This window comes from Parageobacillus caldoxylosilyticus (genome assembly GCF_019272935.1).
Taxonomy (GTDB): Bacteria; Bacillota; Bacilli; order Bacillales; family Anoxybacillaceae; genus Saccharococcus; species Saccharococcus caldoxylosilyticus.
Window position 1 is genome coordinate 691,669 of sequence record NZ_CP040553.1, and the last position, 57,671, is coordinate 749,339.

Sequence of the window (57,671 nt, forward strand, 5' to 3'; positions counted from 1 at the left end):
TGGCAATGTTCGCCATCGGCACGCCGGTAATTTTGCTTAAAAACGGCACCGTGCGGCTTGAACGCGGATTGACTTCAAGAACATATACCTCTCCTTGGTACATGACAAACTGAATGTTTAACAGTCCGACAATGCGCAGTCCCCGTGCCAATTTGATCGTGCAATCGACGATTTTTTGCTTGATGTCCTTCGTTAACGTTTGCGGCGGATAAACGGCGATCGAATCTCCCGAGTGAACGCCGGCCCGCTCGATATGTTCCATAATTCCCGGGACCAACACCGTTTCTCCGTCGGAAATCGCGTCCACTTCGATTTCTTTTCCGATTAAATAGCGGTCGATGAGCACCGGGTGTTGCGGGTTGACCCTGACAGCGTTCTCCATGTAATGCAATAGTTCCTCTTCTTGATAGACGATTTCCATTGCGCGGCCGCCAAGCACGTACGATGGACGAACGAGCACCGGATAGCCGATTTCTTCGGCAATCCGCACCGCCTCTTCAACGGAAAAGGCTGTTTTCCCTTCCGGCTTTGGAATCCCTAGCTCTGATAACGTTTGTTCAAATTTGTCACGGTCTTCGGCACGGTCTAAATCCTCCAGCGACGTTCCTAAAATGCAGACGCCGCGCGCCGCTAATTCCGCCGCTAGGTTGATCGCCGTCTGGCCGCCGAATTGGACGATGACTCCAACTGGCTTCTCTAAGTCAATGACATGCATGACATCTTCAATCGTAAGCGGCTCAAAATACAACTTGTCGGAGATGCTGAAATCTGTCGACACCGTTTCCGGGTTGTTGTTAATAATAATCGCTTCATAGCCCGCTTCTTTAATCGCCCAGACGGAATGAACGGTTGCATAATCGAATTCAATGCCTTGTCCGATGCGAATCGGTCCCGATCCCAGCACCACGACGCTTTCGCGGGTGGTGACGGTCGATTCGTTTTCATCTTCGTACGTGCTATAGTAATACGGTGTTTCTGATTCAAATTCCGCCGCGCACGTATCCACCATCTTATATACAGGAAGGATTCCTGCTTGTTTGCGCATCTCATACACGCCGCGCTCGCTGATGTTCCAGAGCTTGGCGATGGCTACATCGGAAAAGCCCATTTCTTTTGCTTTCCGCAGCACTTCGATATCCCCTGCATGGTCACGGATGACCGTTTCGTAACGGATGATGTTTTCGATTTTTGTTAAGAAAAAGCGGTCAATTTGGCTCCATTCGTGAATTTGCCCGACAGTAAAGCCGCGGCGCAGCGCTTCGGCGATATAGAAGAGACGTTCGTCTCCAGCTTTGCGAATCCGCTTTTCCATTACTTCATCCGGGATGTTTTCCGCATCCTTGAGTTCAAGATGGTAAACGCCCGTTTCTAAAGAACGCACCGCTTTTAACAGCGATTCCTCGAACGTCCGTCCGATCGCCATTACTTCGCCTGTCGCTTTCATTTGCGTGCCAAGATGACGATTCGCCGATTCAAATTTATCGAACGGAAAGCGTGGAATTTTCGTCACGACATAATCGAGCGCCGGTTCAAAGCAAGCGTACGTTTTACCCGTAACCGGGTTGATAATTTCATCTAACGTTAAGCCGACGGCAATTTTCGCAGCGAGCTTGGCAATCGGGTAGCCGGTCGCTTTCGATGCGAGCGCCGATGAACGGCTGACGCGCGGATTCACTTCAATGACGTAATAATGGAAGCTATGCGGGTCCAGTGCCAGCTGCACGTTGCAGCCTCCTTCGATGCCAAGGGCGCGAATAATGCGGAGCGATGCGTTGCGCAGCAATTGATATTCGCGGTCGCTTAACGTCTGGCTTGGGGCAACGACAATCGAATCACCCGTATGGATGCCGACCGGATCGATATTTTCCATGTTGCAGACGACGATCGCGTTATCGTTGGCGTCGCGCATCACTTCATACTCGATTTCTTTATAGCCGGCGATGCTTTTTTCTAACAAACATTGATGCACCGGGCTTAGTTTTAATCCAGTCGAAACGATATCGATCAATTCTTCCTCGTTCGCGCAGATGCCGCCGCCGGTGCCGCCGAGCGTAAACGCCGGGCGGACAATGACGGGATAGCCGACTTTTTCAACAAAAGCGTACGCTTCTTCTAAACTATGAATAATTTCGCTTTCTGGAACCGGTTCGCCGAGTTCGTTCATGAGTGCGCGGAATTGCTCGCGGTCTTCCGCTTTTTCAATCGCATCGAGTTTTGTTCCCAATATTTCGACACCGCATTCTGCAAGCACTCCCGCTTTGGCAAGCTCGACTGCTAAGTTCAATCCCGTCTGTCCGCCAAGCGTCGGCAAAATCGCGTCTGGGCGTTCTTTGCGGATAATGCGGGATACAAACTCAAACGTAAGCGGCTCCATATACACTTTGTCGGCGATTTCCGTATCGGTCATGATGGTGGCCGGATTGGAGTTGACTAAAATGACTTTATACCCTTCTTCCTTTAGCGCAAGGCACGCCTGCGTTCCCGCATAATCAAACTCCGCCGCCTGGCCGATGACAATCGGTCCGGAACCGATCACTAAAATCGTTTTAATGTCTTGGCGTTTAGGCATGGACGATTTCCCCTTTCTTTTTAAACTCGCGAATCATCACGATAAACTCATCAAATAACGAGTTGGAGTCCTCAGGACCAGGTGATGCTTCCGGATGATACTGCACCGTAAACGCCGGATAATCAAGATGGCGCAATCCTTCGATCGTGCCGTCGTTTAAAGCGATGTGCGTTACTTCTAATCTTGTGTGCTTTAATGATTCTTTTTTTACGGTATAGCCGTGGTTTTGCGAAGTGATCGCCACTTTTCCCGTCGCCAAATGCTTTACTGGATGGTTCGAACCGCGATGGCCGAATTTCATTTTTTCCGTGTCGGCTCCGCAGGCGAGGGCAAACAGCTGATGGCCAAGGCAGATGCCGAAAATCGGCACTTTTCCAAGAATTCCTCGAATCATTTCAATCGCTTCCGGCACATCTTTTGGATCGCCAGGACCGTTTGAGAGCATCACCCCATCTGGATGCAAACGAAGGACTTGTTCTGCGGTTGCGTTGTATGGCAAGACGATGACGTCGCAATTCCGTTTGTTCAGCTCGCGCAAAATGCCGTGTTTCATGCCGAAGTCAACGAGGACGACGCGGTAGCCCCGTCCCGGGCTCGGATATGCGCTTTTCGTTGAGACGCGTTTGACCTGGTCGCGCGGCAGTGCCGTTGTTTTCAAGTATTCGACAACCTCTTGCACGCTGACATCCAAGTCGCAAATCATCCCTTTCAGCGTCCCGTACTGGCGGATAATGCGCGTCAATTTACGCGTATCAATCCCTGCTAAACCAGGAATCTTTTTTTCTTTTAAATATTCATCAAGCGTCATCTCGTTGCGCCAGTTCGACGGCACATTACATACTTCCTTGACAATCAGCCCGTGAATATGCGGTTCAATCGATTCAAAATCGTCGCGGTTAATGCCGTAGTTGCCGATGAGCGGGTAAGTCATCGTCACGATTTGCCCGCAATACGAAGGATCGGTTAAAATTTCTTGATACCCGGTCATTCCCGTATTAAACACTACTTCGCCGATCGTTTTTTCCGTACTGCCGAACGCCTCCCCGATAAAGAACGAACCGTCTTCCAATACAAGCTGTCGTTTCATTTACTCTCTCCCTTTCCGCCAAACTAGTTTTCCGCCGACAAACGTCATCACTGGCCAGCCTTTGCACGTCCAGCCGGCAAACGGCGTATTTTTTCCTTTCGATGCAAACGTTTGTGGATCAATCGTTTCTTCGGCCTCTAAATCGATTACTGTAATATCCGCCCGCTCGCCGACCGCAAGTTTTCCAAGCGGCAGGCCGAAACATTCAGCCGGCTTCACCGTCAGCAAATCGATGAGCTGTTTTAGCGTCAACATATTCGTTTCGACCAAATGGGTGTAAAGAAGCGGAAACGCTGTTTCCAAGCCGACAATGCCAAATGGGGCAGCGTTGATTCCTTTTTGTTTTTCCGCTTCCGTATGCGGTGCGTGGTCGGTGGCGATAAAATCGATCGTTCCATCAAGCAATCCCTCGATTAACGCCGCGCGGTCTTCTTTGCTGCGCAGCGGCGGATTCATCTTATAATTTGCGTCAGGACCTGGAATATCTTCATCGCATAAAAGAAGATGGTGCGGCGTTACTTCCGCGGTGACGCGAATGCCCGCCCGCTTCGCATCGCGGACGATGCGCACCGATTCTTTTGTGCTGATGTGGCACACATGGTAGTGACAGCCTGTTGCTTCCGCCAACAGCACATCGCGCGCGATATGTACCGACTCGCACACGGAAGGAATGCCGTTAAGTTTGTAGCGGCGCGCGAATTCGCCATCATGAACAATCCCGTGATTGATTAACGTATTATCTTCGCAATGGGCGACAATCGCCATATCGAGCATAGCGGCGCGCTTCATCGCTTCATACATCATGCCGGCCGACTGCACGCCGACGCCGTCGTCGGTAAAGGCGAACGCGCCTGCTTCTTTTAATGCGGCAAAATCAGTCAGTTCTTCACCTTGCTGACGCACAGTAATCGCAGCATATGGAAGCACATTGACATAAGCCGTTTCACGGATCCGTTCGCAAAGCCATTCCATTTGTTCTTTCGTATCGGGCACCGGATTGGTGTTTGGCATTGCCGCCACCGTCGTAAAACCGCCTTTCGCCGCCGCCAGCGTTCCGGTTGCAATCGTTTCTTTCGCTTCGCCGCCTGGTTCGCGCAAATGAACATGCAAATCGATCAATCCTGCAGAAATGAGCTTGCCTTGCACATCGATGACTTCATCCGTTGCTTCGCTCTGTATCTCACGGCCCATCGCGGCAATGACGCCGTTTTCGATTTTCAGCTCGATCCGTTCGAGTACACCATCGTTATTGAACAACATGCCATTTTTTAATATAATCGCCATTTTTCATTCTCCCTTCTATTGCTCGTTTTAGCACCGCCATCCGTACATAAACGCCGTTTTCCATTTGCTTAAAAATGCGGGAACGTTCCGATTCCACAAGACTGCTTTCGATTTCAACATCGCGATTGACCGGCGCGGGGTGGAGAATCACGCTCGTACGTTTCATGCGTTTAGCCCGCTCTACCGTCAGTCCGTACCGTTTGTGATACTGTTCTTTCGTCAGCCCCATTTTTTCCGCGTGACGTTCATGCTGAATGCGCAGCAGCATGACAACGTCCGCCGCTTCCACCGCCTTATCGATATCGACGTACATTCCGTATGGATTTGCCTCGTCTTTCCATGCTTCTGGGCTTGAAAACAGCACTTTTGCCCCCAATCTTGTCAGCACTTCTGCGTTCGAGCGGGCGACGCGGCTGTGGCGGATATCACCAATAATGGCCACCGTTAACCCGGAAAACGTGCCAAACTCTTGCCGTATAGTAAGCAAATCTAAGAGCGATTGCGTCGGATGATGCCCGCAGCCGTCCCCGGCGTTAATGATTGGGATGCGAATTGAATGGCGGAGAGATTCGAAATACGCGTCTTCCCAATGGCGAATGACAACGGCGTTCACTCCGATGGACTCAAGCGTGCGAATCGTGTCGTACAGCGTTTCCCCTTTTTGCACGCTCGACATATCCGCATCAAACGGGATGACGTGAAGCCCTAGTTTCCGCTCCGCCATTTCAAAGCTGCATTTTGTCCGTGTGCTTGGTTCGAAAAACAAGTTGGCGACAAACATTGGTTCAGATGGACGCCAAAAATAGCCGTTTCTAAATTGCTCCGCATCCTCTAATAATCGCGTAATTTCCGTGACGGACAGTTCGGATAATGTAAACAAATGCGTCATGGTTTTCGCTCCTTTGCTTGATTTTTCATAAAAAAACACCCTGCCTAGAGACAGGGTGTTACACCGTTCGCAAAAAGGGCTCAGAAAACAGCCGTCGGCTTTCCAAACAACGGCCTACCCTTTTTCCTTTTCGTCGTAACACCCTTTTAAGTCTCTCTGGACTTAATTAAAAGGTGTCATTATGCAACATGATCATTGTTTTTCTCCGTTTCCACTTCAAACATGTTTTCTTGTGCTTCCGGGCGTCCTGGCAAAATAAGGTTTAAGATGACACCGCAAATCGCCGCCAGCGCCATTCCTTGAATTTGAAACCCATCAGTTATTTTTAAGACGGCTCCGCCGATTCCAATGACCAAGATAACAGAAGAGATGACTAAGTTGCGTTTATCCCCGAAATCGATGCGGCTATCGACAAGCATGCGCAAACCGGAGGAGGCGATAATTCCGAACAACAAGATCGACACGCCGCCCATGACCGGAGTCGGGATTGAACTGATCAGCGCAGTGACTTTGCCGACAAAGCCGAAGATAATTGCAATCACCGCCGCTCCGGCGAGCACGTAGACGCTGTATACGCGCGTGATCGCCAGCACTCCGATGTTTTCGCCGTACGTTGTTTTCGGCGGACCGCCGAGCAGCGCGGAAATCATCGTCGCCGTTCCGTCTCCTAAAATCGAGCGATGCAATCCCGGTTTTTGAATAAGATCGCGCCCGACGACTTTACTTAAGACAAGCTGGTGTCCGATATGTTCCGATAGCGTCACGACCGCCACCGGCACCATCAGCATGACAATATCCCATGTGATGTGAACTGGATAATCGATAAATGGCAGGAGGAAATCCGGCATTTCAAACCATTTTGCTTGCGCGACTTTCGCCAAGTCGACCACCCCGACGATAAGGGCATATATATAGCCAACGATAATTCCGACTAATACCGGAACTAGGCTGAGCATGCCGCGCAAAAACACGGAGCAGACGATCGTTGCCGCCAGCGTGACAAGCGCGACCGAAAAGTAAGTGAAGCTGTATTTGCCGTCAGGATTGTTCATTGCCATGCCCACTGCCGTGTTGGCCAGCCCGAGGCCGATCACGATGATCACCGGCCCGACGACAATCGGCGGCAACAGCTTCATAATCCAACGGTAGCCTGCTTTTTTAATGATGAGCGCAACGATGCCGTACACGAGTCCGGCTAGAAAGCTGCCGATCATTGCTTCTCCCGCTCCGCCTGCCGTTTTCGCCGCGATAATCGGCGCGATAAAGGCGAAGGAAGAGCCGAGATACGCAGGGACTTGCCATTTCGTAATGATCAGGAAGGCAAGTGTCCCAAGCCCGCTCGTAATAAGGGCGATCGACGGGCTTAAGCCGACTAAATAAGGCACTAAAATCGTCGCCCCAAACATCGCGAATAAATGCTGCAAACTAAGCGTAAGCCATTGCATGGCCGATGGCCGATCTTGAATATCCAATACCGGTTTGTTCATCATTTGCAAACTCCTTTCTCGTTTTGCATAAAAAAACCCTCTTTGCCCTTGAGGGTGCAAAGAGGGTACAGAGATAGTCTTCGCCTATTCTGTCCCTTTTGCAGCCTCGCGGGACTGCGCTTAAAAGGGATGACATTTACTTTTCATGAATGCTCACTTGATCCAACTCATCGACTTCGGTTAGCTCGACAACAATCAACTCCGAACTCGAAGTCGGCACGTTTTTGCCGACGAAATCAGCGCGAATCGGCAGTTCGCGATGGCCGCGGTCCACCAACACCGCAAGCTGAATTCGTGCAGGACGTCCGAGGTCCATCACCGCATCCATCGCCGCGCGCACCGTTCGTCCTGTAAACAGCACATCATCGACTAAGATAACTTTTTTATCGGTCACCTCAAACGGTACATTCGTTCCTTTCACCAGCGGCTCGTGATCCGCTGTTTTGACCGTTAAATCATCGCGATACAAGGTGATATCCAATTCGCCGACTGGAATGGAGCTGCCCTCAATTTGCTCAATCCGTTCTGCCAGCCGTCTCGCTAAATAGATGCCGCGCGTTTTAATGCCGATCAGCACACAATCGTCAATCCCTTTGTTGCGTTCAATAATTTCATGAGCAATGCGCGTCAGTGCGCGGCGGATCGCCTGTTCATCCATCACGACAGCCTTTTGCACGTCGATTCACCTCCACAAAAAAATCCTCCCGCCTGAGAAGCGAGAGGAACCGTTCGTACACGCACAACAAGGACATGCCACGATTTTTATTTCCTTCATCCGACCCCTTCTCAGCCTCACAGGACTGAATTTAAAGGTTCTTATTCACCTGAGTTCATTGTATGTGTTCGCGCTGAAGTTGTCAATCATTTTTTCGCAGCCATTGTAAAATTGCTTCAAATTCGGGTGGAAGCGGCGCCTCAAATTCCAAATATTCGCCAGTGCGCGGATGAGTAAATCCGAGCACGCCGGCATGCAGCGCCTGCCCGTCGATCGGCAGCGTCTTTTTCGGTCCGTATTGCGGGTCGCCAGCAAGCGGATAGCCGATATATTTCATATGGACGCGAATTTGGTGCGTTCTGCCTGTTTCCAGCTGGCATTCGATAAACGTATAGTGTCGAAAGCGTTCGAGCACACGAAAATGAGTGACTGCTTCTTTTCCGTTTTCTTCGGTGACCGCCATTTTTTTACGGTCCCGTTTATCGCGGCCGATCGGCGCGTCGATCGTACCATAGTCGTGCGGAATGACGCCATGGACAATCGCCTTATATTTGCGCGTCACTGTTTTTTTCACGAGCTGGTCAACAAGCGACTGATGCGCAACGTCATTTTTCGCCACCATCAACAAACCGGATGTATCTTTATCAATACGATGGACAATGCCTGGACGAAGCACGCCGTTAATGCCGGACAAATCGGTGCAATGGGCAAGCAAAGCATTGACGAGCGTGCCGCGCATATGCCCGGGAGCCGGATGGACGACCATGCCGCGCGGTTTATTCACCACCAGCACATCCGCGTCCTCATAATAAATATCAAGCGGAATCGGTTCCGGCTCGACATGAAGCGGCTCCGGCTCCGGCAGACGGATGACGACCACATCCCCTGCTTCGCATTTATAATTGGCTTTCACAGACCGATCATTGACGGTGACAAGCCCGTTTTTGATCCACTGCTGTACTTTCGAACGCGACCATTCTTCATTTAACGCGGCAATGACCTTGTCAATGCGTTCGTTGTCGTATTCTTCGTCAATGTGAAACTGTACGACTTCCATTTACTGATTCTCCTTTTCTGATGTCGCAAAGAAAAACATTTTGATAAAAAGAAGAGCAACGCCAATCGTCAGCGCTGAATCGGCAATATTAAATACGGGAAAGCTATATGTACCAATATACGCATGGATAAAATCGACCACTTCCTTGCGGAAAAGACGATCAATAAAATTGCCGATCGCCCCGCCGAGCATCAAGCCAAGGGCAACGCCAAACAATCTTTCTCCGCGCGGCAAGCGTTGGATATACACAATGAGTCCGATGACAACAATAACGGTGATCAAATAAAACAGCCAAAACTGTCCTTGCAAAATTCCCCACGCTGCGCCTCGGTTGCGATGGGACGTAATGTAAAGCACGTTCGGAATAATGGGGATGCTTTCCCCAAGCCTCATATACTTTACTACAAGCCATTTTGTCCATTGATCGATGGCGACGACTGCCAGTGCAATGATATAGTATATCACCATATTACCTGGTTACTAAAATCTATAAAAACCGACACATCGCGATGGAACCAGGAAACACCGCTTACCGCTCGGATTCTCACCGAGTTCCATCGGGAAGGGAATCTCCCTTGTCATTCACCTGCCGTGAAAGACACCCCGTGGCTCGCTGTTAGCGACGGCGCCTGTCGTGCACCATTCCTTCCCTCGGTCCGTACACGACAACGATTTTAGTAACCAGGTCTACACCTCCCTCAGTTGAATTTGGTACTGGTTCAGCCAACAACATTGTGCAGGATATTCCATAATGACCATTCATGTTCCTCTTTGAAGTTCTCTATCTTTTTTAACATCATACCTAGATATTGCCGTTGTTTTGTTCCGCTTTTCGATTGCTTGTAGGATTCTTCCATCGACCCTAACACGGCAATCAAATGGCGCTTCACTTTCGTTTTTATGATGTGAATGAGTTCTTTTGGCAATCGTTCCTGATACCCTAATCCCCGTCTGCCAATCACCAAAGCGGCACTTTCATGAACGGATAAACCGTACTTCTTCATATACTTGAAACGCCCGATAACACTGGTATACGCCGGATTCACTTTTTTGACGCGAAACCCAAGCCGTAAGCCCCGACGGACGATCATTTCCGTCAGCTTTTTCTTTTTAAAATTATGGGTGAGGCGATTGAATCGTTTGTCTGTATCATGCTGCTGTCTTAGTTGAATGTTTTCGATGACCACTGCCCCAACGTTTTCTTGAAGCAGCCAGTCATACACATCTCGTACGGTTTCTCCAACGATGTTGTTTCGTTTATCCGCTCGCACATATTCGAGTTCATGACAGTAAAACACTTTTGATTGGATGAATTTTCGCCTGCACATCCTCCAAACGCGTTGGAAGCAACTCACGTTGAGAAGAAATCAGTGATTGAACAAGCAAGACCGCATCTTCGGCATACCGTTTGTTAAGCCGAAATTGGTGCGGGAGGTGCTTGATGATGTCTTTTGCGCCCCTTCCCTCCAGCAAACGGTTGAACGCGTATCGCTTCGCGGAACCAAAGACGCGCATCAACTCGTCTAATGAGTGAAGTTGTGTTTCATCATCGGAAACGATTTTCATCCCCCGAGCCGTTTTCATCTCCTTGCCTTCCCCTTGTTTGGATCTTTGAGAACATATATTCGCTAAATCTTCTTCATTTCCTTTTTACATGAGGAAGGGGGAGATAATTTTTTATCATAAGATGGAAGAAGATGGAGAACATCGACCTCTCCACGTCCAATAACAGGAGATATCTACATGATAGATGTTTAAAAAACTGCTTATACCTCCTCATACCTAATGCATTGTAGCATAATCAGGCAATGATAGACAATTGGATGATGCGATAAAAACAGCGGAGCCGCCGCAATTTCGGCAGCTCCGCCAGCTTTAGGCGGAATAATGTTCTTTTACAATATGGGCGCAGCGCGGACATAATGTCGGATGATCAGCATCTTTTCCTACTTCCGGCGTCACTACCCAGCAGCGCTCGCATGTTTCTCCTTCTGCTGGTTTGACGATGACCGCGACATTGGCCAATTTTTGCGCCTCTTCTGGCGCTTGATCATAATCGCCGGCAATCGTGAATTCAGATACGATAAATAATTGTTTTAAGTCTTCGGAAATAGATTGCAGCAGCTGCCGCGCGTTGTCTGTTGGATAAACGGCAACGCTTGCCGTTAATGATTTGCCAATCACTTTTTCATTGCGCGCCACCTCTAGCGCTTTAAGCACATCATCGCGTAAGTTCATAAACGCATCCCATTTGGCGATCAACTCGTCTTCGCCATCGAGCGCCACCGGTTCCGGCATATCGACAAGCTGAACGCTTTCCGCTTTTTCTTTCCGGTTTGGAATGTGCTCCCATACTTCATCAGCCGTATGCGGCAAAATCGGCGCGACCAGCTTCGTCAACGCGACAACCGTTTCGTATAAGACCGTTTGAATCGAGCGGCGGGCGCGGTCATTGGCCGCTTCAATATATAAAATATCCTTGGCAAAATCTAAATAAAACGCGCTTAAATCGACGGTGCAGAAATGGTTCACATCATGGTAAATCGCCGCAAAATCATACGTTTCGTATGAATGTTTTACTTTTTCAATCAACCGGTTTAATTTAGCGAGCATATAGCGGTCGACTTCGCGCAATTCGTTCACCGAAACGGCATCGGTTTCCGGGTTAAAGTCAAACAAGTTGCCGAGCATAAAGCGGAATGTGTTGCGAATTTTGCGATACACTTCGGAAACTTGTTTTAAAATGCTGTCGGAAATGCGAACGTCAGCTTGATAATCGACGGAAGCGACCCAAAGCCGCAAAATGTCGGCGCCAAGCTGTTCCATTACTTTCGCCGGCACGACCACGTTGCCAAGCGACTTGCTCATTTTCCGCCCTTCGCCGTCAAGAACAAAACCATGGCTTAACACCGCTTTATACGGTGCTTTTCCGGTAACAGCAACCGCCGTGGACAGCGACGAGTTAAACCAGCCTCGGTATTGGTCCGAACCTTCTAAGTATAAATCGGCCGGGCGCTGCAAATCCTCACGTTCTACAAGAACCGCTTGATGCGAAGAACCGGAATCAAACCATACGTCCATAATGTCTGTTTCTTTCGTAAAGATGCCGTTCGGGCTGGACGGATGGGTAAATCCTTCCGGCAGCAAGTCTTTTGCTTCGCGTTCAAACCAAACATTCGAACCATATTGGCGGAATAAATTCGATACGTGTTCGATCGTTTCATCGGTAATGATCGGCTCGCCGTTTTCTCCGTAAAAGACCGGAATCGGCACGCCCCATGCACGCTGACGGGAAATGCACCAGTCGCCGCGATCGCGGATCATATTATGGATGCGGATTTCACCCCATTCCGGAATCCATTTTGTTTCTTTAATGGCTTGGAGCAATTCACCGCGGATTTTATCAATGGATGCAAACCACTGTGTTGTCGCCCGGAAAATCGTCGGTTGTTTCGTACGCCAGTCGTGCGGATACGAGTGCGTAATAAACCCAAGCTTTAACAGCGCACCGACTTCCTCTAATTTTTGTGTAATCGCTTTGTTTGCCTCATCGTAAAACATTCCTTCAAAGCCTGGCGCTTCGCTCGTCATATAGCCGCGCTCATCAACCGGGCAGAGCACGCCGAGACCGTATTTTTGCCCAACGATAAAGTCGTCTTCCCCATGTCCAGGTGCGGTGTGGACGCAGCCCGTACCGGCGTCTGTCGTTACATGTTCCCCGCAGACGACTAAAGAATCGCGGTCATAAAACGGATGTTTGGCCACGACGTACTCTAAATCTTTGCCTTTGACCGTTTTTACCACATTCCACTCATCCCAGCCGATTTCTTTGGCAACTGCTTCTAGCAATGCGGCGGCAACAACGTATTTTTGGCCGTTTGTTTCCACGACTTGATAGGCCAAATCCGGATGAACCGCGATCGCCAAGTTGGCCGGGATCGTCCATGGCGTCGTCGTCCAGATCACAATTTTTTCGTCTCCATCCAATACGCCTTTTCCATCTTTGACCGAAAACGCGACATAAATCGATGGCGAACGTTTGTCTTTATACTCAATTTCTGCTTCCGCCAATGCCGATTCGCTTGACGGAGACCAATAAACCGGCTTTAAGCCCTTATAAATCAGCCCTTTTTTCGCCATTTCGCCAAACACTTTAATTTGCTGTGCTTCATATTCCGGTTTCAGCGTAATATATGGGTTTTCCCAGTCGCCGCGCACGCCAAGGCGCTTAAATTGCTTGCGCTGGTTATCGATTTGTTCGTAGGCGTATTGCTCGCAAAGCTTGCGGAATTCCGCAACGCTCATCGATTTGCGGTCGACGCCTTTTTTTGCAAGCGCCGTTTCAATCGGCAGACCATGCGTATCCCAGCCCGGAACATATGGTGCACAATAGCCGCTCATTGATTTATAGCGGACGATAATATCTTTTAAAATTTTATTTAAAGCATGCCCCATATGAATATCGCCGTTGGCATACGGCGGGCCGTCATGAAGCACAAACAGCGGTCGGCCTTTTGTCCGTTCCTGCACTTTGCGGTAAATGTCCATTTCTTCCCATTTCTTTTGCATTTCCGGCTCTCGTTTTGGCAAATTGCCGCGCATCGGAAAGTCGGTCTGCGGCATTAACAGTGTTTCTTTATAATCCATATTCATTCCTCCTTGCATCGTATGATCTATCATCCATGTGGAGAAGGCATTGCCATATGTTCGTGACAGAAGCAGATAATGACGCTTTTTCCACGGCTCCCCGCCATGGCGGTAAAAGAGCGCCTTTGTTATCAGAAAAGCGGTCGTATCGCAAAATAGAAAAAACCGCCCTCTCCCAAAAAGGGACGAGAACGGTCTCGCGGTACCACCCTTATTGACTATGTATCACATAGCCCACTTTGCATTCGTAACGTGAATGACGCGCCATGGCCTACTTCTTTTCCGTTCGGCATGGAACTCCAGGGTGATCTTCACTCTTTCGCTTATGCCGGGCTTCCACCATCCCCAGCTCGCTGTAATAAGCGGTGAAAGAGCTACTGTCCCTTTCATCGTCAGTACATATGTCCGTTTTATTGGATATTATATGCGAAAAAATCGGCTGCCGTCAAGATTGCGACAGCTCTTCTTTTTTTTCTGCATCCACTTCCGGTACTTTAAATTCCATTAAATCGTCCCAGTCGCTGCTATTTAGCATTTCAAGCTGCGCTTCGACCAGCATGCGGAAACGGGTGCGAAGCACTCTCGACTGCCGCTTTAAATCTTCAATTTCCATCACGATTTTCCGCGACTTCGCCAGCGCCTCGCTAATGATGCGCTCCGCGTTTTTCTCCGCCTCTTTAATGATGAGCTTCGCTTCCCTTTCCGCGTTGCGCTTTATTTCTTCCGCCGTTTCTTGGGCGACGAGAATCGATTTGTTCAATGTTTCCTCTATATTTGTAAAGTGATTGAGCTTTTCCGTCAATTCCGTTACCTTTTCTTCCAGTTGCTTTTTTTCGCGAATCACCATTTCGTAGTCTTTAATCACTTGATCAAGAAACTCATTGACTTCATCTTCATTATAGCCGCGAAACCCACGGCTAAATTCTTTATTATGAATATCTAATGGCGTTAAAGGCACAATGGCCACCTCCGTTTGCATAGTTCCTTTTCTTATCATTCGACATTGCTCTATAAATTCCTGCCATTATTCGATTATTTTTGCAGGCCGATGCGGATAAGCCACTTTTCTTTTTTTGTCTTTCCCTCAATGTCCATGATTTTACAGCGGCCAAATCCGCGCGCCGAAAGAACATCTCCTTGCCTGCATTCAAAATGCGCCTGCTCGATTACTTTCCAATTGACTTTGACAAGCCCGTTTTCAATAGCGGATTGCATTTTCTGCCGCGAGACGTGAAAAGCTTGGGACAAGATCGCGTCTAACCGCAATGACGAAACGGTAATCAGCGCCTCTTGCCACGTTTCTTCCAGCATCAGGATGTCTGAAAGAGGTTTTTGTTCTAACGAAACTGTCGCATTGCCGATTGCATGCAAATGAAGGCGGACATACTCCGCTACCTCGTTTGCCGCAAGAAATTGTATTTGTTCTTCTTTGCACAAAATATCGCCAAATTTTCCGCGCCTTAAACCAAGCGACATCAGCGCCCCTAACACTTGCCGATGCTCCAAGCTGACAAATTTGCTCGGATAATGGACTTCAAATAAGGCAATTTCATAATCTTCTTCTCTCGGCTGAAAATACGGCGGGTACAGAAGCGCCCGCTTCCGTTCCACCAACGGGGCGCCGCCGAAAAAGGAAACGCGGACTTCGTCATCGCGGCCGATGACGCTTTCGACAATCTGCTGCTCGCGCGGATCTAAAAAATCGGTGAGCTTAGGAGCGTACTGCCGTTTGACCGCTTCTTGCCACTCAAGCACCTGGTCAATAAAATGATGCTCCTCCTTGCGAAAATGCTGATATATTTCCATTGGTTCACTCCTTAATTTTCATGAAGAAAGGAACCCGCTTATGGATTCCCCTACACTAAATTTAACATATAAAACAAGGCATGCAGCCCCCTTGTCGCAAATTCCAGCACCAAAAAAGCGACGATCGGCGACACATCAATCATCCCAATCGGCGGGATAATACGGCGAAACGGCTCTAAATACGGCTCGCAAATCAACGCTAGCATCTGCCCGATTTTCGTGTCGCGGGCGTTTGGAAACCACGACATCAAAATATAAATAATAAGCGCATACGAATAAATTTGAATCAATGTTGTCAAAAACCAAAGCAAGCTGTCCATAAACGGCTACCACCTCTTTATTGTTCTATCGTCCTCGCTATCAATCGAAATCGAGCCACTGACATCGACGTTGTCTGGCGTGCATAAAAAAATTTTCGTGCCGACTTGCTGAATATCGCCGCCAATCGCGTATACCGTGCCGCTTAAAAAGTCGACGATTCGTTTCGCCTGCTCGTGCTGAATCCGCTGTAAATTGACAATCACCGCGCGCCGGTTTTTTAAATGATCGGCGATTTCCTGCGCCTCCGCGTATGCCCGCGGCTCAATTAATATGACTTTCGATGACTTTTGCACGCTTTGCAAGCTTACGACATTCGCTTTTGCGTTTCCCTTTGCAGGCGGATGCGCTTCTTCCACTTCCCCATATTCCTCTTCATATTCTTCTTCATACTCCTCATAGTCTTCCTCTAAAAAATAATCTTTGAATTTTTTTATTAAACCCATCGGTTCCACCTCCTAAAATTGTTTGCCGACTAGCGCTGTGCCAAGCCGAATGAATGTTGCCCCTTCCTCGATGGCAATCACATAATCATTGGACATTCCCATCGACAATTCCGTGCATGGTGCATTGGCAATCTGTAATGCTTGTACATTTTCTTGCAATAATTTTAATTGACGGAAACACGCCCGCAATACCGCTTCGTCATCGGTATAAGGCGCCATCGTCATTAAGCCAACCACTTGAATATGGGAAAAATCGTGCAGCTGCTCAATAAAAGGAATGACTTCGTCCACGGCTAGTCCATGTTTCGTTGCTTCGCCGGAAACATTTACTTGCACAAAGCATTTTACCGGCTTTGTCGCCCGCTTTTCAATTTCTTTCGCCAGCGACATGCGATCCAGCGAATGAATATAGTCGACTTTATCAATGATATTTTTTACTTTTCGCGACTGCAGGGTGCCGATAAAATGCCATGTCGCTTTGTCTCCCAACACGCTATATTTTTGCAGCAGTCCATCGTCGCGGTTTTCGCCTAAATCGGTAATGCCGGCTTCTAGCGCCTCGCGCGCCCGCTCTACACTTACATATTTCGTCACGGCGACGATGCGAATGTCGGCAGGGTCGCGTCCGGCGCGCTGGCATGCTGCTTCAATATTTTCGCGAATTATGGCTAAATTGTCGCGAACCGTCATCATTTTTCCTCCTTCCTGCCGATAAACGCCATCATTCTCCCCGTTTTGCCTTGATCGCGGCGATGGGAGAAAAACAAATGATCGGCACAGCTTGTGCAGTATGAAGAAACGTAAATATGGTCTTTACGGATGCCTGCCTTCATTAGCAGCATTTGATTCAATGCTTTTAAATCAAGCGCATATTGACCAGGGCTTACTTGCCGATACGGAAGCGGCTGTTCTCCCTGTAAAACGCGATCCACATGCACAATTACGCGGTCATCGACTACATAGCAGCAAGCGCCAATCGAAGGACCGATCGCCACATAGATGTCAGCAAGCGGAATATGCTCTCGCTCCTGCCAAAGCCGGACCATTTCTCCAGCAATATTTTTTACCGTTCCTTTCCATCCGGCATGGGCAAGCCCGATCATGCCATGTTTTGGCGCAATAAAATAAAGCGGTACGCAGTCGGCAAAGCATAAAGCAATCAGCACTCCTGCTTCGTCTGTATATAAACCATCCGTACCCGCTATGGCGGATGAATAATCTGCCGCTCCTCTTCCGTTTTGGCTAGCTTTGACCTTTTCAATGCGGGCGCCATGTATTTGCTCGCAACAGATCCATCTCTCAAGCGGAAATTGCAACAAATCCGCCAAACGCTGGCGGTTGCGGACAACGACAGCACGGTCGTCGCCGACATGCAGCCCTAAATTGAATGTCGCAAACGCACCGCTGCTCATCCCACCGTGTTTTGTCGTAAAGCCAGCCGTTACTTCGGTGAACGGATACGACGGCTGCAGTAACAGCAACTCCTTGTCTACTTGTTGAAAAATGTCAGACATGTTCGCCAACCTCATGCTTTTTTTGTTGATTTTTATCACTTTTTTTCCTATTTTATCATAGTTTGCTTAAACGTGATAACCATTATTTATCATTTAATCCGTTTCTACTCGCTGTCGTTCAAACGGACTAAAATAACGTCCGCACCAATTTTGACGATATTTTGCCACGGGATGACAACTGCTTCTTCGCGTCCGAATAACCCGAGCACTTTTCCTGCCCCTAAAATGATTAATGAGCGTATTTTTCCTGTCTCTAAATCGATATCGATATCGCCAATATTTCCCAACTTTTTGCCGTTTGCCACATTGACAATGTCTTTCGATTGAAATTCGGAAATTCTCATCATTGTAAAATCCCCCGCTTTCTCCTCTTATTCATAACTATATGAATGTATATAGCGGCTTATGTAAAAAAGAAAAGAGCTGAACGAACAGCTCTTATACTTGAATGTTTTTATTCATTTGTCGAATCGCCGCTTTTTCTAACCGCGAAACTTGTGCCTGGGAAATTCCGATTTCTTCAGCAACTTCCATTTGCGTTTTTCCTTGAAAAAAGCGTTTGCGAATAATCATTTTTTCTCTTTCGTTAAGGCGCCGCAGCCCTTCTTTTAGCGCAATTTCTTCGATCCATTGGCTGTCGCGGTTACGTTCGTCGCTTAATTGGTCCATTACGTAAATCGGGTCGCCGCCATCATTATAAATCGGTTCAAATAAGGAAACAGGGTCTTGAATCGCATCGAGCGCAAACACCACTTCTTCATGTGGAACACCAAGTTCTTTGGCAATTTCTTCTGTCGTCGGTTCTTTCGCCGTCTCACTCATCAGCCTTTCGCGCACTTGCAGCGCTTTATAGGCGATATCACGAAGCGAGCGGGAGACGCGGATCGGATTGTTATCGCGCAAATATCGGCGAATCTCGCCGATGATCATCGGCACTGCATAGGTGGAAAATTTTACATTTTGGCTTAAATCAAAGTTATCAATCGATTTCATAAGTCCGATGCAACCGACTTGGAATAAATCGTCGACAAACTCTCCACGGTTATTAAACCGCTGAATAACGCTTAACACCAGCCGCAAATTACCATTCACTAATTTTTCCCTTGCCTCCAAATCCCCTTCATGCATCCGTTTAAACAGTTCACGCATTTCTTCGTTTTTTAGTACTGGTAGCTTTGATGTATCTACTCCGCAAATCTCAACTTTGTTTCTTGCCAAGTTGTTCCCTCCTATCAGGAGATGCTAAGTCGTCAGTTTTCAGTATCTCCTGTGGAAGGAAAAATATGCACGCCTGTCCATACGTAAAAAAGCGGCGATCAAACGAATCGCCGCCGTTTTACATCATCTTGTTGAATTCTTTGCGAAGCCGCTTAATAATCCGCTTTTCTAACCGCGATATGTAAGATTGGGATATGCCAAGCAAATCGGCAACGTCCTTTTGCGTTTTTTCTTCTCCGCCTGAAAGTCCAAAACGAAGTTCCATAATTTGCTTTTCGCGATCGCTAAGCTGGCGCAGTGCATTAAATAAAAGACGCCGATCCACATCTGCTTCCAAATCTTTTGTAATTACATCGTCTTCCGTGCCGAGCACATCCGACAACAGCAATTCATTGCCATCCCAATCGATGTTTAACGGTTCATCAAATGATACTTCGGCGCGGACTTTATTATTGCGCCGCAAATACATTAATATCTCATTTTCAATGCAGCGGGACGCATAGGTGGCCAATTTAATTTTTTTCTCCGGATTAAATGTATTTACCGCTTTAATCAGTCCGATCGTCCCGATGCTAATTAAATCTTCAATATTAATTCCTGTATTTTCAAACTTACGCGCAATATAGACAACAAGACGTAAATTGCGCTCAATAAGGAGCGATCTTGCCGTTTCGTCTCCGGCAGAAAGCTTTTCGATCAACCTTTCTTCCTCTTCTTTTGTCAATGGCGGCGGCAGCGCCTCACTGCCGCCGATATAATATATTTCATCCGTTTTAATTCCTAACTTCGCCAATAGCTTATAGAAAAAATACGTGATGCGAAGTTTCCACGTTTTCATGAAAATCCCCCTTCTAAATTAATAAAAAGTGAGTATGATATAGTAACGAATTATGAAGCAGTAAGCTTCCTTCCCGTTTGCACCATTTTCGGATGGATAATGCACTCATATTCCCCATCTGTGGACAATTTTGTTTCGTTTAATCCGACGAGCCCTTTTTCGACTTCAAGCCATTGCCTTTCATAGAAAATCATAATGCGGTCCGGTTTCACTGCAATTAAAAATTGCTGTTCGCTTCCGACAACCCGGTACGGGATGATGCGCAGCCGATGCATCCACTTTTCAAATACGGGATGATGGTACCAATCCATCGATGTTTCCAGCCGAAGCTGCTGCACTAATTCCTCTGGCAACACTTCCTTGATTTTCTCCTTCTCCACGATCATAACCGGTATTTTCGATATAGGATCGTATAGCTGATTGCCGCTATCAATCAATCCTTTTACTGAAAGCGGCTTGCCGTCAAACACAATAACGACGTCCACAATATGTTCGAAGCGCAGCTTCTTTTCGCGAATTCCATCGATGCGGGCGCGGGAAAACAACCACAATACCGGGAATCCGACTAAAACAAACATCCAGCTGACCGGATCACCGACACCGAGTGAATAGGTTGTCAGCATGCCGCGGTGAATATCAATTTCCCGTTGTAAAAAATAATGCACTGCTACCATACCGCCGCCGACGGTAAAGGTGGCAAAGTAAAACGCAAATAAATTTTCCAAAAAATACCTTATACGCTTAAATCCAAAAGCAGCGAAAACGATCAAAAACGAAACGAATACCTTTATGACAGGATGCTGGGCATATACAGAAAACGGAGTAAACATGATGACGACGAGCAAGGAGCCAATAAACGCCCCGGCAAGCACCCGCCACCACACGACATCCCGTTTTAGCATAATTGCCGTCAGCCAAAGCAGCAGACTGTCAAAGCACAAATTTAGCAGCCAGATGACATCTAAATAAACGGCCAACCAAATAGCCTCCTTCTTCTTTTACCAAAACAATCAGTTTCTGAAAATAGTATATAGTACATCTTATTGGAAAGTCTGTCAATTTATGATGATGAAAAACAGGAATTTTTGTCAAAGAACCGAGAAAAAAGGTGCTTCCATATGAACAGGAACACATGCATCCGTGGCGGCAGAATCGCAGCGCCGCAAACCGGCCAAACGCAACCGTATCGATGACAAAGGAAACAATTTTTGCGGTGAACTTGCTTGGAGAAGGATTATTTTTGCAAAAAAAAATAGAAAAGCGACAATGCAGAGAAAAAGAAACGAGCATGAACGTTTAGTTCATGCTCGTTCCCGTTTAACGGCGGCGATTGCGATTGCGCAGAAACGCAGGAATATCCAGCGGATCTTCGACTTGCGCCGAGCGCAATGCCGCATAATCTTGCGTCGCTTCTTCGCGTTTTTCCCGTTTCGGCACAGGGGTTACTTTCGGAATGGTGCCGATTCCAACCCGCGATGGACGCGGCTGCGAAGCGACATTTTCATTAAATCCGGTCGCAATGACCGTTACGATAATTTCATCTTTTAAGTTTTCATTAATGACCGAACCGAAAATCATATTCACCTCTTGATCGGCTGCCGTTGCAACGATATCAGCGGCTTCTTGCACTTCATAAAGGCTTAAATTCGTTCCGCCGGTAATGTTCATCAATACGCCTTGGGCGCCGTCAATCGATGTCTCTAACAGCGGGCTCGAAATCGCTTTTTTCGCCGCTTCCGCCGCCCGGTTTTCGCCGCTGGCAATCCCGATGCCCATCAGCGCCGAGCCTTTATTGGACATTATCGTTTTTACATCAGCAAAGTCCAAGTTAATCAAGCCCGGCACGGCGATTAAATCAGAGATGCCCTGCACCCCTTGGCGCAGAACGTTATCGGCTTCGCGGAATGCCTCCAACATCGGCGTGTTTTTATCAACGATTTCTAAGAGGCGGTCGTTCGGAATGACAATCAGCGTATCGACAGCTTCCTTCATCGCTGCGATTCCGCTGGCTGCCTGTGTCGCCCGCTTCCGTCCCTCGAATGTAAACGGACGGGTAACCACCCCAACGGTCAGTGCGCCTAATTCACGAGCGATTTGGGCAATGACCGGGGCAGCTCCGGTTCCTGTTCCTCCGCCCATTCCGGCTGTCACAAACACCATATCGGCGCCTTTCAGCGCTTCTTCAATTTGCTCCTTGCTTTCTTCCGCTGCTTTTTTCCCTACCTCCGGGTTTGCACCTGCGCCTAAACCTCGCGTTAATTTCGCTCCAATTTGCAGCTTTGTTGGTGCTTTCGATAAATTTAACGCCTGTGCGTCTGTATTGACCGCAATAAACTCCACACCTTGTACACCATGTTCAATCATCCGATTGACGGCGTTGTTGCCGCCGCCGCCAACCCCAATCACCTTAATCGTTGCCATCTGATCAATCGTAGTGTCAAACTCCAACATGACTAAATCCTCCCAAATTTCAATCTCTATTCAAAGAAAGATCCGAAAAACTTCTTCACTTTTTTCCCAAAGTTTTCTTCCTTCTTTTTTGGCTTCGGCTGCTGCTTTTGCGGATGTCGCTCTATCGGCTCCGCCACCGTGGCGGCAACCGGAACCGATTTTCCTTGCAGCATCGCCTGCCGATAAGCATACTTAATTAATCCGACTCCTGTCGTATATTGTGGGTCGCGCACGCCTATATAATCAGGCATCGCTATGCGCACGCTGGTTTCTAACACGACATGAGCCAATTCCAATATACCCGGCATGTTGGCGACGCCGCCTGTAAGCACATAGCCGCCAGGCAGGTCGCGAAATCCAAGCTTGCGAATTTCATGCTGAACCATTTGAAAAATTTCTTCCAATCTTGCCTCGATGATATCGGCAACTTCCAATTGGCTAAACTGCTGATGCTGATCAGTCCCGATAATCGGTACACTGAACACTTCTTCTTCCGAGGCATGGTTATAAAAAGCATGTCCATGCTTTAATTTAATCCTTTCTGCATCTTCCGTCGATATTCGGAGCCCGATCGCCAAATCTTTTGTAATATGATCGCCTCCTACTGGCAAAACGGAAGTGGCTTGCAAAAATCCTTGTTCAAAAACGGCGATTGTCGTGGAACCACCGCCGATATCGACCAATGCGACTCCCAGATTTTTTTCATCATTGGACAAAGCAAGGGAACCAGCAGCCAGCGATTGCAAGCAAATATCGCTTATTTCTAAACCAGCTCGTTCCACACAGCGGAGTAAGTTATGTAAAATCGTTTTCGCTCCGGTAATAATCGTTCCTTCCATTTCGAGACGGACGCCGAGCATGCCGCGCGGATCATTGATTCCATCCAATCCGTCAACGATAAACTGCCTCGGAATAACGCCAATAATTTCCCGATCTGGAGGAATCGATACGACTTGCGCGGCATCCATCACGCGAGCAACATCTTCATCAGTAATTTCGCGGTTTTCGCTGGAAACGGCAACGATGCCATGGCAGTCTTGCAGCTGAACATGATTGCCTGTCACGCCGACAATCACGCGGCGAATCGTTAAACCAACCATCCGTTCCGCTTGCTCCACCGCACGTTTGATCGATTGTACCGTTTTATCTATATCAACAATAGATCCTTTTTTGAGCCCTTCCGATTTTACATTCCCTACCCCAATAATGTTAATGGAATCGTTCAGCATTTCTCCAATGATAACTTTCACGCTCGATGTACCAATGTCAAGGCTAACGACGATCTCATTGCTGCTCATCTTTTGGTACCTGCCTACTAAAATCGTATATATACCGCCTTGCCGTCTTTTCTTCCTGTTTCCGCGGTCAATTACGTATTTTAGTAAGCAGTGACACCTCCTTTTAAGCTGAATTTATGCGCCCCAATAGCTATGAATCTTTCAATCTATAACAGTTCCATTATGAACCATTGGCAGTGATGAAAAGGCAATGACATGATTTTTTACTCCATATAATTCAACATGTTAAGAAACTTTCCCTTTTTTCTAATCAACTTTTTTCACGGTTTTGCCGTCTTTCCATCCATTCGGTAAGCAAGAGGCGGCGGATGACGGCGATATTTTGAAAAAGACGCACTCCAAATGCAAATACGGCTGCTAAATACAAGTCTACACCAAGATGAACACCAAGGAAAGTTAAAGTTGTTGCTAAAATAATATTAAAAAAGAACCCTGTTATAAATACTATTTCGTCATATGTTTGCTGTAAATGGGCGCGAAGCCCACCAATTAATGTATCAAATGCAGCCAAAATTGCAATGGACAAATAATTGGAATATTCGTCGGGAACACGCAAATCCGCTAAAAATCCAACGGTGAAACCAACCAATAAGCCGATGAGCGGAAGCCACATGCTATTTCTCCTCCTTTTCGGCTTTTACCGTTTCCATATATTTCGCATTCCATTTTTCATCAGACGGCGGGATGACGACCGATGTCAATGGCTTCGAGATCGTAAGCTGCAAATTTTCCACAATAAAATCGTCGCGGATGGTCGATACGGTTAGACGGTTGTACAACATGTCGGCATCATCGGCGATCACCTTTACTTCAATGGGAAGCGAAGAAATTTTGCGATCTCCGATTTGCGTCACGCCGTTGACATCGCGAACCGCCGTTGTGTTGGTAATCCGCTCGTCGGCAATGGCAATTTCTTTCGCACCGTACTTATTTAGTTCATTTATCAGCCGCTGTAACAGTTCGGGCGATACCATTTCCGTAATTGGGCCGACATAATGGTCGGGATAAAACGATTCAATCGTCAGCACGACGCCTGGCCCTTTCGCTTCCGTCAAACCGGCTTCCTGTTCCAATTCCCTTACCGTTTCATGCAAAACCGCTTCTCGATTTGAGCGTTGCTTTTGCTTATAGTCCCGTAATTTGTTCTCATAGTCTTCCAACTCAAGCAGAAGCTGCTGTTGCAGCTGTTGTTCTTTTTTTAAATCGGCGCGCAATTCCCAAATATCGCGCGTATCGCGAACTTTCGGATGCGATGTTGTCTGCAGCCCAGCAGCGAGCATCAAGCCAAAAATCGTCGTAATACAAGTGAAATAGATCGTTTTCTTGCGCTCCAATCACCTTCACCATTCTTTCTATACAGGCAATTTATGGACGATGAACCGGAAAAATAGGATCAAGTACAATTTCTTCTTTCCTATCAATCTTCACCGTGATGTTATCTTGCACAAGCTGGTCTGTTATTCCGCCGGCAATATTCAAAGCGGAAATAAGGACGTCTGGATTGCCGATCGCCGAAATAATAAAAGGCGCTGCATGCTGCGTACCGTCCACTTCAATGACAGGACCGTTGCAAACAATATACGAACGATGGGAAATCCGCTGCCCGTTAATGGCGATGGCTTCTGCCCCAGAAATAAGAAGCTCGTGAATCACTTTAAAAACATGCTGTTCATGAACGATGTAGTCAGTCGCACTTTGCTCCGAAGGGATATAGGATGCATCCGATAGCGTGACTTCAATTCCCTTTCCTTTTACTTTCGACTCTCCAACATACATGCGCAGCTTTTCCGCCTGTTTGGCCAAATTCGTATGCGCTTTTTGTTGATTGGCCAACGCATTTTCCATTTCGGTAACTTCGTTTTGTTTTTGCACTAACTCGTTTTTTAGTTTCCGGTTTTCCTTTTGAATTTGGATCAGCTGCTGACGATACTCATATTCTTTTTGCCATTGTCGGTCCGTGACGTTTCGCTTCGCCGCTTCCTTTTTTGTATACTGATACGAAAACGCGAGCATCATCCCAAATATAAAACAGATAAAAGAAAGGATGACACGATTATTTTTCGGTTTCTTCATTGTCATCCTCCTTTTTCGGCGGTTCATAAGGGGTAAAATAATTGCTTACTTCTAGATGGATAACCCCTTTTACGTTAGGATCCAATTGTTGCACGATAGCTGGGTATAACGACATTTTCTTGGCAAAATTGTGGATGCTCGCGCTCACTTCATAACCGTCGTTCATATAAACGGTAACATGATCACGATGATCGTCATTTGGCGTATAATGAATTTCCGAAATGGCGTTTAATACTGATGGGGAAAGTTGCGCCAATTGCCCTGTCATTTCTTGTATATCTTCTCCTTTTCTCCAGTTCACTAAAATTGGCGCATCACTTGGCGCAGTTTTCGATGTGTGTTTTTTTAAGATGTAACCATTTTCTAAAATAGGGAAAAATTTTTGCCTATCATAAATATAAGCGACTCTCCGTCGTTCGTTCACGCGAATGATGATGGTATTCGGAAAACGTTTTTCCAACGAGGCGTTCTTCACTTCCGGGTGCTTCTCAACGTTTTGTTTTATTTCGTCCTCTTTTACTTTCCAAAAGCTTGTCCGCTTCGTTATACCGCTTAAGGCAATGATTTGCTCCGCCGGGAGATGATCGTTTCCCTTTACTTCAATATGCCGGACATTGCTTAATGGCGACTGGAAATAAAGCACGCATAAGATGAAAAGAAAAAAGAAAGAGATATACATGATTAAACGGCGATTCGCTTTTTGCCGCCGCCGCTCTTTTAGCTTCGGTACCCGCTCCTCAAGAACAACCACTTTCCCTTTTTCCAAAATGATTCACCGCTTTCCGACATAAGCTTGAAAGCACGGTTGTTATAAAAACAAACGGCATACACGGATGCCGTTTTTGCACACAAAGGAAAAACTCGCTTTCATTATATCATAATATCTTAAAATAGAGAGCTAGATTTTTACAATTTTCGTCCAATAATCTCCACTTCTGTTTGCAAATGAATCCCATATCGTTCATAAACGACTGTTTTCACAAATTGAATTAAGTCGAGCACATCTTTTGCTGTTGCTGTCCCTGTATTGACAATAAAGTTGGCATGCTGCTCGGAAATTTTCGCTCCGCCGATTGCATATCCTTTTAAGCCGGCTTCCTCGATCAGTTTTCCAGCATACTGCGGCAGCGGGTTGCGGAAAATGCTGCCGGCACACGGCTTATCCCAAGGCTGTGTTTCTCGGCGGTAATCTTTATTTTTCCGCATTTTCTCCATAATTTCTTCGCGATTTCCAGATGTAAGCTGAAGCTCGGCGGCGAGACAAATCCCACGCCTTTTTGTCTGCAGCACAGAAGTGCGGTAGGCAAATTCCATTTCCTCCTTGGTTAGCCATTCAATTGTTCCATCCGAAAATAAAATAAGCGCTCTCTTCACAATCTGCGACATATCCGAACCGTGCGCCCCCGCGTTCATATAAACAGCCCCTCCGACGGAACCGGGAATGCCGCCGGCAAATTCCAAACCGGATAATCCTTGTTTACTCATGAGCGTAGCGAGGCGCACTAATGAATATCCTCCGCCGACCGTCACCGTTTCCCCATCGACATGCAATTCATCGAACCCTTCGCCTATTTTAATGACTGCCCCTTCGACTCCTGCATCGGAAACGAGCAAATTCGAACCGCGGCCGATCGCGCGCCACGGCACTTCATGCTGTTGAATAATCGCCATCGCTTTCTTGAGGCTTTCTACGCTGTCCGGCTCTATAAATACGTCGGCCGGGCCGCCGACTTTCATCGTCGTATGGTTCGCTAACGGTTCCATCTCCTTTACTTTTCCAATGTGCGCGCTTAACAGCTCTTTTACCATCGCCTTCATCACTGCCATCTCCTTTCCTAACCGCCTATGTATATACGTATGCGCGGCATATAACAGAAGCGCCCGTTTCTGCATATAAACAAAATGAGAGGGTGCCTCCCTGCATTAGAGAGATACCCTTTTTCCCTGTCAATACCTTGCGTGTTTGCTAATGTTTAATAACACGCCAATCGCCATTAGCATCAGCGTCAGAGATGAACCGCCGTAGCTTAAAAACGGCAGCGTAATCCCCGTTACCGGCATCAAGCCTGTAACGACGCCAATGTTAATCATTACTTGAATCGCCACCATGGAAATAATGCCGATCGCCAAAAAGCTTCCGTATAAATCCGGAGCTCCAAGCGCAATGCGGACTCCGCGCCAAAGCAACAGGCTAAACAGCAGTAATACAAGCGATCCGCCGATAAAGCCAAGCTCTTCCGCTAAAATCGCAAAAATAAAATCCGTTTGCGGCTCCGGCAAATAAAAAAACTTTTGCCGGCTTTGCCCTAATCCTAAACCGAATAAGCCGCCAGGGCCGATCGCATAGAGCGATTGAATGATTTGGAACCCGCTGCCAAGCGGATCTTCCCACGGATTCAAAAACGACGTAATTCGCTTAATGCGGTATGGCGCTGACAAAATAAGCGCAGCAAAGCCTGCCAGTCCGAGCACCCCTAGCCCGATAAAATGGCTGATGCGCGCGCCGGCGACAAAAATCATCGCGATACACGTCCCGACCATGACAGTACCCGTTCCTAAATCCGGCTGAAGCATAATCATGCCAAACGCTGCAAATACCAATGCTAGCGCAGGCAGCAGCCCTCGTTTAAACGAAGTAATGTTTTTTTGATTTTCCGATAAATATTTCGCCAAAAAAGCAATCATGGCAAGCTTCGTAAATTCAGACGGCTGAATGGAAAACGCTCCGACGCCGATCCAGCTGCGCGACCCGTTGCGGACCATTCCGATTCCTGGAATTAATACAAGAACGAGCAACACAAAACAGATAATCAGCAATGCTTTCGACCAATCGCGCCATGTCCAATAATCAATATTCATAATAAAGAACATCGCGATGACTCCCACGCCGGCAAACAAAAGCTGCCGCTTGGCAAAGAAAAAAGAGTCATGAAACTTATATTCCGCCCAAACGGCACTGGCGCTGTACACCATTATCAGTCCGATGGCTAATAAGGAAAACGTAAGGATAATTAATAAAAAATCAGGCGTAGACTTTTTCCGCGGCAATGCCCAACACCTCTGCTTTTTTAAACTAAGGGGAAAGGCTGTCCTTCCCCTTCTATTTCAACTTATGCACGGCGTTGATAAAAATGTCCCCTCTTTGTTCAAAAGTTTTATATTGATCCCAGCTTGCACACGCCGGCGATAGCAAAATGACATCGCCCGGTTTCGATAATTGGTAGGCAACCGGCACGGCTTTTTCCACATTATCGACATATTCAATCGTTTCTATTCCCGCTTGTTTGGCGATGCGGGCAATTTTTGGCGCCGTTTGCCCAAACAAGATGATCGCTTTGACATTACGCAAATAAGGAAGGAGGGCGTCAAACTCATTGCCGCGGTCTAGTCCCCCTGCTAACAAAATAACAGCATCATTTTCGAAAGCAGCCAGCGCCTTTTGTGTAGCCAAAATATTCGTTGCTTTCGAGTCATTGAAAAATCGTCTTCCATCCACCGTGGCCACATATTGCAGCCGGTGCTTCACTCCGGTAAACGTCGTCAACACTTGCCGAATCGCTTCGTTGTCTGCGCCTGCTAATTTAGCTGCGGAAACCGCCGCCAATATATTTTCCAAATTATGTTTCCCAGGGAGGACAATATCGGAAACAGCAATAACTTTTTCATCATTCCAATAAACCACATTGTCTTTTATATAAGCGCCTTGTCCTAGCACTTTTGTCGCGGAAAAAAGAACTTTTTGCGCCTGAATGTTTTCGGCAAGCCGCATTACCAGCTCGTCATCCGCGTTGACAACCGCATAATCTTCCTTTGTTTGGTTTTTAAAAATATTGGCTTTTGCCTGTGCATAAGCCTCTTTGGTACCGTGATAGTCTAAGTGGGCATCGAAAATGTTTAATAAGACGGAAATGCGCGGACGGAACTCACGAATTCCCGCGAGCTGAAACGAAGAAAGCTCTGTGACAAGCCATTGGTCCGCCCTTGCTTCCTTCGCGACTTCACAGGCGACCAGTCCGATATTGCCGGCGAGCAGCGGCTGTTTTCCCCCTGCCTGCAGCATTTCATAAATTAATGTCGTTGTCGTTGTTTTCCCATTGGAGCCGGTAATGCCAATGAAAGGTGCTTCGGAAATATGATAAGCCAACTCTACTTCGGTCACCACCGGCAATCCTTTTTCTATCGCCTTTTTTACCATCGGATTTGTATATGGAATCCCTGGATTTTTCACAACGAAATCAAACGGCTCATCCAACAGCTCAAGCGGATGGCCTCCGCAAATAACCCGGATTCCCCATTGTTCCAGCTGCTGCGCTTCTTGATTTTCCTCAAACGGTTTTTGATCATTGACGGTGACCATGGCACCTAGCTCATGAAGGAGCTTTGCCGCTGCAAATCCACTTTTCGCTAAACCGATGACTAACACCCGACGTTGTTGAAAAAAAGTTGTCTGTCTCAATTAGATCCACACCTCGATATAAATTCCTAGCATTGCAAATAGTAAGCCGACTGCCCAGAAGGTGACAACGACGCGCCACTCTGACCAGCCAATGAGTTCATAATGATGATGCAACGGACTCATGCGGAATACGCGTTTTCCCGTTGTTTTAAAGGAAATTACTTGAATGATTACCGATAACGTTTCAATGACAAAAACGCCGCCAATAATGACGAGCAAAATTTCCAGCTTCGTTAAAATAGCGACAGCAGCGATGGCGCCGCCTAACGCAAGCGATCCCGTATCTCCCATGAACACTTTTGCCGGATGGGCGTTAAACACTAAAAAGCCTAGCACCGCTCCGACAACGGAAACACAAAAAATCGCAACATCGTACTGACCTTGGTTCCAGGCAAGAACGGCATAGGCGCCAAAAGCGATCGCCGCTGTACCGGCCAGCAATCCGTCCAGCCCATCTGTTAAATTAACAGCATTCGAGCCGCCGACAAGCATGAAAATAAGCAGCAGCACATATCCCCAGCCAAGGTTAATGGAGAGATCGGTTCCCGGAATATGCAAGGCGGTAGAAAAGCCGCTGCGCTCATATACAAAGAAAAAGACAAGAGCGATCACTAGCTGTCCGATTAACTTTTGTTTGCTTGTCAAACCAAGGTTTCGTTTCATCACTACTTTAATCATATCATCTAAAAAACCAAGCACTCCGTAACAGATGGTAACAAACAGGAGCAAATACGTTTCCACGGAAAGAGAGGCAAACTTTTTTGTCATCCATAGAGTGGTGACAATGATAGAAAGCAAGATCATAATGCCTCCCATCGTTGGGGTGCCCGATTTTTTTTGATGCGATTTCGGCCCCTCTTCCCGGATGCTTTGCCCAAATTTTAACCGCCGTAAAAATGGAATGAAAATGGGCGATAATATCACTGTAATAATAAAGGAAAGCACAATCGCAAAAACAATGACTTGCTCTAGCATGATTGGTCACACCCTTCTTTTCCTTGGGCATCCGTCCATTTCTGCTGCAGCTGTTTTAACGCATCAAGTACCGCTATATCATATGAATCGATTCGTCCATTATGCGCAGAAATCGTTAAGTGAAATGTCGTTTTTTCATCTGTATCGCTTTCCCACTGCCGATATGAATCTAGCAGTTTTTCTAACGCCTGAAGCGGCGAGGCAACAAAAAAGAGCGGAAACTGATTCGGAATGTAGCGCGGCAATTCTTCCTCTTCCCGCCAAAATGCCGCAATCGCACCATGCTCAATGGCAATGTTTAATGTTTCTGCCCCGCGCCCAAGCGGAACAAACAAGCCTTTTGGCGCGTGTTGGTAAGGGTCGACAAAAACATGGCGAAATGAAATCGTATCATCAACAATACCGCGGGCTTGTTTGCACAGCCGCTTTACCATCCCGTACGTTAACATGTTCCTCTTCTCTCCTTAATCGCTTTGCGGGCAACGGCACGGTCATCAAATTCCATGATGCGGTCGCCAATAATTTGATACGTTTCGTGCCCTTTGCCAGCGATTAAAATAATATCTCCTTCTTGCGCCTGTTCGATAGCATAGTGAATCGCTTCTTTGCGGTCGACAATCGTGACATAATGCCCTTGGGCAACTCCTGCTTCCATATCGCGCAAGATTTGTTCCGGCGGTTCGGAGCGCGGATTGTCGGAAGTAAAAATCGCTACATCCGCGTACTTGACCGCTGTTTGTGCCATCAGCGGCCGTTTCGTACGGTCGCGGTCGCCACCGCAGCCGACAACGACATACACTTTTTTCTTGGCAAATTGCCGAATCGTTTGCAGGGCGTTTTTAAGGCTATCTGGAGTATGTGCGTAATCAACGATTACTATAAAGTTTTGCCCTTCATCAACCGTTTCAAACCGTCCTGCTACCCCCGTCATGTCATCGATCGCCTCGACAATTGCCGGGAGAGAAAAGCCTGATACAAGGCAGGCAGCTACAGCGGCTAGCAAATTATATACATTAAACAAGCCGATTAACTTTGTCTGCACCCGCACCGTACCATACGGCGTGACAAGGTCAAACGCCATCCCGTTTGGCGTCATCTCAATTTGTTTTGCCATAATATCGCTGTCTGTTTCCACGCCATATGTAATGACGGTTGCCGCCGTCATATGCTTATAATATTGCGAAGCAGGGTCATCATTATTTAATACAGCAAACTTTGGCCGCTTATGGTCATAGCGGTTGCCAAGCTGAGCAAACAGCAATCCTTTTGCATTGCGATATTCTTCCATCGTTCCATGGTAGTCAAGATGGTCTTGCGTCAAATTCGTAAATACGGCCACATCATAATCACAGCCGTGCACCCGCCCCATATGAAGAGCGTGGGAAGATACTTCCATAGCCGCTATCTCAACACCTTCATCGACCATTTGCTTAAATATACGTTGCAATAGCAGCGATTCTGGTGTTGTATTTTGCGTCGGATACGTATGGTCGCCAATTTTCACGTTTACCGTCCCGATTAATCCCGTTTTTTTCTTCGCTTTTCTGGCGATGTGCTCTATTATATGTGTCGTTGTCGTTTTTCCGTTTGTGCCCGTAACACCGATTAAATGCAGTTTATGGGTCGGCTGCCCGTAAAAAGCGTCGGCGAGCACCGCCATTGCCCGCCGGCTGTTCCGTACAACCACAACAGGCACATCGACGTCAAGCGGCCGTTCGGCAATGATCGCTGCCGCCCCATTTTCAACCGCCTGTCTGGCAAAGTCGTGGCCATCGACGGTAAATCCCTTGATGCAAATAAACAACGCACCTTTTTTTACTTGCCGTGAATCCATTTCAATCGAAGTAATGTCAGGATTCTCCCCGACATACGCTGTAAAGTCGTGCAAATATGAGAGCAATGTCTGCAACCTCACTATTGTTCATCCCTTTCGTTTCATGGTTCCTGGAGGAAAATAAACGAGCAGCGGAAAAAGGGGCGAGACAGAATCGATGGTGTTTTGCATCAGCCGCCCCTTTATATCGCATGCTTTATTGTGTTTTTTCTTCAGAAACTGGCGTCTTCTTCGCCAAATAAATGCGGATCGTTGCTCCTTCTTTTACTTTTGCTCCCGGTTCCGGAGCCTGTTCGACGACAACGTCGCCTTCTCCACTAACATCTAATTTTAAGTTAAAAAGCTGCTGTTGCAAGTCTTTTTTTGTTAAACCGATTAAATTCGGGACTTTAATCATTTTTGGATCATTCCATGCCCGTTCTTTTTCCATCTGCTCTTTCCGCGGTTTTACACCAAGCACGCGCAAGCTGTCTTCCATAATTTTTCCAACAATCGGAGCGGAAACAACGCCCCCAAACTGGACCGTTCCTTTCGGGTTGTCAACGGCAACATACACGACAAGCTGCGGGTCGTCTGCCGGTGCAAAGCCGATAAAGGAAACGATATGGTTGTCTTTTAAATAACGGCCACCTTTTGCTTTTTGCGCCGTTCCCGTTTTTCCGCCGACACGATATCCTTCGACATAGGCGCCTTTTCCTGTCCCTTGGGCGACCACGCTTTCTAAAGCATAGCGGACTTGCTTTGACGTTTCCTCGGAAATAACACGGCGCTTCGCTTTTGGTGTACGGCGGCTGATAACTTCTCCGGTTTCTGGATCGACCCATTGTTTAGCAATATACGGAGTATACAAAATTCCGCCATTGACGGCTGCGGAAACGGCCGCTACCTGCTGGATCGGCGTCACCGAGACCCCTTGGCCGAATGCCGTCGTCGCCAGTTCCACGGGGCCTACGCGTTTCAAATCAAACAAAATGCCAGTTCCTTCTCCTTGCAGGTCAATCCCTGTTTTTTCGCCAAATCCAAATTGTTTAATATAATAAAACAATTTTTCTTTTCCAAGCCGTTGTCCCAGTTCGACAAAACCTGGGTTGCACGAGTTTTGCACTACCTCCAAAAACGTTTCGCTGCCATGCCCGCCTTTTTTCCAGCAGCGCAACGTCGCACCCGCCACTTTGACATATCCAGGGTCATAAAAATGGTCTTTCAGCAAATTTACTTTTTTCTCTTCTAACGCAGCGGCAAGCGTAATAATTTTAAATGTCGAACCTGGTTCATATGTACTCCAGATCGGCAAGTTGCGGTTGTAAATTTCCGGCGGGACGTTTCGATAGTTGGCCGGATCAAAGGTCGGCCGGCTCGCCATCGCCAAAATTTCCCCCGTGTTCGGATTCATGGCAATCGCAATAATGCCGTCTGGATTATACTTCGCTTCGGCAATATCGAGTTCCCGCTCCACAATCGTTTGGATGCGAGAATCAATCGTTAGCATTAAATTCAAACCATCCGTTGGCGGTGTATATTCGTCAGCTATATTTGGCATTCTATTTCCTTTCGCATCGGAATAAAATTGCACCGACCCGCGCTGGCCGCTCAGTTCTTTGTCATAATAAAGCTCCAGACCCATCAATCCTTGATTATCGATGCCGGTAAACCCTAATACATGGGATAAATAACTGCCAAATGGATAATATCGTTTCGTATCCTCGGCAATATATACCCCTTTCAAGCCGAGGGCGCGAATTTCCTTTGCTTTTTCGTTCGAGATTTTTCTCCCTTCCGGAATGCGTTCGATCGACGTTTTTTTCGTAATACGCTTATATATTTTTTCTACAGGCGCATTTAACACTTTCGCTAATTTTTCCGCCGTATCGGCCGGATTTTCAATCTGCCGCGGAATGACGTATACCGTCGGAGCGCTCATATTCGTGGCAAGCGGAACACCATTGCGGTCCAAAATTTCTCCGCGCTTCGGTTCGAACGGAATGTTTCGGCTCCATGAATCTTTCGCACGCTCGGTCAGCATATCTCCTAATACAAACTGCACATATCCAAGACGAATATCGATAATGGCAAAAATGAGCACCCCAACGAGAAAAACAATCATCAGCCGTTTACGGACAGTGACATGAGAAACGCGCATATAGCAGAACCTCCTTTATAATGGGCTCGTTCCACTATATGCTTGTACTCCTTATTATAGAACGTTCGAAAATCACTCCTGTGGACCGTCGCTTTTTTTCTCTGCTGCTTCTGTTTGCTTTTGTATTACCGCTTCATCCCATTCGCGCGGCTCTGCCAGTTCGACAATTAAGTAATCTCCTTTTTTAACGATTGCCCCCGGGCGAATATTTTGGCTCACCACATACCCGTTTCCTTTCGTGCTAGTGCGAAGCCCAAGAAGTTCCGCTGCCTTCATGACATCGCGCAGCGACCAGCCGCGGATATTCGGCATCACTGCCTCACCTTCCGTTTTTAACATCACCCGTTCCCCGGCAATGATACGTTCTCCCGCACGCGGTACATGCTTTTCAATTTGTTGTCCTTTTCCAATGACGACCGGGACAAGTCCTTTTTCTTTTAATTTCTGCACGGCCTCTTCGGTCGAAAAACCGGCATAGGAGCCAATTTCAATCCCTGTTGATGGCTTTTTCGCGGCCTTTCTTTCCGCCGAAGGCTGAATGTGCAAATATTGCAGACTGCTTTTCATCACGCTCGTAAAAATATGAGAAACCGGAGCAGCGCCTGTTTCCGTGTACGATAATTTCGGCTGCTGGACGGCCACATACATAAGGAGGCGAGGATTTTCTTTCGGAGCCATTCCTAAAAAAGAAAAAATATAATTTTCCCAGCCTGTTAAATAGCCCCCATTCAGTGATGGAATTTGCGCCGTTCCCGTTTTTCCGGCCACCCGGTAGCCTTCAATTTGATATGGACGTCCCGTTCCATGTTCGGAAGTAACGACCGTTTCCAATATATCCAAAACTTTATGCGCCGTATCTTCCGTAATCGGTTGACCGACGACTTCCGGCTCGTGTTTCATGATAACTTTTCCTGTATCTGGATCGACAACACGGTCGACCACATACGGCTTCATCATTTTTCCGCCGTTAGCGATCGCGGTAGCCGCCTGAATTTGCTGAATTGGCGTTACCGACGTCCCTTGTCCGAACCCGGTCGTAATCCGTTCGATCGGATAGCGATAATGAATTTGTCCTACCGCTTCGCCCGGAAGATCAATGCCGGTTTTTTGGTCAAAATGAAAACGATGTAAATATTGCAAAAAGCGGTCTTCTCCAAGCTTTTCTTTGACTAAAATCGAAAAAGCGACGTTGGAAGAGCGCTGGACGCCCTCGTTAAATGTAATCGTTCCCCAGCCTACTTTATTATGGTCGCGAATAATATTCGGTCCTACTTTATAGGATCCGGAGCGGTATCGCTCATTGCCGTTATACACTCCTTCATTAATCGCGGCAGCAAGTGTAAAAATTTTCATCGTCGATCCCGGCTCATACGGGTAGGAAATCGCATCATTAAAATAGTTAGTGATATTGCGTTTATTCGGGTCAAAGCTCGGTCTTGTCGCCATCGCCAAAATTTTCCCTGTTTTCGGATCGGCGACAATGGCAATGATTTTTTTCGGCTTATATTGTTTTTCGACCTCATTTATCGCATCTTCCAAAAACGTCTGAATTTTTCCGTCAATCGTTAAATATACATTGGCGCCGTTATCGGGCGGAACGATCTTTTCCTTTGTATTTGGCAGCCGGAATCCGTTTATATCTCCGGCAAAGGAAACGTAGCCAGCTTTTTCATGCAAATACTTATCCAGCTTTTTCTCAAGCCCCATTTTTCCGACTGTTTCATTGTTCTCACTTTTTTGCGCATAGCCAATGACATACGAAGCGAAATTCCCGTTTGGATAAAATCGTTTCGTATCGCGAATAAATCCGATTCCCGGGAGATGGAGCGCCTCGATTTTTTGCTTTAGCTCATAACTAATATTTCGCCCATGGGGGCCAAATTCCACTTGCTTTGCATCTTTCTTTAAAATCCGCTCCACTTCATCGACATCCATGTCTAACAACGGGGCCAGCTTTTTGGCGGTTTTGTGCGGATGAACAACATGTCTTGGATGGTCAGGATCGGTCGTCATCTTTGGATCCAGGACAGCAACAACAGTATACGACGGCACATCCTGAGCCAGCACTTCGCCGTTGCGGTCAAAAATGGTTCCACGTTTTGCTTCGATCTTCCGTTGCTGTTTGTATTTTTCTTCCGCCTTCACCGCCAGCACTTGACCGTCGGCGACTCCCGTTACTTGCAGCTGAACAAAACGGGCAAATAACACAAAAAAGAGCAGACTGAATATGAAAAATAATATAGCTGCTCCTTTATGTGTATTTTTATGCTTTTTCATATCCATCGACCATCATTCCTGTACGACTTTTACATTGTTTTCGTTTAACGAGAGGCCGAGCTCTTTCGCCTTTTGCAAAATGCGTTCATACGTGCTTAACTGTTGCACTTCCACATATAAATCATTGTTTTGTTTTTGCTGTTCTTGAATCGTCTCTTCTAGTTTTTGGATACCTTTGTTCATTTGATAAATTTTCACTTGATTGGACACTATATGTACGGCTGCATACATGACAAACACGCAGAACGAAACAAATAAAAGCTTTTCCCCTAATGTAAAGCGAATGCGCAGCTTTCGTTGCTTTCTTGTATGGGAGCGCGGCGACGGACGGTGCTGCTCGTGAACTTTTACTGCGGTATTGTTCATTTTCTTTCACCCTCCTATAACTGATACGATTTTATCGAATCTTCCATTTCTTGATAGCGAATAGAATCGCTCTTATAGTTTTTCGGCAATGCGCAACTTTGCGGAACGCGCGCGATGGTTTTGTTCCACTTCTTCTTCAGAAGGAACGATCGGCTTTTTCGTAATGATTTTTAGTACGGGGCGGTGCTGATCGGGAATAAGCGGAAGTCCGGGAGGAAGCTGCGGACCTTGGCTTGCTTCTTTAAAAGCCGCTTTACAAATACGGTCTTCTAGCGAGTGAAACGTAATCACACTAATTCTTCCACCGCATTTTAATAAATCAATTGCCTGTGTAATCGCATCTTTAAATGCTTGCAGCTCATCGTTGACGGCAATGCGGATTGCCTGAAAAATTCGTTTCGCAGGATGCCCCCCGCTCCGTCTCGCTGGCGCCGGAATCGCCGCTTTAATGATGTCGACTAGCTCCCCCGTCGTTTCAATTCGCTTTTCTTTGCGCACTTCTTCAATTTTTCGCGCCACTTGTTTTGAAAACTTTTCCTCGCCGTAATGAAAAAAGATATGAACGAGCCTCTCATACGGCCATTGGTTAACGATGTCATACGCCGTTAACGATTGCTCGCGGTTCATCCGCATATCCAATGGCGCATCATAGTGATAGCTAAAGCCGCGTTCCGGCATATCGAGCTGCGGCGAGGACACTCCTAAATCAAATAAAATCCCGTCTACTTCTTCGACCCCGCGCGTCGCCAGTTCTTCTTGCAGAAAACGAAAGTTTCTATGAATAAACGTTACTTGTTTTTCGTAACGTGCTAATCGCTTCTTCGCATGCTCGATGGCCATATCATCTTGATCGAAAGCAAACAACCGGCCTTTTTCCGACAATTGCGAAAGCAAATACTCGCTATGTCCTCCGCCACCAAGCGTGCAGTCGACATAAGTTCCATCTGGTTTAATGCGAAGCCCATCTACTGCTTCTTTTAATAGTACGGTTGTATGTTGAAACACATGTTCACCACCTTTATCTCTTTGGAAAGAATTCGCACCATCGCAGTCTAGCTTGCTAAATTTATTTTTAACAGGTCGATCGTTTATTTATTATACCGCAAAACACAACAAAATTTTAGCTTTTTTTGTAAAAACGCGTCTTCTTCTGTTTGTTTTTGTCGCATTTCAGCACTACACTGAAGATTGCGAACAAATGTTTTTTACTTTTATTTCCACTCTCTTTTTGTATTGTTTAACTATTCATTTTCATAAAAAAAAATCCTGCAGCAAACAGGATTTTTCTTTTCGACTTTTTCTTTGAAAAACAATTATATATATACAATTTTATGCATTCCATTCCAATGGCCGTTCAATTGTAAAAGTTTTTCTACAAAATCAAATCCGTATTTGTTAATGTAATAGAAAATATTCCAAATCCGCTCCTGTGGCGCTCCGTCCGGTCTTAATGACATTTCCACGCGCAAAAATTTTTGCAACTCCGCCTCATATTTACGTATTAACGCCTTCTGCAACGTTTGCTGAAGAAAATCGATTTGTGCCTGCACGAAGGCGGCATTTTTCGTCAGCACCCCCGCTAATCCGCGGTCAATTTCCATGCCGATTTCCCGAAGCGGACGGTGAATCTCTTCGATTTCCTCCTTCGCTTTGGCGAATAGGTCTTCGAGCGGATAGCGGGCCTTTTTAGCCAGCCATTGTTGTTTTACCGCTTCGATCCGCCCTTCAAGCACATCCATAATATCGATGCCAATGTCGGCTAAATCCGTTTGGATGGAGCGCTCGACAATCGTCATCTGGACGCGCGGAACGACTGGCGGCATTTGCAGGCCAAAGACGGAAAATGCTTCTTTGAGCTCGGCCCAATAAGCGATTTCCCCAGGACCGGCCACAAACGCCAGCGTCGGCAGCAAAAACTCTTGCATAAGCGGGCGGGTCACGACATTATTGCTTAAACAGGCGGGCTTTGTTTTGGCCAATTGCATTAACTCTTCTTTCGCCAACATTATGTTCCCTTTTTTGCTGCGAAACATTTCTTTCTGCGGGTCATATTCGAGCAGCCAGCGCTCTCGTCCGTCGTAATAAAATAAATTCGCAGAATGCGCATGAATATCAAGCATCTGTTTATAGCCGAGCCGGCGAAGTTCTTCTTGCTTTTGCAATACCGCAGCCGTTATCTCGCGATGGCGCTCGATCAAAACCGTAAAAAAGCCGCTCTCTAGCGTACGCAGCCCGGCATCGGCCGCGTTCAGCACCACCAAGCCTTCTGAAGCGAACAGACGCAAAACAATCGAAGCGAAAAAGTCAACAAACGTTTGCGATTCCTCTAAACATCGGAATAGAAAATCGAGCAGCTTATTCGTCGTTTCTGTTTCGCCATACGTTTTGACGACACTAGTGACCCATTCATAACCAATTTGACGGTCCAGCGGCACGTCCGCTACCATGCGTTTTTCCTGTGGAGCATGGGGATAAACCACTTTTTTCATTTTTCCGTCTTCGACAACGTACACATGATTGACTTCGGCGATATCATGATCTTCGCCGGCAATCCAAAAAATCGGGACGACCGGCACGCCTAGCTGTCTCTCTTGTTCTTTCGCAAGCGTGATGATCGTAATAATCTTGTAAATAGTATAAAGCGGCCCGGTCAACAGTCCTGCTTGCTGCCCCCGACAACTACTACGCTTTCTCGGTCAAGCAGCTTCTCGATATTCTCCATTGTTTTGGAGCTTGCCTGAAACCGTTTATGATAGGAGCGCAAATATTCAACGAGTTCGCGGCGTAAATAGGCTCTATCTTTTATATCAGAAAGCCGCCTCCAAAACACATCCTCGGCTTTGAGTGAATAAGAAAAACCTTTTTCTGTTGGAAAAACGCCGTTTATGTAATCGGTTGCCAACAATGTAGTAGCCCCCAAAGAAATCTCGCGAACCTCCATGTAAAAACTCCCTTTCTTATGGTCTTATGTATATATTCTTTCATGAGTATAGCACTTCTTTTTCGCAAATGAAAAAACAGTTGCTCATGATGGCCGCATGTTTTTTTATAAGTTGCCAGACACTCTTACGACCATTCCATAAACGAGAAGGCCGGCGTAAAGCGTGAAAAACAATAGGAAGCTGGCCCGCCAAAACAGGCGGAAAATCACGGCAAAATGAAAATCCTCCTTTTTCCGCCAATACCCGATCGCAATCAGCATATGCATCAGTAGCAAAAAAAGAACAATGTACCATAAATACGACTTCCCCGAAAGAATCATAAGCAAGAAGTGAACAGCGACAATAAAAAACAGCGTGGATACGTTTACTGCCGCATAAAACGATTTCCGTTTTCTCTTCCATAGCTTGCGCGCAAAGAAATAGACAAGAAAAAAGGCTAATAGCGGCATGGTGACAAACGTCGCGAGCAGCCATGCCAACAGCTCATCCATGTTTTTCTCCCCCTTCTTCCATCCCCTTGATCGCATAAAATAAAAATTGCGAGAGCGGCAACTCTATGCCAAGTTCGTCCCCTTTTTTTAACACATATCCTAAAATAGCATCTACTTCCGTTTTCCGATGTCGCGCAACGTCCATGTACATCGATGAATAGTTTTCTGCTGTTTTTTGACAAATGTCCACAATATGCTTCCATGCCGCCGCTCCATCTTTAATCGGCAATACTTGCTGCAATTCGGAAAACAATAGCTTCATCATTTCGTAATATGGCGCTACTTGCAGCAGCTTTCCGTTTGGAACGCGCAAAAGCGCTGTCAATGGATTAATGACGGCATTGACGATCAGTTTCTTTACTAGTACTTGCTCCCAGTCGTCGGCAATTTCAAACGGAAAATCAGAAATGCATCTTGCTGCTAGAGGCATGACGTCTTGCAATGTGCCATATAAGCTGGCTAGCACGATTTTGCCAATTCCGGTATGTTCTACCGTACGATCGTCCCGTTTTATCGCACCATGCTCCACTACACCGACAACAACATTTTTTTCGGCAAAAGCAGCTAACTTTTCCACATGTCCCATTCCATTTGGCAAAAAAACAATGGTTTGAACGTGGCGAAACCGTTCTGTGTTGTCAAGGACAGACGACATATCATATTGCTTCACCGTGATAAATACAATATCATCATCAATGGCTGCTTCAGCAAACGGCGCCGCCTGTATGGAAATGCACGTGGTTTCTCCTTTTTTTTCAAGCCGCAATCCCTCATTCTGTAATCGCTTTGCTTGCGGCGAGCGCCTTGTGTACACAGTGACTTTATGTTCTTTACCTAGATATGCGGCGACTAGCAAACCGATCGCTCCGCCGCCGACAATGCCAATTTTCACAACATCCCCCTGCCTTCCAACTAATTCATGTTAGTTAGTCCTATTTTAGCAAACAAGCGCTTCGTACGTTAAGAAAAAAAGCTGACGTTCTCGTCAGCTTTTATGGCTTCTCTGCGTTTTCCGGAACGAGGTTTTGTTCGTGGGCATCTTTTTCGTTTTGGCCCTGCTCTTCTTCCAGTGCGATCATTTTTCGCGCCCGCTCCATAATGGCAAGCAATGTTTTATACTCTGCTTGAATAGTTGATAGTTCTTTTTGCAACGCTTCTTTCTCCGCTTGTAATTTCGTGATCATTTGCTGCAATTGCTCCATATCTTTCTTTAAAGCCCGGTTTTCATCTGCTATTCGTTGCGAGTCGCGCGCTTTTTGCCCGTATGTTTGCAAAAACGCGATTACATCAGACCATGTTAAGTTTTTCTCCAATCTTGCTTCCGCCCTCTTTTGCCCCCCTTCTTCATTCGATGCCGCTGTTTCTTTTTTGCGCTCCTTCCGCTGTCTCTTTGCCAGCTCAATTTCCTCTTTATACTGTTTTCGCACATAGGAATTCCAGCGAAAACCGCACGCAGCTGCCGTGCGCGACAAACGCCGCCCTACTTCCTCAAAAGCTTGAAGCTGCGTGCCGCCTTCACGAATATAGCGCAAAACCACTTCCGCTAACAGCAAATCTTCCTCTTGCGTCCATGCATCCTGACGTACACTTGTCATCTCCTTCCCCCTCCCTAACAGCCACTTTTTTCACTATATGGTATGCGGCTAATAGAAAAGATAGAAGGAGAAAATTATGATTTCTGCAAAAAAGCCTGCACTGCTTTGGCATGTTCTTCCGAGCCCCATAATTCGGCGCACCGGCTAATTTCGGCAAAAAACCTCATGCGGAATTCATCACTTTTCCATTTTTCTACCGCCGCCAGCTTATAGGCGCGCAAGACAGCAACTGATTGCGATACGTACGGGGCGAGCAGTTGTCGACATTCTTCACGCAGATCATTGCCGGGCAGCACCGCATCGATCCATCCATATGCTTGCATTGTCTCCGCCTGAATTCTTTCGGCGCGCAGCAGTATATTCAGCGCTTGCGCGTAAGGGAGCTTTTCAAAAAGCATCGTTGCTCCGCCCCACCCGGTTGTTATTCCTAGCTTTCCTTGAATAAAGCCGATTTTGCTTCCCGATTTCGCGTAGCGAAAGTCGCAGGCCGACGCCAACTCACAGCCGCCGCCCATCGCAGCGCCATTGATCAAGGCAACCGTTGGTTTAGACAGCGTAAGCAACGAATATAAAAGTTCGCCCATCCTTTTTAACATTTGTTTCGCGCCTTCAGCTTGTAAATGTTGAAATTGGCTTAAATCGCCGCCAGAACAAAACGCTTCCTCGCCCGTCCCGGTGATGACGAGCATTTTTGCCTGCCTATCATTTTCCACCAGCTTTATCGTTTCTTTTAATTTGTCCATTACTTCGAAGTTAATAGCATTGCGTTTTTCCGGACGGCAAATCGTAAACCAAACAACCCCATCTCGGTCATGTTCTATGTTCGCTACTGTCATATTCTTTTTCCCCCTTTTAAAAAACAATTGGGCGTTAAGGACGCATTTTCCTGCATTGTCTGTATAAAAAAACAACAAGCACAAGTTTTTGTTTTCTTGTGCTTGTTGCTAATGAAAGATTATTTGTTGACAACTTCTCTTCCTTTGTAAGTTCCGCAAGATTTGCAGACGCGGTGAGCCAATTTCATTTCACCGCAATTTGGGCATTCTACCATGCCTGGCACTTGCAATTTAAAGTGAGTGCGGCGCAGTCTTTTTCTTGTTTTTGATGTTCTTCTAAAAGGTACTGCCATGCTTCCCACCTCCTTATCAGCATGTTGAAGTATCAGCAAAAATCCGGATTCAACCCGGGTGCTTTGCTTATTCCTTATTGTCCTTATCAAAAAACTTCGCTAGGCCGGCCAGACGAGGGTCGATTTTCTGTTTTGCCTGTTCTGCTTCCATCTCTTCCCAGCGATCTTCCTGAATGACTTCCCATCCTTCTCCGGACTGAGGAGCCCCGCCTTGTGCCGTTCCTTCTTCCGCAAACACTTGCAGCGGAATTTCCAAAAGAATAAGTTCTTTAATAATCGGCATCAAATCTACTGTTTCATTTTTTACTAAATGTGTATCTTCATCTGTCGATACGATATCATAATCATTTGTAAAAAACGTTTCCGTCGTTTCAATGGAAAATGGGTACGAAACGTCGACCAACGTCCGCGAACAAGGTAGCACCATCGTCCCCGACACGGACAGATGAAAAGTGAATTTAGTCGAGCCAATATCCGCCTTTCCTTGTACATGCACGGGTGAAATATCGCGGATCAATGTATCGATTTGCTTTAAATCGGAAACATCGACATATTCGTCAATCGGCATTTCCCTATGTTGAAACTGCTGCAGTTGATGAACAGTCCATTTCATAAAAAATCACCTCAAGACAACAAAGAAAATTATACGTTTCGTTTCTTTATTTGTCAATATTTTTTCTTTACAGTATAATTGTTGTCAGTTTCCGTACAATTTATCACCTTGCTCGATAAAATAATGATTAGGGAGAAGGCAAATGAAAGCGGTTGGAATTATTGTCGAGTATAATCCGTTCCATAACGGACATTGGTACCACCTGCAAGAAACAAAAAAACAAACTGGGGCCGATTGCGTCATTGCCGTGATGAGCGGAAATTTTCTGCAGCGTGGGGAGCCGGCGCTCGTATCGAAATGGGCGCGTACGAAAATGGCGCTCGCAGCTGGTGTCGATATCGTGATTGAACTGCCATATGCGTTTGCCGTGCAAGCGGCGGAGCGGTTCGCTAACGGCGCGGTGATGCTCCTTTATGCGTTACATTGCGCGGAAATTTGTTTTGGAAGCGAAAATGGAGATATAACGGCATTTCTTGACGCAGCCAAAACATTTTTGAAGCAAAAAGAGGAACATGACCGTTATGTACAGGAAGCGCTGCAAAAAGGACTCAGTTACCCACAGGCCAACGCGGAAGCCTGGAAACGATTCGGCCTTGCTTCGCTTGACTTAGCAAAACCAAACAATATGCTCGGCTTCGCTTATGTGAAATCGATTTTACAAAACCAACTTCCAATCGTACCGCGTACGATTCGCCGCATCGCTTCCAACTACCATGATGAAACCTTTTCTCATCCATCCATCGCCAGCGCAACCAGCCTGCGGAAGACGCTGCAAGGATCGGCTGGCAGGCTGGAAATGATCGCTCCGTATATACCGGCTGCGACGAAACAAGTATTAAGGCAATATACGGAAACATACGGCACCCTGCATGAATGGGAAGTCTATTTCCCGTTTTTAAAATACCGCATCATGACGGCAGAAGAAGCAGAACTTCGCGAAATCGCCGGCGTCGAAGAAGGAATTGAATACCGCCTGAAGCAAGCAATCGCCACCGCTTCAACGTTTTCTGCGTTGATCGATAAGGTGAAAACAAAGAGATATACATGGACGCGGTTGCAGCGAACATGCACCCATATTTTGACGAATTTTACAAAAGAACAACAAAACCAAGCGGAAGCGCCGACATACATTCGTTTGCTTGGCATGACGGAAAACGGGCGCCGCTACTTGCAGCATGTGAAAAAACATTTATTATTGCCGCTCGTCACGAAAGTGGCAAAATTGAAGAATGACCCGATTTACCGGCAGGAAAAAAAAGCGGCTTCTGCTTATGCCGCTATATTCTCCGAACCGCTTCGCACACAGGTTCTGAAGGAAGAATACGCAACCGCTCCGATTCAACTGTAGCAACCGCCGACAAACCGCGAAACTATTGCATCTGTTTTAAATAGCGGATGGCATCATCAAACGTATCGACCGGGACAATTTTCATCTTTGTCCCAATTTTTTTCGCTGTTTTCACTGCTTCGCGATAGTTTGAATCAGCCGCGCCATGCTCATTAGGAGCAAAGAAAATTTCCGCTCCTTCGCGGTCGGCGGCGACAATTTTTTGTGAGATGCCGCCAATTGGACCGACTTCTCCTTCCATATTAATCGTGCCAGTGCCGGCAATTTTATGTCCTTTCGTAATATCTTCCTTCACTAATTGGTTATAAATTTCCAGAGAAAACATTAACCCGGCCGATGGTCCGCCAATTTGTTCAGAGTCAACGCGGACAGGCGGATTTGTAACGATGTCATAATCAGTTGCGAGCGAAATCCCGATGCCGATTTGTTTCGGCTCATGCGGGAATGGCATTAACGCCAGCGTCGCCTCTCTTTGCTTTTTGCCGCGAACAAATGTAACATGAATTTTATCGCCTTTTTTCTTTGCGCGGATATATTTTACCATCTGGTCCGATGTAGTCATCTTTTTTCCGTTGATTGCCACAATGCGGTCGCCGACTTTTAACTGTCCTTCCGCCGGCATATGCGGCAACACGCTCATCACATATACCCCTTTTGTTTTATAGGAAACAGGCTTGCCGGCTTTTTTATAGGCAACAGCAATCGCCGCTTCCTTTGACTGCTCCATCAGCTGAAGCTGGCGCATCGTGTATTCTTCATCTGTTTCCCCTTCTTGTTTAATTTCCTCAAGCGGATAAAGTTCATAAAACGGACGAGCATGGGCAAGAAGATAGGAGATGGCATTCGCTCTTCCCATTCTCACGGTCGTTAACATAAACGTCCCTGCATCATCATCGCCGTGCTCCACATGAACGAGCGGTTTTAAATCTTGCGCGCTTCCGGGCATCGTCACATAGTAGGGAAGCTTAATAAAAATAGCTAGCAATGCTATGATGACGCCAAAGAAAAACGCCATCGCATATGTTCGTTTCTTCATCAGCGCGAATGCTCCTTCCACTTTTCAATTGCTTGGCGAATTTTTGCTAGATCTTTTTTTGCCTCCTGTTCTCCGGCCGCGATAATCTCTTCAACATGAGTGAATGCGCGGGAACTATATTGCTCCAAACGCGGACGAATCATCACATCCGAGGAAAGCCGCCGATGAGAGACGATTTCGTCCTGCAAAATATCAAGGCTTTGTAAAATAACATCAAATATGGAAGTAATTTCTCCGTTTACATTCAGTGGTGACACATCAACAGCAATGACCATATCCGCGCCCATTTCACGGACAACGGAAACGGGGACACGGTCGACTACCCCTCCATCTACAAGCAGCCGCCCATCGATCTCTGCAGGAACAAAAATACCGGGAATGGAAATGCTGGCCCGTACCGCGCGGGCTACCTCACCTTGACGAAACACCACCTTTTTTCCTGTCTTCAAGTCGGTAGCGACAATTGCTACCGGAATCGCCAGTTCCTCTATTTGTTTTCCTTTAGTGAGAAGCCGGATAAACTCGGTAATTCGTTTTCCAGAAATTAATCCCATTTTCGGGATCGTCAAGTCGATAAAATCATTGCGGCGAAACGATTTTGCGAGCTTATATAAACGATCAAGGCCGAGGCCGCTCGCATACAAGGCAGCGACAAGCGCTCCGATGCTGCTTCCTGCTATATAAGAAATTGGAATGCCCTCCTCTTCCAATACCTTCAGCACACCAAGATGGGCAAATCCTCTTGCTCCTCCTGAACCTAACGCCAATCCAATTTTCGGAAACACTCTGCCTCCCCCTTCCGTATGGCGTTCATGGTCCTATCTTATGGTCTAAAACTTCCCCCTATACTCGTATATTAGATTATATGAGGTTGTACATCGCAATAAAACGTTCAAAGGGGGGAGAGAAATTGTCTTCGGCCGGAGGCAGAACAAATATGAAGCAAAAAGCAAAAACCTTCTTTCTCGCTTCAGCTGTCACTTTATTCGCCTTTTCCTTGATTTGTTATCCACAGCAATCATTAGAAGCGTCGATTCGCGGTTTAAATATGTGGTGGGAAGTGGTATTTCCATCACTATTACCCTTTTTTATTGTTTCCGAATTATTAATCAGCTTTGGCGTGGTGAATTTGCTTGGCGTTTTACTAGAGCCGCTCATGCGCCCTCTTTTTCGCGTTCCCGGCGTCGGTGGCTTCGCCTGGGCGATGGGAATGGCATCGGGATATCCATCAGGGGCAAAATTAACTGCTCGTCTCTATCAGGAAAAACAAATTTCTGCGATCGAAGCAGAACGGCTCGCTTCATTCACCAATTCGTCCAACCCATTATTTATTTTCGGTGCGGTGTCGGTCGGATTTTTTCATAATCCGAATCTTGGTCTTATTTTAGCCGCTTCCCACTATATGGGAAACATCTGTGTAGGCATGATCATGAGGTTTCACGGCAAAGCAGAAGAAAAAGAAAGACCAAAACGGCCGCGTCGCGCGTTTTCCCTTCCTTACGCTTTTCGTGTTCTTCATGAAACGCGCCTAAAAAACGAACAGCCCCTTGGAAAATTGTTAGGAGACGCTGTACGATCCTCCGTCCAAACATTATTAATGATCGGCGGATTTATCATTCTTTTTTCTGTCGTTAATAAACTGCTTTACATGATGCATATTACAGAACATATCGCTCTTATTTTTCAGTATGTCCTTCACTTGTTACAAATGCCCAAAGAACTTAGCATTCCAATGATTTCCGGCCTATTCGAAATTACGCTCGGCAGTCAAATGATCAGCCAAACCGATGAAGCCGAGCTGCTGCAAAAAGCAATCGCAACAAGCTTTGTTCTTGCCTTTGGCGGATTTTCCGTACAGGCGCAAGTCGCAAGCATTCTCGCCGAAGCGAATATCCGCTTCAAACCGTTTTTTATTGCGCGGATGATGCACGGATGCTTTGCCGCTTGCTTTACATATATATTGTGGAAGCCTCTTTATTTGCAAACCGTTGGCAACAACGCAGGGGCCATCCCAGCGTTTTTCGCGGTTCATTCCGCCAGCGGATGGAACAATTACTGGAAGCTGATGCAGCAGTTCGGACCGATTGTGACTATCTCCTTTTTATGCCTTTATATATGGCTTACTGCTGCGGCTATGCCCAAAAAAAAGCAATAGCGCCAAATAAGACGAGGCTGACTTAAAAGAAACGCTCTTTTAAGTCAGCTGTTAATTGCCATCCCCGCTAGAAGCAATAGCAGCAAATTTTCTTTTCAGCGCTTCCTCGACGACAGGCGGAACTAAATCGGAAATATCGCCGTTATATTTTGCTACTTCTTTCACAATGCTCGAACTTAAAAAAGCGTACTGGCTGTTTGTCATCATAAAAAACGTTTCGATGTTTTCATCAAGGACACGGTTCATCGACGTGATTTGCATTTCGTATTCAAAGTCAGAAACAGCCCGCAGCCCACGCAAAATGGCATTGGCGTTTTTGCTGCGCGCATAGTCGACAAGCAGGCCGTGGAACGACTCTACATATACATTAGGAAACGGACGCGTGACCTCCCGCAATAGCTCTATCCGCTCTTCTACGGAAAACAGCGGTTTCTTGGAAGAGTTGTTCAAAACCGCCACATACACTCGATCAAACACTTTTGCGCCCCTTTTAATAATATCTAAATGGCCATATGTAACTGGGTCAAAGCTTCCTGGACAAACTGCAATGCTCGCCATTTTCCTATTCCCCTTTCTCCTCATCCGTATACCGGTAAATCGAAACCGCGGTAATCCCATACGTCTCCTGCTTCCATTTGTACAGGCCTCCTACCTGTTCAGGAAGGTGTATTTCCGCAGCATGTTCGGCAACGACAACACCGTCTTTTTCCAGAAGATGATGCGCATCAATAAAGGAAAGAAGCGATGGCAACTTTTGCTCTTTGTATGGCGGATCAAGAAAAATCACATGAAAGCAAAGCCCGCGTTTGACAATCGCCTTTAACGCCCGTTCAGCATCATTGCGATATATTTCGGCCTGATCTTGCAGTCCGCATGCCGCTACGTTTTTTTTGATCGTTTTCACCGCCTTGGCGTCATAGTCGACAAAAATGACCAGATCGAGCCCACGGCTTAATGCTTCAATTCCAAGACCACCGCTGCCGCCGAATAAGTCAAGGCCAACACCGCCAGAAAAATACGGACCGATCATATTAAATATTGCTTCCTTCACTTTATCCGTCGTTGGTCTTGTCGACATTCCTGGAACCGCTTGCAGATGTCTGCCTTTACATTTTCCGGAAATGACTCTCATCGCTTTTCACCACGTTTTAACTTTGATGCTATTCAACGTTAATCCTATCATAAACTTTATTATAGTAAAACAGGCGAATTTTTCATAGTGGCATGTATAGAAATCAACAAACTGTCCATAATGAGTAATGACAACATCCACGCGGATGTTGTTGCCAACCACGGAGAAGACTTACGTTTCCCCATAAGTTCTTCCTCCGGTTTCTCCTCTCCCTTTTCTTTTCCTTTCGTTTGCTTGTTCCTCCGATGCGCGGAGGAAAGCAAATGTAAAGGACCCCTGCAGACAAAGTGCTGCAGGGCTTTTTTTTTGTTTTGGAAACAAACGCGAAATTTTTATTTGAAATTTTGCTAAACAATGATTAAAGTTATGTATGAACCATATCATAAGGGGGATATCCATGATTCAGCGTTTTATCGAGCTAGGTGAAGGCTATTCGGATATATATGAATTAATAGAGCTGGCCCGAGCAAATCGCCATCGTTTATCCGGGCTTTTTGCTTTTCATACAGTGAAAAACGGAAAACCGGTAACGTCCTGCGTCGTCGTCCTGCATCCGACCGATCCAGGGGATTTCCAGCCGCTTTACATCTGCCGCGAAGGGATTCCTAATCCATCTGTAAAACCAAACAAGCGCTATGAGCTATTTGCCCAGCTGGCAAAAGAGCTGGGAACGGAGATTATTCATTTGGAAGTAAAACCTTCCACCCTTTTCGCAGAATTGGATCTATATTACCAGCATTTAATCGGCATTATGCGAATGAACCGCTTTATCCCTCCCCTCCAATAGGAAAAAGAAGAGAGGCTGACTTAAAGGCCGGATTAGCAGCCTGCCGGGTCAGCCTCTCTTAGTCGGTCGAATATCCTAACGGATAAGAGGAGTCTTTTTCTTTTTCCTCTTTGGATTCAAACTCCAACTTTAAAAATGGGCGGTAAGATGGTTCTACCCGTTTGACAAACGGTAAGGAAGCAAGCTTTTTCATCATTTCATCGACTTGCTCCATATCGCAATATAAAACGACATATTTTAACCGTTTCGAAATATAATGAATGTTGCCGAATTTCCGCAAATGTCTACTATGCTTTAATGAATGAAGCCAAACGATAATTCCTTGTCGTTTTGGAAACATATCACCATTCCCCTTTTTATGCTATATGCGGCAACCGCAGCTTCCTCCCGCTCCGCAGCCGCCGGAACAGCTTGCGGACAAAAAGTACGGGTTTCCCGTTGGGACTTTAATTTGCTCGGATACCGCCTTGCCAATTAAGACACTAATCTCGTCCAGCAGCTCCTGAACCGCGTTTTCCGCTTTTTTAAAAGCGGCAATCGTCTCATGAAAATCAAGCTCGCGCTTTGCTTCACGTACTTCTTTCATCACTTGATAATAATCAGGATGATACTTTCCAAAGCGCTGCACCTCTTCATATCGCTCCTTCGCTTTCGCAAAACGAGCGATAATATCTTGAGCAGCGCGGTCTTGCTTCAGCCGTTGCAAGCAGCGGCGGTATTCTTCCGCCACTTCCGATTGTACAACCATTTTCGCTAATGCTTCTGCTTTATCTAAAATCTCGATGCGCTCGAGAGTTGCAATAATCACGTAATTAGCACCTCCACTGTAATGATACCATGAGAAGAAGGAAAATGAGAAGTGAGGAGGATCAGTTGAACAGGCGGTTAACATAAAAAAAGTCTGACTTCCCCGTCAGACTTCTCTTATGGAATCGTTATGGAAAATTCATGCAACATTCCAGTGATTTTTCCATCATTATAAACGAGTTCAAGCCGGATGACATGTTTTCCGGCCGGTAATCCACGCAACATAAATGCTGCTGTATATACCTCATTGATTTTCTGGCCGTTTAAATAGACGTTAATATGCCCGCCATTTTTCCCTTTTTGGAACGGAAAATTGGCGGCGACGCACTCAATCAATACGTCTTTCCCTTTTACACGATGTTTAACCTGGAACGATTTGCTGACTCCTGTCATCGCGTGTACGACGTTAGGCATATTTGTTTGCGGCGTCGGTTTATCATTCCCGCACGCGCCTAACAAAACTACGAAAAATAAACATAACATCATTATTCGTTGCGGCAAAGACATCACTCCTTTGAGAAATAGTCTTTGCCTTTTTGCAAAAAATTAGTCACGCATCGCCTGAAACATATGCAGCATTAAGGAAGCCATCTGCAAAGAATTAGCAATTTTCTCTACTTTATGCGGAATCGTCTGCTTATAGTAATGCAGCGCTTCTAGCTCAAACGAAGGCAGCTTGTGCGGGTAGCGGGAGAGAAGGCGATACCAACGCGGCTGTTCGCGAATAAACGATTGCAGCATTTTTTTCTGGCGAATATATTGCATTACTTCTTTCCTCATTGGCGCCCCCCTTAATCTTTGCGAAACGAAAATGGATGTTCATCTTTTGCCGCACTTATATGCTGCTTTTCCGGCCCTTGAAATTGAGTAATAATATTTTGGATGGCAGCAATCGCTTGCTGAACGCTCGCCAAATGTTTCTGTACCTCATCTGAGTCCATATTTTGCAATATATTAGAAATTTTCTCAAGCCATTTGCTGCTTCCTTTCTCTTTTTGCTTCGCCGGTGACTGCTCTTGTTTATACGGTTCCCACATTTCATCGTCCTCGCCAAATAAATACCAATCTTCGTAAAACTCTTTCCACGTCTTTTTTCCGCTGCGTACTTCCTGAATAATTTTCGGATGTTTTTTTACAAACTGCTTAAACTTTTCCACCGAAGGATGTAGATGTTTGGCCATCGAATACCTACTCCCCCTTTATCCACTCATGCCTATCTACCATATACTATCGCATATATTGGATTGACGTGCGCCCATTTTTTCTACCATGATGGAAAAGTCATCATTCCTTTTGTTCCCACGCCTTTAAAAAGTCTTGCGTATAATAATCACCGGAAACGCCAACGCCAAGATCAGTAAATTGCTCGTTTAATAGTGTTTCGCGATGACTTTTGCTGTTCAGCCACTCCTCTACTGCTTCAATGCCGTCCACCTGATGCGCGGCAATATTTTCCCCAGCCATTTGAAATTTTATATTTGCCGTCAATAGTCGATCTTGCAGATCTCCGTGCTTTGGCGATTCATGAGAGAAAAAATGGTGGTCTTGCATATCTTTGCTATGCATGTAAGCGGCGATTGCCGCTTTCTCATGCCAGCGGACCGGATCTACGCGATGGCGGTGCCGGATGACATTCGTAATATCAAAAATTTGCCTTGCGTTCGCCAATTCGACTTCCCGCTGCTTTTTTGCGGATAAAGGAGCGGGATTGGGCAAGATGCCGCGGTATACAAGCTCATACGGCCGCATTTTTACAAATGTTTCCTTTGTCATTAGACGAATGCTTGAAACCTTTCCCGTAAAACGATCGACATATAATTGCGCATAGACATCGCCGATTTTGACAATCGGCCGAGAGGCATAATCCTGTTCCGATAACTCGAAGCGGTATGTTCCCGTGCTTAATTTTATTTCCACATTGGACAAAACAGGCATCATCTTAAATAATTCCGAAAGTGGTTGACCAATGTAAAACGGTTTTGCATTTACATGTTCTCCGCATACAAATGCCGTAACAACCTTTCCGTCCATCATCCCTATTTGGAAGTATTCGCTCGCCTTTCGATTATAAATCCACCATTCATAGTCATAGGCAGAAGCGTCGATTCTGGTTGGCGTGCCAAACTTCTTTTTTACATCTTTTTCTGTTTTTCCAATCAGCGAAACAATGCCGCTTTCGACCTTCGGCTCTTTTACGATATGTTTGTTCGATTCTTCTTGCGGCGGGCTAAGTGGAGAGGGGCTTGGTGCAAAATAATAAAATCCAATTAATAATAACAAAACAAGGAAAAACCATTTCACATGGCAACTCTCGCTTTCCGAAAAAGATATCCTATTGTCATTATAGCCTTTTTCCCACCGCAAAAAAACGCAAAAAGAAAACGAATCCCCCGCTCTTTCAGGGGAATTCGCCTATACAAACTAATTGCATTTTAATGAAGAAAATCCCGTTCCGAAATTTCGGTTAATGCCCGACCGGCGCTTTCATCGGAATAACGGTTTGTGGCAAGGTCGCCAAGGGAAACGATCCCTACAAGCCGGCCGTTTTCCACCACCGGAAGACGGCGGATTTGATGACGCGCCATTTGCTCTGCCGCTTCTTGTACAGAAGCATCAGGAGTTACTGTAATTAATTGATCGCTCATTACTTCCGTCACTTGGGTAGAACCTGGTCGCTTTTCAGCGATTCCGCGCACGACTAAATCACGGTCTGTAATCATTCCGATCAATCGTCCATGATCAACGACCGGAATCGCTCCAACGTTTAAATCACGCATTTTTACTGCTACTTCGTATACGTTATCGACAGGTGTGCAATATTCCACATTGGTTGTCATCACATCACGCACTGTTTGCATGATCCTTCTCTCCTTAATATTTAGTTAGCTATTTCCCAATGAACATTTGTGTTCAATAATGGCCTTATGAACCGCCTTTTGCATAACCGACTCCAATATGAGTAAAATTTTTGTTTAAAATATTGGCACGATGGCCTGGGCTATTCATCCATGCGTTGACTACTTCTTGCGGAGTGCGCTGACCTGCAGCAATATTTTCTCCAGCTGTACAGTAACGAATTCCAAAATTTTTCATCACCGTAAATGGTGATCCATGCTTGGCGTGCCGGCTCCCCATTTCCTGCAATGAATAATAAAACAAACATGAGTTTTTCATGGCTTACGCCGCCACCTTTTCGCTTTTAGTCTCACCAAATTTTAAAAAAATAACAAATAAAATTTATTTCAAATGGCAAAATGCCGCAAAATAGTAAACAATTCATTGAAAATCCAACCACTTTCATACTATTATAAATGAAGGAATATCTTCTTTTTCGCGTACTAGCATATCGTGTTGTTAGGAGGAATAGAGATGAAATTTGAAAATACTGGAATTGAAAATCAAACCGTCGAGCTTTCCCGCTTAGATGACGTAATGGAACGATTTGGATTCGTTAGAGCCGCCCAATGGGACTATGAAAGAGTTACATACGACCGCAAATTCCAAATCAAGGGAGATATTTTTTATCTGCGCGTGCAAGGATATGCAGTCGAGGGAGACGTCGATTCCCGCTATGCCTTGATCAAATTGCTTACTCCTATTTTAGGCAAATATTATTATCCGCACGGCGTCGAATACGGGGAGGATGAACATTTCCCTTCTTCCCTTGTCAATCAATGTCAAACGATTTTAGCGCAAGTAAAAGAAGAGCTTGACAAAATTCAAGACTAAATGGCTAGTTTCCAGGAAGAAAAACTGTTGCCACGAAATTAGCCCATATCAATATAAAAACGCATGAGCGATTTCTCATGCGTTTTTATATCGCCAAGCGTTTCACCACTACATGTACTGCATTCACGGTAAAAGGAGTCATAAATGCGATTTCCTCTGCAATATGCTTTTGTATTTGCTGGCACAATAAAAGAAGCGGTCCTTCCTGCTTCATCACTAATGATACTGTAACCGTGCAGCGGCCATCATCGGTAACAACGACATGCACTTCACAATCATCAGCGATGATTTCATTTCGGCCTTGCAGACACATCATCACAATCGTGTACAGCGTAGCTTGTGCGGCACTCCATTTGCGGAGGCGGGCGGCAACCGTTTTCATCCCTATCTCCCTCCTGCTTTCTCGCCTCACACCAATCATCGGATGTTTTATAAATAAAATATATGCCGTTTTTCCTCAAGCTGCCACTATGAAGAAAAAACCCGACAAAACGGCTGCCGGGTTTAAAAACCTAAAATCGCCTTAATCATCGACGTCGTTTCCCCACCTTTATAAAATACGTAAAGAAGCAAATAAACAACAACACCGGTTATAGCTGTAAAAAACCATATGACACTGGTAACCGGCCCAAGCCGTCTATGACGGGTCCGTACATCTTTTAAGCCCGTCCAAAGTGTGACAATGCCAAAAATTGCTCCAGCCATAGCCAAAATAATATGAAACACAAGAAAGATCGTATAATACACTTTCACATTGTCAGGACCGCCAAAACTCGTGTTCCCAATAAAAATCGTTCGCGATAAATAAATAATAAAAAACAATAAAGCGAACATCGCTGCAGTTAACATTACCTTTTTATGGGCATCAATGTTTCTCCTCCGTATTAAATACCATCCATACGCTACTAATGCTGCACTAATGACAATACAGCCCGTGCTGATCGTCGGCAAAATCGGCATTTTGTTTCCCCTTTCACGTTATCCACTTTTTTCTCTATTCATATTACTTACCTGGCTGTGGAGAGATAATGGTTTCCACCGACTCTTTTTCCCGCTCTTTTCGATACCAGTCAATAAAAATGAAAAATAACATTGTGCCGTACACAATCTCTTGAATAATTTTCATTAGCACGCCGCCAAGCTGCTGATCATACAGCGGTGGCATCGATAAAAACATTTGCGGACCAGTTAAATTCAACGACGCTAATGTTCCTTTCGGAACACATAATTGTAAGGAGGTAAGCCATGCTTGTGGGTCTGTAAACGTTTGGTACAACGGCGAATTCGCAAAAATAATTAATGCGCATGCCGGCGTCAACAATACCCCATCAGCGAAAATAAATCCAACCTTTCTTAGGCCTGAAAGTGTTTGCCATTGCGGCAATTTGTTTACTAGCGGCCACCACATAAAAAACGCTACGATAAAAATGGCAATCGTGACGACCGCATGATATAAGGCATTGGTGTTAAGAAAATCAAAAATCAATGGAACGTGGTAAAACGAAAACAATCCATTAAACAATAGGAGAGCAACAAGTGGTTTGGTAAAGAACAAAAAAATTCTTTTCACCGCTCTCACTTCGAGCATGCGTTCATATAACCAGTTTGGAATTCCTAAAATAAAACACTGTGGAATAATCAGATATAATATAGCCATTTGGATCATATGTGCGCTAAACATCAAATGACTAAGCAAATCAAGCGGCGATCCTTTACAAAGGTAAAGAAGAACAATCCCTGTTAAAAAATAAGCTTTTTGTTTCGGTGTAGCTGGCCCTTCTTTTGTAAATTTATGATGCCATGGGCCAACAATAAGCATATACATAACCGCGATGCATAAGAGAAACAAAAGAAAAAACGGGCTCCATAATGCACGGAATCCGAACATTTGCAACGATGCAATCATTATGTTCACCTCAATTCTTTTCAAGCAACATTATACTACATAGTCATTTCTTATTCCATGTTGAAAAAGGGGAATCAGCAATACGCTGATTTCCCCTCTTTTTTACCACCAAACAACCGTCACAAATGCCCAAACGGTAAGAAACGCAACAAATACACCTGCATAAATAAACAGCGCTGGAAGTTCGTGTCCTTTATGGCTCATATGCATGAAATAGTACAATTGGAATGCTACTTGCACTACTGCAAGAAGAAGA

Annotated in this window: 63 protein-coding genes, 2 pseudogenes and 1 other annotated feature (2 of these 66 only partly in view); of the genes and pseudogenes, 5 read left to right on the forward strand and 60 right to left on the reverse strand. The window is 46.1% G+C overall.

Annotated features, from left to right (window positions below):
• The 21 genes from carB to spoIIGA form a co-directional block, all read right to left on the reverse strand.
• Positions 1-2,569 carry the 5' portion of a carbamoyl-phosphate synthase large subunit gene (gene carB, locus BV455_RS03480; RefSeq protein ID WP_218687759.1) on the reverse strand. The gene continues 629 nt to the left of window position 1, outside the view, so 2,569 of the gene's 3,198 nt are visible here — the first part of the coding sequence; its start codon is at positions 2,567-2,569; the stop codon falls past the left edge of the window.
• The gene (locus tag BV455_RS03485) at positions 2,562-3,656 is read right to left on the reverse strand and encodes a carbamoyl phosphate synthase small subunit (RefSeq protein ID WP_017437150.1); all 1,095 of its coding nucleotides are present in this window, start codon (positions 3,654-3,656) and stop codon (positions 2,562-2,564) included. The genes carB and BV455_RS03485 overlap by 8 nt, the downstream gene beginning before the upstream one ends.
• Positions 3,657-4,940, reverse strand: coding sequence for a dihydroorotase (locus tag BV455_RS03490; RefSeq protein ID WP_017437151.1), 1,284 nt, complete (start codon positions 4,938-4,940; stop codon positions 3,657-3,659).
• Positions 4,903-5,829: an aspartate carbamoyltransferase catalytic subunit gene (locus BV455_RS03495; RefSeq protein WP_017437152.1), complete on the reverse strand. Its 927-nt coding sequence runs from the start codon at positions 5,827-5,829 to the stop codon at positions 4,903-4,905. The genes BV455_RS03490 and BV455_RS03495 overlap by 38 nt, the downstream gene beginning before the upstream one ends.
• A gap of 179 nt (positions 5,830-6,008) precedes the next feature.
• The gene (locus BV455_RS03500) at positions 6,009-7,316 is read right to left on the reverse strand and encodes a solute carrier family 23 protein (protein WP_026078634.1); all 1,308 of its coding nucleotides are present in this window, start codon (positions 7,314-7,316) and stop codon (positions 6,009-6,011) included.
• Positions 7,317-7,452: 136 nt separating this feature from the next.
• Positions 7,453-7,992: a bifunctional pyr operon transcriptional regulator/uracil phosphoribosyltransferase PyrR gene (pyrR, locus tag BV455_RS03505; RefSeq protein ID WP_017437154.1), complete on the reverse strand. Its 540-nt coding sequence runs from the start codon at positions 7,990-7,992 to the stop codon at positions 7,453-7,455.
• A 181-nt stretch (positions 7,993-8,173) separates the two neighbouring features.
• Positions 8,174-9,088: an RluA family pseudouridine synthase gene (locus BV455_RS03510; RefSeq protein WP_017437155.1), complete on the reverse strand. Its 915-nt coding sequence runs from the start codon at positions 9,086-9,088 to the stop codon at positions 8,174-8,176.
• Positions 9,089-9,556: a signal peptidase II gene (gene lspA, locus BV455_RS03515; protein WP_174407470.1), complete on the reverse strand. Its 468-nt coding sequence runs from the start codon at positions 9,554-9,556 to the stop codon at positions 9,089-9,091.
• 251 nt (positions 9,557-9,807) lie between these two features.
• Complete coding sequence (locus BV455_RS03520) at positions 9,808-10,416, reverse strand: IS200/IS605 family accessory protein TnpB-related protein (protein ID WP_409993890.1); 609 nt, start codon at positions 10,414-10,416, stop codon at positions 9,808-9,810.
• Complete coding sequence (locus BV455_RS20235; protein ID WP_223845315.1) at positions 10,370-10,672, reverse strand: hypothetical protein; 303 nt, start codon at positions 10,670-10,672, stop codon at positions 10,370-10,372. Before BV455_RS20235 ends, BV455_RS03520 begins: the two co-directional genes overlap by 47 nt.
• Before the next feature lie 291 nt (positions 10,673-10,963).
• Positions 10,964-13,735, reverse strand: a complete 2,772-nt coding sequence (ileS, locus tag BV455_RS03525; RefSeq protein ID WP_042407206.1) for an isoleucine--tRNA ligase — start codon at positions 13,733-13,735, stop codon at positions 10,964-10,966.
• Between the two features lie 178 nt (positions 13,736-13,913).
• Positions 13,914-14,134, reverse strand: a binding site (T-box leader).
• Positions 14,135-14,180: 46 nt separating this feature from the next.
• Positions 14,181-14,693, reverse strand: coding sequence for a DivIVA domain-containing protein (locus BV455_RS03530; protein WP_174407472.1), 513 nt, complete (start codon positions 14,691-14,693; stop codon positions 14,181-14,183).
• A gap of 74 nt (positions 14,694-14,767) precedes the next feature.
• On the reverse strand, positions 14,768-15,541 hold the full coding sequence (locus tag BV455_RS03535; RefSeq protein ID WP_017434719.1) for a YlmH family RNA-binding protein: 774 nt from the start codon (positions 15,539-15,541) through the stop codon (positions 14,768-14,770).
• Positions 15,542-15,591: 50 nt separating this feature from the next.
• Complete coding sequence (locus BV455_RS03540; RefSeq protein ID WP_061580228.1) at positions 15,592-15,861, reverse strand: YggT family protein; 270 nt, start codon at positions 15,859-15,861, stop codon at positions 15,592-15,594.
• A 6-nt stretch (positions 15,862-15,867) separates the two neighbouring features.
• Positions 15,868-16,305 carry a cell division protein SepF gene (locus BV455_RS03545; RefSeq protein WP_017434717.1) on the reverse strand — a complete coding sequence of 146 codons (438 nt, stop codon included), beginning with the start codon at positions 16,303-16,305 and terminating at the stop codon, positions 15,868-15,870.
• A gap of 12 nt (positions 16,306-16,317) precedes the next feature.
• On the reverse strand, positions 16,318-16,995 hold the full coding sequence (locus tag BV455_RS03550) for a YggS family pyridoxal phosphate-dependent enzyme (protein ID WP_017434716.1): 678 nt from the start codon (positions 16,993-16,995) through the stop codon (positions 16,318-16,320).
• A complete protein-coding gene (pgeF, locus tag BV455_RS03555; RefSeq protein WP_017434715.1) occupies positions 16,995-17,819 on the reverse strand; it encodes a peptidoglycan editing factor PgeF in 825 nt (274 codons plus the stop codon). The genes BV455_RS03550 and pgeF overlap by 1 nt, the downstream gene beginning before the upstream one ends.
• Before the next feature lie 104 nt (positions 17,820-17,923).
• On the reverse strand, positions 17,924-18,166 hold the full coding sequence (locus tag BV455_RS03560) for a YlmC/YmxH family sporulation protein (RefSeq protein WP_017434714.1): 243 nt from the start codon (positions 18,164-18,166) through the stop codon (positions 17,924-17,926).
• 91 nt (positions 18,167-18,257) lie between these two features.
• Positions 18,258-19,037, reverse strand: coding sequence for an RNA polymerase sporulation sigma factor SigG (sigG, locus tag BV455_RS03565; RefSeq protein ID WP_017434713.1), 780 nt, complete (start codon positions 19,035-19,037; stop codon positions 18,258-18,260).
• A gap of 118 nt (positions 19,038-19,155) precedes the next feature.
• Positions 19,156-19,875, reverse strand: coding sequence for an RNA polymerase sporulation sigma factor SigE (gene sigE / locus BV455_RS03570; protein ID WP_017434712.1), 720 nt, complete (start codon positions 19,873-19,875; stop codon positions 19,156-19,158).
• Positions 19,876-19,925: 50 nt separating this feature from the next.
• Positions 19,926-20,852 carry a sigma-E processing peptidase SpoIIGA gene (gene spoIIGA, locus BV455_RS03575; RefSeq protein WP_042407214.1) on the reverse strand — a complete coding sequence of 309 codons (927 nt, stop codon included), beginning with the start codon at positions 20,850-20,852 and terminating at the stop codon, positions 19,926-19,928.
• Positions 20,853-20,983: 131 nt separating this feature from the next.
• Here spoIIGA and BV455_RS03580 point away from each other — a divergent pair, with 131 nt between their 5' ends.
• Entirely contained in the window at positions 20,984-21,175 is a 192-nt protein-coding gene (locus BV455_RS03580; RefSeq protein ID WP_218687760.1) for a hypothetical protein, read from the forward strand.
• A 17-nt stretch (positions 21,176-21,192) separates the two neighbouring features.
• Here the strand turns inward: BV455_RS03580 and ftsZ are convergent, their stop codons facing one another.
• The 23 genes and pseudogenes from ftsZ to BV455_RS03695 form a co-directional block, all read right to left on the reverse strand.
• On the reverse strand, positions 21,193-22,326 hold the full coding sequence (gene ftsZ, locus BV455_RS03585) for a cell division protein FtsZ (protein WP_017434709.1): 1,134 nt from the start codon (positions 22,324-22,326) through the stop codon (positions 21,193-21,195).
• A gap of 26 nt (positions 22,327-22,352) precedes the next feature.
• Positions 22,353-23,624 (reverse strand): cell division protein FtsA, encoded by a 1,272-nt coding sequence (gene ftsA, locus BV455_RS03590; protein WP_017434708.1) that lies wholly within the window; start codon positions 23,622-23,624, stop codon positions 22,353-22,355.
• 250 nt (positions 23,625-23,874) lie between these two features.
• Positions 23,875-24,237 (reverse strand): small basic family protein, encoded by a 363-nt coding sequence (locus BV455_RS03595; RefSeq protein WP_017434707.1) that lies wholly within the window; start codon positions 24,235-24,237, stop codon positions 23,875-23,877.
• Between the two features lies 1 nt (position 24,238).
• On the reverse strand, positions 24,239-24,958 hold the full coding sequence (locus BV455_RS03600; RefSeq protein ID WP_042407217.1) for a DUF881 domain-containing protein: 720 nt from the start codon (positions 24,956-24,958) through the stop codon (positions 24,239-24,241).
• 31 nt (positions 24,959-24,989) lie between these two features.
• On the reverse strand, positions 24,990-25,697 hold the full coding sequence (locus BV455_RS03605) for a DUF881 domain-containing protein (RefSeq protein WP_017434705.1): 708 nt from the start codon (positions 25,695-25,697) through the stop codon (positions 24,990-24,992).
• On the reverse strand, positions 25,678-26,463 hold the full coding sequence (locus tag BV455_RS03610; RefSeq protein WP_017434704.1) for a cell division protein FtsQ/DivIB: 786 nt from the start codon (positions 26,461-26,463) through the stop codon (positions 25,678-25,680). Before BV455_RS03610 ends, BV455_RS03605 begins: the two co-directional genes overlap by 20 nt.
• Positions 26,464-26,603: 140 nt before the next feature.
• A complete protein-coding gene (gene murB / locus BV455_RS03615) occupies positions 26,604-27,515 on the reverse strand; it encodes a UDP-N-acetylmuramate dehydrogenase (protein WP_017434703.1) in 912 nt (303 codons plus the stop codon).
• A gap of 129 nt (positions 27,516-27,644) precedes the next feature.
• Positions 27,645-28,745: a stage V sporulation protein E gene (gene spoVE / locus BV455_RS03620; protein WP_017434702.1), complete on the reverse strand. Its 1,101-nt coding sequence runs from the start codon at positions 28,743-28,745 to the stop codon at positions 27,645-27,647.
• Positions 28,746-28,797: 52 nt separating this feature from the next.
• Positions 28,798-30,153, reverse strand: coding sequence for a UDP-N-acetylmuramoyl-L-alanine--D-glutamate ligase (gene murD, locus BV455_RS03625; protein WP_042407221.1), 1,356 nt, complete (start codon positions 30,151-30,153; stop codon positions 28,798-28,800).
• Positions 30,154-31,128: a phospho-N-acetylmuramoyl-pentapeptide-transferase gene (gene mraY, locus BV455_RS03630; RefSeq protein WP_042407224.1), complete on the reverse strand. Its 975-nt coding sequence runs from the start codon at positions 31,126-31,128 to the stop codon at positions 30,154-30,156.
• On the reverse strand, positions 31,122-31,577 hold the full coding sequence (locus tag BV455_RS03635; protein WP_042407226.1) for a hypothetical protein: 456 nt from the start codon (positions 31,575-31,577) through the stop codon (positions 31,122-31,124). The genes mraY and BV455_RS03635 overlap by 7 nt, the downstream gene beginning before the upstream one ends.
• Positions 31,571-33,043, reverse strand: coding sequence for a UDP-N-acetylmuramoyl-L-alanyl-D-glutamate--2,6-diaminopimelate ligase (locus BV455_RS03640; protein ID WP_061580230.1), 1,473 nt, complete (start codon positions 33,041-33,043; stop codon positions 31,571-31,573). Before BV455_RS03640 ends, BV455_RS03635 begins: the two co-directional genes overlap by 7 nt.
• Positions 33,044-33,158: 115 nt before the next feature.
• Complete coding sequence (locus BV455_RS03645) at positions 33,159-35,102, reverse strand: stage V sporulation protein D (protein ID WP_017434697.1); 1,944 nt, start codon at positions 35,100-35,102, stop codon at positions 33,159-33,161.
• Positions 35,103-35,174: 72 nt separating this feature from the next.
• Positions 35,175-37,385, reverse strand: coding sequence for a penicillin-binding protein (locus BV455_RS03650; protein ID WP_061580231.1), 2,211 nt, complete (start codon positions 37,383-37,385; stop codon positions 35,175-35,177).
• Positions 37,386-37,391: 6 nt separating this feature from the next.
• Positions 37,392-37,745, reverse strand: coding sequence for a cell division protein FtsL (gene ftsL / locus BV455_RS03655; protein WP_061580232.1), 354 nt, complete (start codon positions 37,743-37,745; stop codon positions 37,392-37,394).
• Between the two features lie 72 nt (positions 37,746-37,817).
• Entirely contained in the window at positions 37,818-38,750 is a 933-nt protein-coding gene (gene rsmH, locus BV455_RS03660; RefSeq protein WP_061580233.1) for a 16S rRNA (cytosine(1402)-N(4))-methyltransferase RsmH, read from the reverse strand.
• A 308-nt stretch (positions 38,751-39,058) separates the two neighbouring features.
• Positions 39,059-40,686: pseudogene (gene bshC, locus BV455_RS03665) on the reverse strand (bacillithiol biosynthesis cysteine-adding enzyme BshC).
• A 105-nt stretch (positions 40,687-40,791) separates the two neighbouring features.
• Complete coding sequence (locus BV455_RS03670) at positions 40,792-41,178, reverse strand: DUF3397 domain-containing protein (protein WP_017434692.1); 387 nt, start codon at positions 41,176-41,178, stop codon at positions 40,792-40,794.
• Entirely contained in the window at positions 41,171-42,070 is a 900-nt protein-coding gene (locus BV455_RS03675; RefSeq protein WP_017434691.1) for a 2-dehydropantoate 2-reductase, read from the reverse strand. The genes BV455_RS03670 and BV455_RS03675 overlap by 8 nt, the downstream gene beginning before the upstream one ends.
• A gap of 100 nt (positions 42,071-42,170) precedes the next feature.
• Complete coding sequence (locus BV455_RS03680) at positions 42,171-42,773, reverse strand: RsfA family transcriptional regulator (RefSeq protein ID WP_017434690.1); 603 nt, start codon at positions 42,771-42,773, stop codon at positions 42,171-42,173.
• Positions 42,774-42,847: 74 nt separating this feature from the next.
• A complete protein-coding gene (locus BV455_RS03685) occupies positions 42,848-43,609 on the reverse strand; it encodes an enoyl-CoA hydratase/isomerase family protein (protein ID WP_017434689.1) in 762 nt (253 codons plus the stop codon).
• 119 nt (positions 43,610-43,728) lie between these two features.
• Entirely contained in the window at positions 43,729-43,902 is a 174-nt protein-coding gene (rpmF, locus tag BV455_RS03690) for a 50S ribosomal protein L32 (RefSeq protein WP_003251950.1), read from the reverse strand.
• Positions 43,903-43,969: 67 nt separating this feature from the next.
• Positions 43,970-44,515 (reverse strand): YceD family protein, encoded by a 546-nt coding sequence (locus BV455_RS03695; protein ID WP_081160330.1) that lies wholly within the window; start codon positions 44,513-44,515, stop codon positions 43,970-43,972.
• Positions 44,516-44,657: 142 nt separating this feature from the next.
• On the opposite strand from BV455_RS03695, the gene BV455_RS03700 reads away from it, so the two are divergent.
• The gene (locus tag BV455_RS03700) at positions 44,658-45,863 is read left to right on the forward strand and encodes a nucleotidyltransferase (protein ID WP_042407254.1); all 1,206 of its coding nucleotides are present in this window, start codon (positions 44,658-44,660) and stop codon (positions 45,861-45,863) included.
• Positions 45,864-45,885: 22 nt separating this feature from the next.
• Here the strand turns inward: BV455_RS03700 and BV455_RS03705 are convergent, their stop codons facing one another.
• Both BV455_RS03705 and BV455_RS03710 read right to left on the reverse strand, forming a co-directional pair.
• On the reverse strand, positions 45,886-46,899 hold the full coding sequence (locus BV455_RS03705) for a SepM family pheromone-processing serine protease (RefSeq protein WP_017434686.1): 1,014 nt from the start codon (positions 46,897-46,899) through the stop codon (positions 45,886-45,888).
• Complete coding sequence (locus BV455_RS03710; RefSeq protein ID WP_017434685.1) at positions 46,899-47,684, reverse strand: patatin-like phospholipase family protein; 786 nt, start codon at positions 47,682-47,684, stop codon at positions 46,899-46,901. The genes BV455_RS03705 and BV455_RS03710 overlap by 1 nt, the downstream gene beginning before the upstream one ends.
• 152 nt (positions 47,685-47,836) lie before the next feature.
• On the opposite strand from BV455_RS03710, the gene ylbJ reads away from it, so the two are divergent.
• The gene (ylbJ, locus tag BV455_RS03715; RefSeq protein WP_026078424.1) at positions 47,837-49,054 is read left to right on the forward strand and encodes a sporulation integral membrane protein YlbJ; all 1,218 of its coding nucleotides are present in this window, start codon (positions 47,837-47,839) and stop codon (positions 49,052-49,054) included.
• Positions 49,055-49,105: 51 nt separating this feature from the next.
• Here ylbJ and coaD read toward each other — a convergent pair whose 3' ends face one another.
• On the reverse strand, positions 49,106-49,612 hold the full coding sequence (gene coaD / locus BV455_RS03720) for a pantetheine-phosphate adenylyltransferase (RefSeq protein WP_081160325.1): 507 nt from the start codon (positions 49,610-49,612) through the stop codon (positions 49,106-49,108).
• Positions 49,613-49,616: 4 nt separating this feature from the next.
• Complete coding sequence (gene rsmD / locus BV455_RS03725) at positions 49,617-50,186, reverse strand: 16S rRNA (guanine(966)-N(2))-methyltransferase RsmD (protein ID WP_017434682.1); 570 nt, start codon at positions 50,184-50,186, stop codon at positions 49,617-49,619.
• Between the two features lie 397 nt (positions 50,187-50,583).
• Here rsmD and BV455_RS03730 point away from each other — a divergent pair, with 397 nt between their 5' ends.
• Complete coding sequence (locus BV455_RS03730; RefSeq protein ID WP_017434680.1) at positions 50,584-50,973, forward strand: DUF7147 family protein; 390 nt, start codon at positions 50,584-50,586, stop codon at positions 50,971-50,973.
• Between the two features lie 58 nt (positions 50,974-51,031).
• On the opposite strand, the gene BV455_RS03735 is transcribed toward BV455_RS03730, so the two are convergent.
• From BV455_RS03735 to BV455_RS03770, 8 genes and pseudogenes are all read right to left on the reverse strand, one after another.
• Positions 51,032-51,313, reverse strand: coding sequence for a YlbG family protein (locus BV455_RS03735; protein ID WP_017434679.1), 282 nt, complete (start codon positions 51,311-51,313; stop codon positions 51,032-51,034).
• 21 nt (positions 51,314-51,334) lie between these two features.
• On the reverse strand, positions 51,335-51,781 hold the full coding sequence (locus BV455_RS03740; RefSeq protein ID WP_042407271.1) for a YlbF/YmcA family competence regulator: 447 nt from the start codon (positions 51,779-51,781) through the stop codon (positions 51,335-51,337).
• Between the two features lie 116 nt (positions 51,782-51,897).
• Positions 51,898-52,287 carry a hypothetical protein gene (locus tag BV455_RS03745; protein ID WP_042407273.1) on the reverse strand — a complete coding sequence of 130 codons (390 nt, stop codon included), beginning with the start codon at positions 52,285-52,287 and terminating at the stop codon, positions 51,898-51,900.
• A gap of 39 nt (positions 52,288-52,326) precedes the next feature.
• Positions 52,327-52,560 carry a YlbE-like family protein gene (locus tag BV455_RS03750; RefSeq protein WP_017434676.1) on the reverse strand — a complete coding sequence of 78 codons (234 nt, stop codon included), beginning with the start codon at positions 52,558-52,560 and terminating at the stop codon, positions 52,327-52,329.
• A gap of 11 nt (positions 52,561-52,571) precedes the next feature.
• A complete protein-coding gene (locus BV455_RS03755) occupies positions 52,572-52,961 on the reverse strand; it encodes a YlbD family protein (protein WP_042407274.1) in 390 nt (129 codons plus the stop codon).
• A 103-nt stretch (positions 52,962-53,064) separates the two neighbouring features.
• Positions 53,065-54,081, reverse strand: coding sequence for a CAP domain-containing protein (locus BV455_RS03760; RefSeq protein WP_218687761.1), 1,017 nt, complete (start codon positions 54,079-54,081; stop codon positions 53,065-53,067).
• 131 nt (positions 54,082-54,212) lie between these two features.
• Positions 54,213-54,638 carry a CBS domain-containing protein gene (locus tag BV455_RS03765; protein ID WP_017434672.1) on the reverse strand — a complete coding sequence of 142 codons (426 nt, stop codon included), beginning with the start codon at positions 54,636-54,638 and terminating at the stop codon, positions 54,213-54,215.
• Positions 54,639-54,702: 64 nt separating this feature from the next.
• Positions 54,703-54,894: pseudogene (locus BV455_RS03770) on the reverse strand (CAP domain-containing protein); the annotation flags it as partial.
• Between the two features lie 255 nt (positions 54,895-55,149).
• On the opposite strand from BV455_RS03770, the gene BV455_RS03775 reads away from it, so the two are divergent.
• On the forward strand, positions 55,150-55,509 hold the full coding sequence (locus BV455_RS03775; protein WP_017434670.1) for a YugN family protein: 360 nt from the start codon (positions 55,150-55,152) through the stop codon (positions 55,507-55,509).
• Positions 55,510-55,594: 85 nt separating this feature from the next.
• Here BV455_RS03775 and BV455_RS03780 read toward each other — a convergent pair whose 3' ends face one another.
• From BV455_RS03780 to ctaF, 4 genes are all read right to left on the reverse strand, one after another.
• The gene (locus BV455_RS03780) at positions 55,595-55,891 is read right to left on the reverse strand and encodes an Asp23/Gls24 family envelope stress response protein (RefSeq protein ID WP_042407277.1); all 297 of its coding nucleotides are present in this window, start codon (positions 55,889-55,891) and stop codon (positions 55,595-55,597) included.
• Between the two features lie 122 nt (positions 55,892-56,013).
• Positions 56,014-56,469, reverse strand: coding sequence for a DUF420 domain-containing protein (locus tag BV455_RS03785; RefSeq protein WP_042407279.1), 456 nt, complete (start codon positions 56,467-56,469; stop codon positions 56,014-56,016).
• A 43-nt stretch (positions 56,470-56,512) separates the two neighbouring features.
• A complete protein-coding gene (gene ctaG / locus BV455_RS03790) occupies positions 56,513-57,415 on the reverse strand; it encodes a cytochrome c oxidase assembly factor CtaG (RefSeq protein WP_042407282.1) in 903 nt (300 codons plus the stop codon).
• A 102-nt stretch (positions 57,416-57,517) separates the two neighbouring features.
• Positions 57,518-57,671, reverse strand: partial view of a cytochrome c oxidase subunit IVB gene (ctaF, locus tag BV455_RS03795; protein WP_017434666.1) — the end only. 179 nt of this gene lie beyond the right edge of the window; only the last 154 of its 333 coding nucleotides appear in the window; its start codon lies off the right edge, out of view; the stop codon is at positions 57,518-57,520.

What these genes read in the sequence shown, in the direction of transcription:
- BV455_RS03755 (WP_042407274.1), bottom strand. Translation starts at nt 52,961, where the DNA reads ATGGCCAAACATCTACATCCTTCGGTGGAAAAGTTTAAGCAGTTTGTA.
- BV455_RS03550 (WP_017434716.1), bottom strand. Translation starts at nt 16,995, where the DNA reads ATGACGGTTCGCGACAATTTAGCCATAATTCGCGAAAATATTGAAGCA.
- BV455_RS03780 (WP_042407277.1), bottom strand. Translation starts at nt 55,891, where the DNA reads ATGAAAACGGTTGCCGCCCGCCTCCGCAAATGGAGTGCCGCACAAGCT.
- BV455_RS03670 (WP_017434692.1), bottom strand. Translation starts at nt 41,178, where the DNA reads ATGGATGAGCTGTTGGCATGGCTGCTCGCGACGTTTGTCACCATGCCG.
- pgeF (WP_017434715.1), bottom strand. Translation starts at nt 17,819, where the DNA reads ATGTCTGACATTTTTCAACAAGTAGACAAGGAGTTGCTGTTACTGCAG.
- BV455_RS03495 (WP_017437152.1), bottom strand. Translation starts at nt 5,829, where the DNA reads ATGACGCATTTGTTTACATTATCCGAACTGTCCGTCACGGAAATTACG.
- BV455_RS03785 (WP_042407279.1), bottom strand. Translation starts at nt 56,469, where the DNA reads ATGCCGATTTTGCCGACGATCAGCACGGGCTGTATTGTCATTAGTGCA.
- ftsL (WP_061580232.1), bottom strand. Translation starts at nt 37,745, where the DNA reads ATGAACAATACCGCAGTAAAAGTTCACGAGCAGCACCGTCCGTCGCCG.
- BV455_RS03730 (WP_017434680.1), top strand. Translation starts at nt 50,584, where the DNA reads ATGATTCAGCGTTTTATCGAGCTAGGTGAAGGCTATTCGGATATATAT.
- BV455_RS03685 (WP_017434689.1), bottom strand. Translation starts at nt 43,609, where the DNA reads ATGACAGTAGCGAACATAGAACATGACCGAGATGGGGTTGTTTGGTTT.
- ileS (WP_042407206.1), bottom strand. Translation starts at nt 13,735, where the DNA reads ATGGATTATAAAGAAACACTGTTAATGCCGCAGACCGACTTTCCGATG.
- BV455_RS03490 (WP_017437151.1), bottom strand. Translation starts at nt 4,940, where the DNA reads ATGGCGATTATATTAAAAAATGGCATGTTGTTCAATAACGATGGTGTA.
- ylbJ (WP_026078424.1), top strand. Translation starts at nt 47,837, where the DNA reads ATGAAGCAAAAAGCAAAAACCTTCTTTCTCGCTTCAGCTGTCACTTTA.
- BV455_RS03500 (WP_026078634.1), bottom strand. Translation starts at nt 7,316, where the DNA reads ATGAACAAACCGGTATTGGATATTCAAGATCGGCCATCGGCCATGCAA.
- sigE (WP_017434712.1), bottom strand. Translation starts at nt 19,875, where the DNA reads ATGAAAACGTGGAAACTTCGCATCACGTATTTTTTCTATAAGCTATTG.
- BV455_RS03485 (WP_017437150.1), bottom strand. Translation starts at nt 3,656, where the DNA reads ATGAAACGACAGCTTGTATTGGAAGACGGTTCGTTCTTTATCGGGGAG.
- BV455_RS03765 (WP_017434672.1), bottom strand. Translation starts at nt 54,638, where the DNA reads ATGCAAACAGTGCGTGATGTGATGACAACCAATGTGGAATATTGCACA.
- BV455_RS03635 (WP_042407226.1), bottom strand. Translation starts at nt 31,577, where the DNA reads ATGTTAACGTACGGGATGGTAAAGCGGCTGTGCAAACAAGCCCGCGGT.
- lspA (WP_174407470.1), bottom strand. Translation starts at nt 9,556, where the DNA reads ATGGTGATATACTATATCATTGCACTGGCAGTCGTCGCCATCGATCAA.
- BV455_RS03680 (WP_017434690.1), bottom strand. Translation starts at nt 42,773, where the DNA reads ATGACAAGTGTACGTCAGGATGCATGGACGCAAGAGGAAGATTTGCTG.
- ftsA (WP_017434708.1), bottom strand. Translation starts at nt 23,624, where the DNA reads ATGAGCAGCAATGAGATCGTCGTTAGCCTTGACATTGGTACATCGAGC.
- BV455_RS03645 (WP_017434697.1), bottom strand. Translation starts at nt 35,102, where the DNA reads ATGCGCGTTTCTCATGTCACTGTCCGTAAACGGCTGATGATTGTTTTT.
- BV455_RS03540 (WP_061580228.1), bottom strand. Translation starts at nt 15,861, where the DNA reads ATGGACAGCTTGCTTTGGTTTTTGACAACATTGATTCAAATTTATTCG.
- BV455_RS03735 (WP_017434679.1), bottom strand. Translation starts at nt 51,313, where the DNA reads ATGTTTCCAAAACGACAAGGAATTATCGTTTGGCTTCATTCATTAAAG.
- BV455_RS03545 (WP_017434717.1), bottom strand. Translation starts at nt 16,305, where the DNA reads ATGGGTTTAATAAAAAAATTCAAAGATTATTTTTTAGAGGAAGACTAT.
- BV455_RS03775 (WP_017434670.1), top strand. Translation starts at nt 55,150, where the DNA reads ATGAAATTTGAAAATACTGGAATTGAAAATCAAACCGTCGAGCTTTCC.
- BV455_RS03560 (WP_017434714.1), bottom strand. Translation starts at nt 18,166, where the DNA reads ATGATGAGAATTTCCGAATTTCAATCGAAAGACATTGTCAATGTGGCA.
- BV455_RS03695 (WP_081160330.1), bottom strand. Translation starts at nt 44,515, where the DNA reads ATGAAATGGACTGTTCATCAACTGCAGCAGTTTCAACATAGGGAAATG.
- BV455_RS03705 (WP_017434686.1), bottom strand. Translation starts at nt 46,899, where the DNA reads ATGAAGAAACGAACATATGCGATGGCGTTTTTCTTTGGCGTCATCATA.
- rsmD (WP_017434682.1), bottom strand. Translation starts at nt 50,186, where the DNA reads ATGAGAGTCATTTCCGGAAAATGTAAAGGCAGACATCTGCAAGCGGTT.
- BV455_RS03520 (WP_409993890.1), bottom strand. Translation starts at nt 10,416, where the DNA reads ATGTGCAGGCGAAAATTCATCCAATCAAAAGTGTTTTACTGTCATGAA.
- BV455_RS03650 (WP_061580231.1), bottom strand. Translation starts at nt 37,385, where the DNA reads ATGGATATGAAAAAGCATAAAAATACACATAAAGGAGCAGCTATATTA.
- BV455_RS03535 (WP_017434719.1), bottom strand. Translation starts at nt 15,541, where the DNA reads ATGGAAATATATCAGCATTTTCGCAAGGAGGAGCATCATTTTATTGAC.
- mraY (WP_042407224.1), bottom strand. Translation starts at nt 31,128, where the DNA reads ATGCTAGAGCAAGTCATTGTTTTTGCGATTGTGCTTTCCTTTATTATT.
- BV455_RS03595 (WP_017434707.1), bottom strand. Translation starts at nt 24,237, where the DNA reads ATGTGGCTTCCGCTCATCGGCTTATTGGTTGGTTTCACCGTTGGATTT.
- rpmF (WP_003251950.1), bottom strand. Translation starts at nt 43,902, where the DNA reads ATGGCAGTACCTTTTAGAAGAACATCAAAAACAAGAAAAAGACTGCGC.
- murB (WP_017434703.1), bottom strand. Translation starts at nt 27,515, where the DNA reads ATGAAGGCGATGGTAAAAGAGCTGTTAAGCGCGCACATTGGAAAAGTA.
- BV455_RS03510 (WP_017437155.1), bottom strand. Translation starts at nt 9,088, where the DNA reads ATGGAAGTCGTACAGTTTCACATTGACGAAGAATACGACAACGAACGC.
- ftsZ (WP_017434709.1), bottom strand. Translation starts at nt 22,326, where the DNA reads ATGTTGGAGTTTGACACTACGATTGATCAGATGGCAACGATTAAGGTG.
- BV455_RS03700 (WP_042407254.1), top strand. Translation starts at nt 44,658, where the DNA reads ATGAAAGCGGTTGGAATTATTGTCGAGTATAATCCGTTCCATAACGGA.
- BV455_RS20235 (WP_223845315.1), bottom strand. Translation starts at nt 10,672, where the DNA reads ATGAAAACGGCTCGGGGGATGAAAATCGTTTCCGATGATGAAACACAA.
- ctaG (WP_042407282.1), bottom strand. Translation starts at nt 57,415, where the DNA reads ATGATTGCATCGTTGCAAATGTTCGGATTCCGTGCATTATGGAGCCCG.
- coaD (WP_081160325.1), bottom strand. Translation starts at nt 49,612, where the DNA reads ATGGCGAGCATTGCAGTTTGTCCAGGAAGCTTTGACCCAGTTACATAT.
- BV455_RS03750 (WP_017434676.1), bottom strand. Translation starts at nt 52,560, where the DNA reads ATGAGGAAAGAAGTAATGCAATATATTCGCCAGAAAAAAATGCTGCAA.
- BV455_RS03745 (WP_042407273.1), bottom strand. Translation starts at nt 52,287, where the DNA reads ATGTCTTTGCCGCAACGAATAATGATGTTATGTTTATTTTTCGTAGTT.
- BV455_RS03605 (WP_017434705.1), bottom strand. Translation starts at nt 25,697, where the DNA reads ATGAAGAAACCGAAAAATAATCGTGTCATCCTTTCTTTTATCTGTTTT.